Source organism: Photobacterium galatheae, assembly GCF_000695255.1.
In the GTDB taxonomy this organism is placed as follows: Bacteria; Pseudomonadota; Gammaproteobacteria; order Enterobacterales; family Vibrionaceae; genus Photobacterium; species Photobacterium galatheae.
Window position 1 is genome coordinate 115,344 of sequence record NZ_JMIB01000017.1, and the last position, 57,671, is coordinate 173,014.

49 protein-coding genes (2 of these 49 cut by a window edge) are annotated in these 57,671 nt (G+C 51.5%); 40 read left to right on the top strand and 9 right to left on the bottom strand.

Annotated features, from left to right (window positions below; translation table 11 throughout):
• Positions 1–682 carry the 5' portion of a copper homeostasis protein CutC gene (locus tag EA58_RS08865; RefSeq protein WP_036751500.1) on the bottom strand. Its footprint begins 71 nt before the window's first position, so the window shows 682 of its 753 coding nt (coding positions 1–682); its start codon is at positions 680–682; its stop codon lies beyond the left edge, outside the window.
• Positions 683–827: 145 nt separating this feature from the next.
• Complete coding sequence (locus EA58_RS08870; RefSeq protein WP_036751502.1) at positions 828–1,430, bottom strand: peroxiredoxin C; 603 nt, start codon at positions 1,428–1,430, stop codon at positions 828–830.
• A 129-nt stretch (positions 1,431–1,559) separates the two neighbouring features.
• Here EA58_RS08870 and EA58_RS08875 point away from each other — a divergent pair, with 129 nt between their 5' ends.
• From EA58_RS08875 to aceA, 3 genes are all read left to right on the top strand, one after another.
• Positions 1,560–2,456 (top strand): hydrogen peroxide-inducible genes activator, encoded by an 897-nt coding sequence (locus EA58_RS08875; protein WP_036751504.1) that lies wholly within the window; start codon positions 1,560–1,562, stop codon positions 2,454–2,456.
• A gap of 614 nt (positions 2,457–3,070) precedes the next feature.
• On the top strand, positions 3,071–4,675 hold the full coding sequence (gene aceB, locus EA58_RS08880) for a malate synthase A (protein WP_036751506.1): 1,605 nt from the start codon (positions 3,071–3,073) through the stop codon (positions 4,673–4,675).
• A 171-nt stretch (positions 4,676–4,846) separates the two neighbouring features.
• Positions 4,847–6,154 carry an isocitrate lyase gene (gene aceA / locus EA58_RS08885; RefSeq protein WP_036751508.1) on the top strand — a complete coding sequence of 436 codons (1,308 nt, stop codon included), beginning with the start codon at positions 4,847–4,849 and terminating at the stop codon, positions 6,152–6,154.
• 226 nt (positions 6,155–6,380) lie between these two features.
• Here aceA and EA58_RS08890 read toward each other — a convergent pair whose 3' ends face one another.
• The gene (locus EA58_RS08890; protein WP_051641971.1) at positions 6,381–7,001 is read right to left on the bottom strand and encodes an acyl carrier protein phosphodiesterase; all 621 of its coding nucleotides are present in this window, start codon (positions 6,999–7,001) and stop codon (positions 6,381–6,383) included.
• 440 nt (positions 7,002–7,441) lie between these two features.
• On the opposite strand from EA58_RS08890, the gene EA58_RS08895 reads away from it, so the two are divergent.
• From EA58_RS08895 to secF, 7 genes are all read left to right on the top strand, one after another.
• Complete coding sequence (locus tag EA58_RS08895) at positions 7,442–8,560, top strand: S1 family serine peptidase (protein WP_152547972.1); 1,119 nt, start codon at positions 7,442–7,444, stop codon at positions 8,558–8,560.
• Between the two features lie 214 nt (positions 8,561–8,774).
• Positions 8,775–9,893, top strand: a complete 1,119-nt coding sequence (locus EA58_RS08900; protein ID WP_051641973.1) for a S1 family serine peptidase — start codon at positions 8,775–8,777, stop codon at positions 9,891–9,893.
• Between the two features lie 113 nt (positions 9,894–10,006).
• Entirely contained in the window at positions 10,007–11,059 is a 1,053-nt protein-coding gene (gene queA, locus EA58_RS08905) for a tRNA preQ1(34) S-adenosylmethionine ribosyltransferase-isomerase QueA (RefSeq protein WP_036751510.1), read from the top strand.
• Positions 11,060–11,263: 204 nt separating this feature from the next.
• Complete coding sequence (gene tgt / locus EA58_RS08910; protein WP_036751512.1) at positions 11,264–12,391, top strand: tRNA guanosine(34) transglycosylase Tgt; 1,128 nt, start codon at positions 11,264–11,266, stop codon at positions 12,389–12,391.
• Positions 12,392–12,412: 21 nt separating this feature from the next.
• Positions 12,413–12,748, top strand: a complete 336-nt coding sequence (gene yajC, locus EA58_RS08915; RefSeq protein WP_036751515.1) for a preprotein translocase subunit YajC — start codon at positions 12,413–12,415, stop codon at positions 12,746–12,748.
• 25 nt (positions 12,749–12,773) lie between these two features.
• The gene (secD, locus tag EA58_RS08920) at positions 12,774–14,618 is read left to right on the top strand and encodes a protein translocase subunit SecD (RefSeq protein ID WP_081819598.1); all 1,845 of its coding nucleotides are present in this window, start codon (positions 12,774–12,776) and stop codon (positions 14,616–14,618) included.
• 12 nt (positions 14,619–14,630) lie between these two features.
• Complete coding sequence (secF, locus tag EA58_RS08925; RefSeq protein ID WP_036751519.1) at positions 14,631–15,578, top strand: protein translocase subunit SecF; 948 nt, start codon at positions 14,631–14,633, stop codon at positions 15,576–15,578.
• 109 nt (positions 15,579–15,687) lie between these two features.
• Here the strand turns inward: secF and suhB are convergent, their stop codons facing one another.
• On the bottom strand, positions 15,688–16,488 hold the full coding sequence (gene suhB, locus EA58_RS08930) for an inositol-1-monophosphatase (protein ID WP_036751521.1): 801 nt from the start codon (positions 16,486–16,488) through the stop codon (positions 15,688–15,690).
• A gap of 189 nt (positions 16,489–16,677) precedes the next feature.
• On the opposite strand from suhB, the gene trmJ reads away from it, so the two are divergent.
• From trmJ to EA58_RS09040, 22 genes are all read left to right on the top strand, one after another.
• Positions 16,678–17,409, top strand: a complete 732-nt coding sequence (gene trmJ / locus EA58_RS08935; RefSeq protein ID WP_036751523.1) for a tRNA (cytosine(32)/uridine(32)-2'-O)-methyltransferase TrmJ — start codon at positions 16,678–16,680, stop codon at positions 17,407–17,409.
• A 110-nt stretch (positions 17,410–17,519) separates the two neighbouring features.
• On the top strand, positions 17,520–18,026 hold the full coding sequence (gene iscR, locus EA58_RS08940) for a Fe-S cluster assembly transcriptional regulator IscR (protein ID WP_036751526.1): 507 nt from the start codon (positions 17,520–17,522) through the stop codon (positions 18,024–18,026).
• A gap of 31 nt (positions 18,027–18,057) precedes the next feature.
• On the top strand, positions 18,058–19,272 hold the full coding sequence (locus EA58_RS08945; protein ID WP_036751527.1) for an IscS subfamily cysteine desulfurase: 1,215 nt from the start codon (positions 18,058–18,060) through the stop codon (positions 19,270–19,272).
• A 32-nt stretch (positions 19,273–19,304) separates the two neighbouring features.
• Complete coding sequence (gene iscU / locus EA58_RS08950; protein ID WP_036751529.1) at positions 19,305–19,691, top strand: Fe-S cluster assembly scaffold IscU; 387 nt, start codon at positions 19,305–19,307, stop codon at positions 19,689–19,691.
• A gap of 20 nt (positions 19,692–19,711) precedes the next feature.
• Entirely contained in the window at positions 19,712–20,035 is a 324-nt protein-coding gene (iscA, locus tag EA58_RS08955) for an iron-sulfur cluster assembly protein IscA (protein WP_036751531.1), read from the top strand.
• Between the two features lie 81 nt (positions 20,036–20,116).
• Positions 20,117–20,632, top strand: a complete 516-nt coding sequence (gene hscB / locus EA58_RS08960) for a co-chaperone HscB (protein WP_036751533.1) — start codon at positions 20,117–20,119, stop codon at positions 20,630–20,632.
• 42 nt (positions 20,633–20,674) lie between these two features.
• Entirely contained in the window at positions 20,675–22,528 is a 1,854-nt protein-coding gene (gene hscA, locus EA58_RS08965) for a Fe-S protein assembly chaperone HscA (RefSeq protein ID WP_036751535.1), read from the top strand.
• 2 nt (positions 22,529–22,530) lie between these two features.
• Positions 22,531–22,869, top strand: a complete 339-nt coding sequence (gene fdx, locus EA58_RS08970; protein WP_036751536.1) for an ISC system 2Fe-2S type ferredoxin — start codon at positions 22,531–22,533, stop codon at positions 22,867–22,869.
• Positions 22,870–22,951: 82 nt separating this feature from the next.
• Positions 22,952–23,152: a Fe-S cluster assembly protein IscX gene (gene iscX / locus EA58_RS08975; RefSeq protein WP_036751538.1), complete on the top strand. Its 201-nt coding sequence runs from the start codon at positions 22,952–22,954 to the stop codon at positions 23,150–23,152.
• Between the two features lie 398 nt (positions 23,153–23,550).
• The gene (gene pepB / locus EA58_RS08980) at positions 23,551–24,840 is read left to right on the top strand and encodes an aminopeptidase PepB (protein WP_036751540.1); all 1,290 of its coding nucleotides are present in this window, start codon (positions 23,551–23,553) and stop codon (positions 24,838–24,840) included.
• Positions 24,841–24,912: 72 nt separating this feature from the next.
• Positions 24,913–26,190 (top strand): aminopeptidase PepB, encoded by a 1,278-nt coding sequence (gene pepB, locus EA58_RS08985; RefSeq protein ID WP_036751543.1) that lies wholly within the window; start codon positions 24,913–24,915, stop codon positions 26,188–26,190.
• A gap of 59 nt (positions 26,191–26,249) precedes the next feature.
• A complete protein-coding gene (gene ndk, locus EA58_RS08990) occupies positions 26,250–26,678 on the top strand; it encodes a nucleoside-diphosphate kinase (protein ID WP_036751546.1) in 429 nt (142 codons plus the stop codon).
• A 240-nt stretch (positions 26,679–26,918) separates the two neighbouring features.
• Positions 26,919–28,040 carry a bifunctional tRNA (adenosine(37)-C2)-methyltransferase TrmG/ribosomal RNA large subunit methyltransferase RlmN gene (gene rlmN / locus EA58_RS08995; protein WP_036751548.1) on the top strand — a complete coding sequence of 374 codons (1,122 nt, stop codon included), beginning with the start codon at positions 26,919–26,921 and terminating at the stop codon, positions 28,038–28,040.
• A gap of 91 nt (positions 28,041–28,131) precedes the next feature.
• A complete protein-coding gene (gene pilW, locus EA58_RS09000) occupies positions 28,132–28,899 on the top strand; it encodes a type IV pilus biogenesis/stability protein PilW (protein WP_051641978.1) in 768 nt (255 codons plus the stop codon).
• The gene (gene rodZ, locus EA58_RS09005) at positions 28,889–29,890 is read left to right on the top strand and encodes a cytoskeleton protein RodZ (RefSeq protein ID WP_036751550.1); all 1,002 of its coding nucleotides are present in this window, start codon (positions 28,889–28,891) and stop codon (positions 29,888–29,890) included. The genes pilW and rodZ overlap by 11 nt, the downstream gene beginning before the upstream one ends.
• A 14-nt stretch (positions 29,891–29,904) precedes the next feature.
• Positions 29,905–31,020 carry a flavodoxin-dependent (E)-4-hydroxy-3-methylbut-2-enyl-diphosphate synthase gene (gene ispG / locus EA58_RS09010; RefSeq protein WP_036751552.1) on the top strand — a complete coding sequence of 372 codons (1,116 nt, stop codon included), beginning with the start codon at positions 29,905–29,907 and terminating at the stop codon, positions 31,018–31,020.
• 120 nt (positions 31,021–31,140) lie between these two features.
• Positions 31,141–32,409: a histidine--tRNA ligase gene (hisS, locus tag EA58_RS09015; protein WP_036751554.1), complete on the top strand. Its 1,269-nt coding sequence runs from the start codon at positions 31,141–31,143 to the stop codon at positions 32,407–32,409.
• 13 nt (positions 32,410–32,422) lie between these two features.
• A complete protein-coding gene (locus tag EA58_RS09020) occupies positions 32,423–33,034 on the top strand; it encodes a YfgM family protein (protein ID WP_036751556.1) in 612 nt (203 codons plus the stop codon).
• Between the two features lie 12 nt (positions 33,035–33,046).
• On the top strand, positions 33,047–34,207 hold the full coding sequence (bamB, locus tag EA58_RS09025) for an outer membrane protein assembly factor BamB (RefSeq protein ID WP_036751558.1): 1,161 nt from the start codon (positions 33,047–33,049) through the stop codon (positions 34,205–34,207).
• 151 nt (positions 34,208–34,358) lie between these two features.
• Complete coding sequence (gene der / locus EA58_RS09030) at positions 34,359–35,864, top strand: ribosome biogenesis GTPase Der (protein WP_036751559.1); 1,506 nt, start codon at positions 34,359–34,361, stop codon at positions 35,862–35,864.
• 411 nt (positions 35,865–36,275) lie between these two features.
• On the top strand, positions 36,276–36,530 hold the full coding sequence (locus tag EA58_RS09035; protein WP_036751561.1) for a zinc ribbon domain-containing protein: 255 nt from the start codon (positions 36,276–36,278) through the stop codon (positions 36,528–36,530).
• A 160-nt stretch (positions 36,531–36,690) separates the two neighbouring features.
• Positions 36,691–38,298 carry an ABC transporter ATP-binding protein gene (locus EA58_RS09040; protein ID WP_036751632.1) on the top strand — a complete coding sequence of 536 codons (1,608 nt, stop codon included), beginning with the start codon at positions 36,691–36,693 and terminating at the stop codon, positions 38,296–38,298.
• On the opposite strand, the gene xseA is transcribed toward EA58_RS09040, so the two are convergent.
• Positions 38,295–39,644 (bottom strand): exodeoxyribonuclease VII large subunit, encoded by a 1,350-nt coding sequence (gene xseA / locus EA58_RS09045; protein WP_036751562.1) that lies wholly within the window; start codon positions 39,642–39,644, stop codon positions 38,295–38,297. The two genes, EA58_RS09040 and xseA, sit on opposite strands and share 4 nt — an antisense overlap.
• 292 nt (positions 39,645–39,936) lie before the next feature.
• On the opposite strand from xseA, the gene guaB reads away from it, so the two are divergent.
• Positions 39,937–41,400, top strand: a complete 1,464-nt coding sequence (gene guaB, locus EA58_RS09050) for an IMP dehydrogenase (protein WP_036751564.1) — start codon at positions 39,937–39,939, stop codon at positions 41,398–41,400.
• 126 nt (positions 41,401–41,526) lie between these two features.
• Complete coding sequence (guaA, locus tag EA58_RS09055; RefSeq protein ID WP_036751566.1) at positions 41,527–43,104, top strand: glutamine-hydrolyzing GMP synthase; 1,578 nt, start codon at positions 41,527–41,529, stop codon at positions 43,102–43,104.
• A 171-nt stretch (positions 43,105–43,275) separates the two neighbouring features.
• On the opposite strand, the gene EA58_RS09060 is transcribed toward guaA, so the two are convergent.
• Positions 43,276–43,905 (bottom strand): TetR/AcrR family transcriptional regulator, encoded by a 630-nt coding sequence (locus tag EA58_RS09060; protein WP_200872172.1) that lies wholly within the window; start codon positions 43,903–43,905, stop codon positions 43,276–43,278.
• 202 nt (positions 43,906–44,107) lie between these two features.
• On the opposite strand from EA58_RS09060, the gene EA58_RS09065 reads away from it, so the two are divergent.
• Both EA58_RS09065 and EA58_RS09070 read left to right on the top strand, forming a co-directional pair.
• A complete protein-coding gene (locus EA58_RS09065) occupies positions 44,108–45,631 on the top strand; it encodes an MFS transporter (protein ID WP_036751569.1) in 1,524 nt (507 codons plus the stop codon).
• Between the two features lie 263 nt (positions 45,632–45,894).
• The gene (locus tag EA58_RS09070) at positions 45,895–47,451 is read left to right on the top strand and encodes an AbgT family transporter (protein WP_051641974.1); all 1,557 of its coding nucleotides are present in this window, start codon (positions 45,895–45,897) and stop codon (positions 47,449–47,451) included.
• 75 nt (positions 47,452–47,526) lie between these two features.
• On the opposite strand, the gene fghA is transcribed toward EA58_RS09070, so the two are convergent.
• Positions 47,527–48,375 (bottom strand): S-formylglutathione hydrolase, encoded by an 849-nt coding sequence (fghA, locus tag EA58_RS09075; RefSeq protein WP_036751571.1) that lies wholly within the window; start codon positions 48,373–48,375, stop codon positions 47,527–47,529.
• 14 nt (positions 48,376–48,389) lie between these two features.
• Positions 48,390–49,508, bottom strand: a complete 1,119-nt coding sequence (locus EA58_RS09080) for an S-(hydroxymethyl)glutathione dehydrogenase/class III alcohol dehydrogenase (RefSeq protein ID WP_036751573.1) — start codon at positions 49,506–49,508, stop codon at positions 48,390–48,392.
• Between the two features lie 177 nt (positions 49,509–49,685).
• Between EA58_RS09080 and tadA the strand changes: the two genes are divergently transcribed.
• Entirely contained in the window at positions 49,686–50,213 is a 528-nt protein-coding gene (gene tadA, locus EA58_RS09085) for a tRNA adenosine(34) deaminase TadA (protein WP_036751637.1), read from the top strand.
• Between the two features lie 37 nt (positions 50,214–50,250).
• On the opposite strand, the gene mltF is transcribed toward tadA, so the two are convergent.
• Positions 50,251–51,741, bottom strand: a complete 1,491-nt coding sequence (mltF, locus tag EA58_RS09090; RefSeq protein WP_051641975.1) for a membrane-bound lytic murein transglycosylase MltF — start codon at positions 51,739–51,741, stop codon at positions 50,251–50,253.
• 398 nt (positions 51,742–52,139) lie between these two features.
• On the opposite strand from mltF, the gene purL reads away from it, so the two are divergent.
• From purL to EA58_RS09105, 3 genes are all read left to right on the top strand, one after another.
• Positions 52,140–56,045 carry a phosphoribosylformylglycinamidine synthase gene (gene purL / locus EA58_RS09095; protein WP_036751575.1) on the top strand — a complete coding sequence of 1,302 codons (3,906 nt, stop codon included), beginning with the start codon at positions 52,140–52,142 and terminating at the stop codon, positions 56,043–56,045.
• Positions 56,046–56,288: 243 nt separating this feature from the next.
• Positions 56,289–56,627 (top strand): nitrogen regulatory protein P-II, encoded by a 339-nt coding sequence (gene glnB, locus EA58_RS09100; protein WP_036751576.1) that lies wholly within the window; start codon positions 56,289–56,291, stop codon positions 56,625–56,627.
• A gap of 260 nt (positions 56,628–56,887) precedes the next feature.
• Positions 56,888–57,671: the 5' portion of a hypothetical protein gene (locus EA58_RS09105; protein ID WP_036751578.1), read on the top strand. Its footprint extends 8 nt past the window's final position; 784 of the gene's 792 nt are visible here — the first part of the coding sequence; the start codon lies at positions 56,888–56,890; the stop codon falls past the right edge of the window.

A 57,671-nucleotide genomic window follows, 5' to 3' on the forward strand; every position in this document is an offset into this window, starting at 1 on the left:
CGTCCTGACTGCCCATATGTGCTTCTGAAGCCACATGCATCATCTGGCTTGGCCTTGTGTGCTTGCCGGATAAATGCAGCTCTCTGACACCGGTACGAGACAGAATTTGTGCGGCGTTGTCGGCGGTGACACCGGCACCGGCCATAATGCTGAGACGGTTACCGCAGTAGCGAACCATGTCTGCCAAGGTATCCGCGCCTTCCAGGGCACTGGCCTTTAGTCCGGAAGTGAGTACGCGCTCACATCCGGCGCTCATCAGGATATCAAGCGCCTCATGGTAATCAGCACACTGATCAATGGCGCGATGGAAGGTGACGCCCAGTCCCTGCGCTGCTTGCATCAGTGCAGATAATTGAACTGTATCAATCTGACCATCCCGGGTCAGGACGCCAATCACCACGCCTTGCAACCCCGCCTGTTTGGCGGCGTGAATATCAGCCAGCATGATCTCCAGGTCTTCGTCGGAAAACAGAAAGTCGCCCTGACGGGGGCGGATCATGGCATACACCGGAATCTTTGCAGTACGCGCAGCCTGACGCATGAAGCCGAGGCTCGGTGTGAGTCCGCCCAGCGAGAGTGACGAACACAGTTCAATGCGGGTGGCACCGCCTTGTTGCGCGGCATGAAGTGATTCGATGTTATCAATACAGACTTCAAGATGAGTCAGCGGGAATGAGGTCATGAGACAGCCTTTCACAAGAAAACTTCGGCTGAGTGTAATCGGAGACCGTGCGGGTGTCGAAGGGCGGGATCAACAAGTGTTGAACCGGTAGAAAAATAAGCCCGGCACAAAGGCCGGGCTGAGCAATTTTAGCGCAAGGCTGAGATTACAGGTCTGCAGTGTGCTCAGACAGGTAAGCTGCAACGCCTTTAGGAGAAGCGTCCATACCCGCTTTACCTTCTTCCCATTGTGCTGGGCAAACTTCACCGTTCTTCTGGTGGAAGTTCAGAGCGTCAACCATACGCAGCATCTCGTCGATGTTACGGCCCAGTGGCAGGTCGTTCACAACTTGGTGACGAACAACACCTTCTTCGTCAATCAGGAAAGAACCACGGAAAGCAACGCCAGCTTCTGGGTGCTCAACGTCGTATGCTTTACAGATTTCGTGCTTCACGTCAGCGATCAGAGGGTACTTCACCTGGCCGATACCGCCGTCTTCAACAGCAGTGTTACGCCATGCGTTGTGAGAGAACTGAGAATCGATCGATACACCGATAACTTCAACACCTTTCGCTTGGAAGTCAGCGAAACGCTTGTCGAAAGCAATCAGTTCAGAAGGACATACGAAAGTGAAGTCCAGTGGGTAGAAGAATACAACCGCTTTTTTACCTTCAGTGAACTGCTTGAAGTTGAAGTTTTCAACGATTTCACCGTTACCCAGAACTGCAGCAGCTGTGAAATCTGGTGCTTGACGACCTACTAGTACCATGTTGGTGCTCCTAATATTGGAATGATTACCACCCCCAAAGGGCAGTTCCTGATAAAACAGGACACACTATAGCGAAAGTGCTACATTGAAAAAAGTGGAATAAATAGATTATTACAATCGAAAAATACGATGAGTAAATTTCCCTCTCTAAAACAGCTCCATTATCTGGTGACACTCTATGAAACCCGTCATTTTGGTGAAGCCGCCAAACTCTGTTTTGTCAGTCAGTCGACTTTAAGTTCCGGGATCCAGAACCTGGAAGATCTGATTGGCTGTCAGTTGATTGAACGGGATAACAAAGCCCTGGTCTTTACCGCGATCGGGGAAGAAGTGGTGGTCCGCAGCCGTGAACTGCTGGCACGCACGCAGGATATGATGGAGCTATCCAAAAGTGGTGACGATACCATGACAGGGCAGGTCAGGCTGGGATGTATTCCGACAATTGCCCCTTTCCTGCTGGGTGATCTGGTGCAGGCGGTCAACCGTCGTTATCCGCAACTCCACCTTTTATTACGGGAAGACACCACGGATAATTTGCTCAGCGCTTTGCGAAATGGTGATATGGATGTTCTGATTCTGGCGCTGCCGGTTGAGATCAGTGGCATGCATAGTCAGGTTGTCGGGCGAGACCCGTTTAAGATGGTGCTGAGCAAAACGCAAGCGGGTCAGGTCAGGGTTCCTTTGCGATATGCAGATTTACCCGATGAATCCGTTTTTTTACTGGAGAAAGAGCATTGCCTGACCGGCCATGCCGTCTCGGCTTGTCAGCTAGACAGCAAAGAAAAGATCAACCCCTTTACAGCCACCAGCCTGCATACCCTGGTGCAGATGGTGTCAAACGGCTTAGGCTCGACATTCATTCCCCAAATGGCGATTAAGCATGGTTTGGTGGATAACCCGGATCTGGTGATCCTGGACCCGCCCGGCCAAGCGGCATTTCGGGAAATTGGTCTGGTCTGGCGGCCAACCTCAAGTCGAACTTCCACATTTCAGAGTCTCGCTGACATAGTCGCAGACCTGCTTTAATCGCATTCAGGATGCTCGGCAGAGATAATTTTATTTTTTGGTGGAATATTCTGCCGATCTTAAGCTCCTGTGAATCTTTATTCTGTTCCGTGTTTTTCACAAGTCTTTCATTTTGTAGGTTTTTTTTGTTTCGTTCAAAAAAACAATTCTGTTTTTCGCGGCTTCAATCATCCCCAGGCTGTATGACTCTCTGAAATCTCGACTATAAATGTATTTAGATTGAGTGGTTTGCGACCACTCGATACTTTTCATATTGTTTAAAACGTATTTTTCACCGCTGTTACTATTGTGTAAATATGTAATTAAATTACGTAATCAACAACACTTCAGCGCATTAAATGAAAAGATCTGGAAAAACCAAAAATATCGCTCAGAGCTGTTTTAATTTAGTGTTTTGAGTAATGACTCTATTTTCAGTATATGGTTGATTTTTATCAATTATTTGTGTTTTGTTGGCCTTTGTGGTTTTTGTGAGGGTTTGCCATTTCTGATTTATTCAGGCAACGTATAGACCATGTTTCAGCCAAAGGTGGTCTAAGATAAAAATCAGCCACTCGATTTGTGGGTGGTTATTTAGTTACATTTGGCTGTTTGGAAGGAAGTGGGGAGTTTACATGGATATGGAAAATCAACACCAGTTTGGTCAACTGACGCTGACGGCATTTTCAGAAGCACAACACGATATTCTGAGTGAGGAAGCCGTGGCTTTTGTGGAAAAACTGGTGACCCGATTTGCTGCCCGTGTGCCAGAACTGTTGGCGACACGAGAAGCGCGTCAGCAGGCGATTGATGGTGGAAAACTGCCCGATTTTCTGCCGGAGACCCAAGCGATTCGTGACGGTGACTGGACTATTCAGAATATTCCGGCTGATTTGCAGGATCGCCGGGTGGAAATTACCGGTCCGGTTGAGCGCAAAATGGTGATCAATGCCCTGAATGCAAATGTCAAAGTGTTTATGGCTGACTTTGAAGATTCATTTGCGCCGGCCTGGCCTGCGGTCATTGATGGGCAGCGTAATCTGCGCGATGCGGTGAACCGTACGATTTCATATACACAGCCTGAAACCGGGAAGGTGTATGCGCTCAAGGACGATCCCGCGGTTCTGATTTGCCGGGTACGTGGCTTGCACTTGCCGGAAAAACATGTGTTGTGGCAGGGCAATCCGATCCCGGGAGCATTGCTTGATTTTGGTCTGTACTTCTTTCACAACCATCAGCAATTGCTGGCGAGCGGCAGTGGCCCGTACTTTTACATTCCTAAACTCCAGGCGTATCAGGAAGCAGCATGGTGGAGCGATGTCTTCAGCTTTGCGGAAGATGAACTGGGCTTGTCTCGTGGCACCGTGAAAGCGACGGTGTTGATTGAGACCCTGCCTGCAGTCTTCGAAATGCATGAAATTCTCTACAGCCTGAAAGAACATATTGTGGGGCTGAACTGTGGCCGTTGGGATTACATCTTCAGTTACATCAAGACGTTGAGAAATCATCCGGATCGGATTCTGCCAGACCGTCAGGTCGTGACGATGGACAAGCCGTTTCTCAATGCTTATTCGCGCTTGCTGGTGAAAACCTGTCATCGCCGTGGCGCGTTTGCCATGGGAGGTATGGCCGCTTTCATTCCATCGAAAGATCCGGAGCAAAATGCCTGGGTGCTGAACAAGATTCAGACTGACAAAGCGCTGGAAGCGCAAAACGGTCATGACGGCACCTGGGTGGCGCATCCGGGACTGGCCGATACCGCCCGTGCTGTCTTTGATGAATGCCTTGGGACACGTCAGAACCAGCTGGATGTGACCCGGGACAGCGATGCACCAATGACGGCTGCTGAGCTGTTGGCGCCTTGCGAAGGTGAGCGGACCGAAGACGGTATGCGCCACAACATTCGTGTGGCTGTGCAATACATCGAAGCCTGGATTTCCGGCAACGGCTGTGTCCCGATTTACGGCCTGATGGAAGATGCGGCGACGGCGGAAATCTCCCGAGCATCCATCTGGCAGTGGATCAAACATGGCAAGACACTGAGCAATGGTCAGGTTGTCACGAACGCATTGTTTGAGCAGATGCTGGCGGAAGAGATGCAGGTACTGGCGCAGGAAGTCGGGACTGAGCGTTTCGGGCAAGGGCGATATCAGGAAGCGGCTGCCATGATGGCCCGGTTAACGACCAGTGAAGAACTGGTGACCTTCCTGACGCTGCCCGGTTACGAATACCTCGAATAGCAGGGGTGTACGAAACAAGGTAACCCAAGGAATACACAACAAAAAGCACGGTGTGCAATGGCCTCTGTCCGGTTTGTCCGGACAGGGGAAGCCCAAGAAAACCCATTGAAAACTCAACCGCAGAACCTCCAGATTTTGCGAACTATCGTCACATAATACGAGGGATTTATTATGACTCTGACTCGCCAGCAACAGATTGAAGCCATTGAAAAGGACTGGGCTGAGAATCCACGTTGGAAAAACGTGAAGCGTACTTATACAGCGGAGGATGTGGTGAACCTGCGCGGCTCGGTCGTCCCGGCGAACACACTGGCGCAGCGTGGTGCAGACAAGCTGTGGGATTTGGTGAACGGCTCGGCGAAGAAAGGCTATGTTAACTGCCTTGGAGCGTTGACAGGGGGCCAGGCGGTCCAACAGGCGAAAGCTGGTATCGAAGCGATTTATCTGTCTGGCTGGCAGGTCGCGGCGGATAACAATACGGCGTCGTCGATGTATCCGGATCAATCTCTGTATCCGGTGGACTCTGTGCCTGCCGTTGTGAAGCGGATTAATAACTCTTTCCGACGCGCAGATCAGATCCAGTGGGCAAACGGCAAGAGTCCTGAAGAGGGTGGCATTGACTACTTCCTGCCAATTGTTGCCGACGCGGAAGCGGGTTTTGGGGGCGTGCTGAATGCTTATGAGCTGATGCGCAGCATGATTGATGCGGGCGCAGCCGGTGTTCACTTTGAAGACCAGCTGGCCTCGGTGAAAAAATGTGGTCACATGGGCGGTAAAGTGCTTGTTCCGACTCAGGAAGCGGTACAAAAACTGGTTGCGGCCCGACTGGCAGCGGACGTTGCGGGAACCACAACGCTGGTGATTGCCCGGACCGATGCGAACGCAGCTGATCTGCTGACCTCTGATTGTGACCCATACGATGCCGATTTCATCACGGGTGATCGGACAGCAGAAGGTTTTTACCGTGTACGTGCCGGGATTGATCAGGCGATTGCCCGCGGTCTGGCCTACGCTCCATATGCTGACCTGATTTGGTGTGAAACCGCAACACCTTGTCTGGAAGAAGCGCGTCAGTTTGCTGAAGCAATTCATGCGAAATATCCGGATCAGCTACTGGCTTACAACTGCTCGCCTTCTTTCAACTGGGAAAAGAATCTGGATGCTGAGACCATTGCCAAGTTCCAGCAGGAACTGTCGGACATGGGCTATAAGTACCAGTTCATTACACTGGCGGGTATCCACAACATGTGGTTCAACATGTTTGAACTGGCCCACGCTTACGCGCAGGGCGAGGGGATGCGTCATTATGTCGAGAAAGTTCAGCGTCCTGAATTTGCTGCGGCCGAGAAGGGTTATACCTTTGTGGCTCACCAGCAGGAAGTGGGAACCGGCTATTTTGACAAGATGACCAACGTGATTCAGGGCGGAAACTCTTCGGTGACCGCACTGACCGGCTCGACCGAGGAAGATCAGTTCTGAGTCCAGTTCTGAGCAGACTGATCGGATTGACCGAGCAATCTATCCTAGTTAGTCCATTTCGCAGCGGTTGCCTGCAAAGGTATTGCGATTCGCGTTATCTTCACATCGGGGCTGGTCACGCAGCCCCGGCAAGGTAGCCTTTTAACTTTGAATTTGTTATCGCCTTGGGAGCCTCTGGCTCCCCTTTTTCTTTCAAGGCAAGCGATGTCAGCATTGTTCTCTCTTCTTACACCTGAGTGTGTCCCTGCTGGATGAGTGAATCCCGGCTTTCCAGCCAATAGGCTTTCGATGCTTGCATCAGTCGCGGATAGAGAATGAAGAAACTCTGTTCCAGTGCCTGATAATGTGCGGCCAGAAAGGGCGGACATTCTGTCAAGGCATGCAGTTTTGGCCGTCTGATGGCCATTCGTGCCAGCGCATGGTGGATGGCCGATTCCTGCTGATATTGCAACAACCATTCCTGTGTCCACATGCGACGGGTCATCTGTTGATAGGTCTCCGGCTCGGGTTCCTGAAATTGCTCGATCTCATGCCGGGCCTGTTGAACAAACTGTGCCAAGGGTAAGTCGTGAAAGGCCGTCCAGTGGCGGGCCAGATAATGATCCCAAATCATATCCAGTGCAATGCCGCTGACCCGCCGAATCGTGGGCGGAAATTGTTGCCGCCAGGCTCTGATTTCGGGCTGACTGTCGATGTAGCTGTCAACAAAGCGATGCAGTTTGATCCCCGCAGCAACATCTGGTGTATAGAAACGGTAAGGATCCCCCCGAACAAAGTCGGCCAGAAGATTTCCTGTGAGATTGCTTTGGCAGTGGTCTGCCAGGTGGAGGTGTGCAAGAAAATTCATCGTGTTCGTGTTCGTGTTCGTGGTCGTGTTCGTGGTCGTGTTCGTGGTCGAGGGAACGCTCAATAAAACTGTAACAGCTCTACACGAAATTGGGCAGTCCGGATCATCAGTCAGGAATTCGTGAGCCTTGGAATAGGAGGTTGCACAAAAATGCGGCATTGCGTCCAACTTTCTGACAGGGTGACTCGTTCCGAAGAATGAAGTGAGCTTTGTCGGTCTGTGTCACATTGTGGTTGGTATTTTTTTATACACTGTGATGAGGGCTTGTTGATCTTTCGTGGTTCATTTTTGCCTGAGCGCAACGCGTTTTTGTCCTAGTGCAGACGCAGCGCGAAGAAACAAACCGTTGCGTGGTGCTGAGTCAGCGTGAGCAAAAATCGCGAGAGGCCCGCAACCTCTGGGCGTCGCGGACCAAATCTCTTTCGGCATGGCAGTTTAGAATGATGAAACGAACGATATCAAAATGGGTAGTCGCCGGAGTTGTAGGGATGTGCTCTGCGGTCAGCAGTCCGGTTTTTTCAGCGCAAAATTCTGCGCAGGAATCGCAGGCGCCTGTTGCAAGAGTGATTGGTGGAACCACAACCTATGCGGGAGAGCTTCCCTGGCAGGCACTGATTTATATTGATTACGGGAATGACGGCAACGAAGTCTATCAGTGTGGGGGCGTGATCATTGACAGGAACACCGTGCTGACTGCTGCACACTGTATGCAACATAACAATGTGGCGGCAAAGACGTACGAAATTATGGTTTGGGGCGGCATTACGTCTACGACCAGTGCAACGTTGGGGAACGCGCACACTGTGGTCAGTGTGACGGTCCATCCAGACTATGATGCGACGACGTTTACCAACGATATTGCGCTGCTGCGTCTGATGACAAGTTTTTCGAGTTCAGTCCAGCCGATTCAGATTGCAACCCTCGGTGAGCAGAGTCAGGCTGATTTAGCCTTTGAGAATACGTATGTGCATGGTGGCGAAAATCCGGAAAATTTACTGGTTTCCGGCTGGGGGCGGACCTCAACAGATCCGAAAGCCACCGTTTCCCATGAGTTAATGCATACCTTGCTTTCCGGGGTACCTGACGACTACTGCAACAGTGTCTGGAGTAATATTAATTCAACGAATCTGGATCGGTTTGTGTGTGCTATCTCTCCTTTTCCTCAGGTTGATCGGGATAGTTGTCAGGGGGATTCTGGCGGGCCGCTCGTCTGGCAGAATCCTCAGGTCAGTGCTGATTCGGATTTTGGACTGCGACTGGTGGGGCTGGTGAGTTTCGGTGCCCAGTGTGCATCAGATGTCCCTTCAGTGTATACGGAGGTGGCTCACTACAGAACCTGGATTAGCTCGGTTGTCGGCAATCGTTTTAATTTCGATCCTGAGCCGGTTTTTACGAGTGACCCTTTTCTCAATGCAGAACGTCTTGGTAAAAATACATCCTCTTCTGATGGGGTGGGGGATGCCAGCGGTGGCTCGGGTGGAGGGAGCCTGACACTGGGGGGGATTCTGGGATTGTTCGGGGTGTTCCTCTGGCGAATCCGTGAAAAATCAATCAGATAAGTCTGCTTTTGATGATGGCTGGCGCTGAAGGAGTACACTGTACTCATTGCCTTCAAGTTGTCTGATGATGGCTCACTGAGCTTTACCGCCTTGTGGCTTTGGCGGTGATGTACAGGGCTTCGCAAATTTAACCCGGATTATCAGTTATGCAACAATTGCTGAAAATCGCAGGGTTTTATAATTAAGCCACTGTCTTTGAAGAGGGGATGCAGTGATGAAGGCCCCTGTCGCTATCTGTCTGTTTTATCTCTGTAGTTTCTTGTCGTTCACTTCTTTGCCTGCACATGCGCAGGCTGAATCGAGTACACAGGATGAACAGGCGCCTCAAGCAACAGCAAGAATAATTGGCGGTATTTTCACGCAAGCAGGGGAGTTGCCCTGGCAGGCTTTTGTGAGAATCGATTTTTCCGAAAATGGCACGGAGGCATACCAGTGCGGCGGTGTCGTCATTGATCAGGAAACCGTGCTGACGGCGGCACATTGCATGGTGAATGCTGGCCGGATGGCGACTCCCCAGCATGTTCGGGTGTGGGCTGGGATTACTTCCCTGGAAAATGCAAGCAACCAGAACATGACACCGGTGAGTACCATTGTCGTCCATCCCAATTACAACAGCAGTAATTTTCACCATGACATCGCTATCATTCGTCTGGCGATGAGTTTACCTCCCAGGGCAATTCCGCTTCGAATTGCGTCGATAGGCACGCAGCAGCGGGCCGATACGGAGTTTGCCAACACCTGGGTTGTGAACGGGGCGCGGCCTGCTAATTTACTGGTCAGTGGCTGGGGCAGTGTTGTCCCCGGAAATGACCGCGGTGTCATCCTTCTCAAGCAAACCTTGTTGTCTGGCGTGCCAGACCGAAGTTGTGATGCGTTGTGGGGGAGTACAGTTTATCCGCAGGTGTACAGCTTGTTTGTTTGCGCTGGCCCACCGACACCGGAACTCTACCGGGATAGTTGCTTTGGGGACTCCGGTGGCCCGCTGGTCTGGCGGGATCCACAGGCGAGCAGTGATCCGGATTTTGGTCTTCGTTTAGTGGGACTGGTCAGCTTTGGCGAAGGATGTGCGGGCAATCTGCCCGGGGTTTATACGCAGGTTTCCACTTACCTGAGCTGGATCGATTCTGTGCTCGGAAGTGGTTTCAACCCTACGCCGGCTTCCGTGTTTACGACGAATCCGTTTCTACAGGATTACAGTCGAGCGGGGCTGGAGGATTTTGGAACCCGAACGAACAATGGGAGTGACGGTGGTGGCAGCGTTTCACTGTTTGTTTTGTTTGCGTTGCTATGGCTGGTGTTCCGACGTTTTTCTGACGGAATACGCATGGATTGATTGGCGAGTTCTCGGCTAAGCCGGATAGAAATCATTTCATCCCATTTCAGCAGGCTTGATATTGCAGTGTGGCAGCCTATACTAGCTGCCTGCTGTAATTTAGGGCCTAAAAAATGCAAGTTTCAGATTTTCACTTTGACCTTCCCGATGAATTGATTGCACGTTACCCGCAACCTGAGCGCTCTGCGAGCCGTCTGCTGCAACTGAACGGTAATAGCGGCGATGTGCAGCATCAATCGTTTAAAAATGTGTTGGATCTGGTACAGCCTGGTGACTTGCTGGTCTTTAACAATACCCGTGTGATTCCTGCCCGTATGTTTGGTCGTAAAGCCAGCGGCGGAAAGCTGGAAGTGCTGGTCGAGCGACTGCTGGATGACAAAAGTATTCTGGCCCATGTTCGTGCATCGAAAGCACCAAAACCGGGAACACAGTTGCTGCTGGGTGAAAACGATGAGTTTGAGGCTGAAATGGTCGCCCGACACGATGCCTTGTTTGAAATTCGTTTCAACAGTGCACTGACGGTTCTGGAGATTCTGGAAACAGTCGGGCATATGCCGCTACCGCCTTATATTGATCGTCCGGATGAAGAGGCGGATAAAGAGCGCTATCAGACGGTTTACAATGCAAAACCGGGGGCAGTTGCTGCGCCAACAGCCGGGTTGCACTTCGATGATCAGCTGCTGGCGGATATCAAAGCGAAAGGGGTTGAGTTTGCTTTCGTCACCCTGCATGTTGGTGCGGGAACCTTCCAGCCAGTTCGTGTTGATGATATTCACGATCACCACATGCATGCCGAGTACGTTGAAGTACCGCAGGACGTGGTGGATGCAATCAAAGCCACCCGTGAGCGCGGCGGACGTGTGATTGCGGTCGGGACGACCTCGGTTCGGTCGCTGGAAAGTGCGGCACAGGATGCCCTGAAGCAAGGCACTGAGCTGGTGCCGTTTTTCGGTGATACCGATATCTTCATTTTCCCCGGCTATGAATTCCAGCTGGTGGATGTGCTGATTACGAACTTCCACTTACCGGAATCGACGCTGATTATGCTGGTGAGCGCGTTTGCCGGTTATGAGCACACTATGAATGCGTATCAACAGGCTGTGGCGCAAAAGTACCGTTTCTTCAGCTACGGCGACTCGATGTTTATTCATCGCCGTCAGGCTTAAGCGGGCAAATTCCAGCTGTCGGGCACAGTGTCGTGTCTGTTTTGCGGATAATCCGAACTTTTTGATGAATTCACTGTCTGGCTTCGTGCCGGACAGTTTGCGATCTCGCTGAGATCAACGGTGCATCAGGCGAGAGTCCTTTTGCATGTATCTTGGGTCAACTGACCTGAATGTCAGACTGTTTCTCTGGCAATTGGAGGCTTTGTGAAATTTGAATTAGATAAATCTCTGGGACGTGCACGTCGTGGCCGTCTGGTTTTTGAGCGCGGCACTGTCGAAACCCCAGCTTTTATGCCAGTGGGAACTTACGGCACTGTGAAGGGCATGACGCCGGAAGAAGTGAAAGAGACTGGCGCACAAATTCTGCTGGGGAATACCTTCCACCTGTGGTTGCGTCCGGGCCAGGAAGTGATGAAACTGCATGGCGATCTGCATGACTTTATGCAGTGGCAGGGGCCAATCCTGACCGACTCAGGCGGTTTCCAGGTGTTCAGTCTGGGTGATATCCGTAAGATCACGGAAGAAGGCGTACATTTCCGTAACCCGGTGAATGGCGACAAGATTTTCATGGATGCCGAGAAATCGATGGAAATTCAGTACGACCTGGGTTCAGATGTTGTGATGATTTTCGACGAGTGTACGCCTTACCCGGCAACGCACGAAGAAGCGAAGCAATCGATGGAAATGTCACTGCGCTGGGCGAAACGCAGTCGGAATCATTTCGACAAACTGGAAAATAAAAACGCGCTGTTCGGCATTGTTCAGGGTGGCGTGTATGAAGATCTGCGCGATGTGTCTGTGAAAGGTCTGACTGAAATCGGCTTTGACGGCTACGCTGTCGGTGGCCTGGCAGTGGGTGAGCCGAAAGAAGACATGCACCGTGTGCTGGAACACACCTGTCCGCAATTACCGGAAGATAAGCCACGTTACCTGATGGGTGTGGGTAAACCGGAAGACTTGGTCGAAGGTGTTCGCCGCGGGATCGACATGTTTGACTGTGTGATGCCAACCCGTAACGCACGAAACGGCCACCTGTTTGTCACGGGCGGTGTGATCAAGATCCGTAATGCGAAACATAAAACGGATACAAGTCCACTGGATCCGCATTGTGACTGTTACACTTGTCGCAACTACTCGAAGGCGTATCTGTATCACCTGGATAAATGTAATGAAATTTTGGGTGCACGCCTTAATACAATCCATAACTTACGTTACTATCAGCGTTTGATGGAAAGCATTCGTCAGGCGATTGAAGAAGATCGTTTCGACGCATTTGTAGAAGAGTTCTACGCGCGCCGGAACCGCGAAGTTCCACCATTGAAAGACGTTTAACAATAACGAGGACGTGAATAAATGAGTCTTTTTATTTCTCAGGCACACGCAGCTGCCGAAGGCGCACCACAAGGTGGTGGCATGCAGCTGTTTATTATGCTGGCCCTGTTTGCGGTCATTTTCTACTTTATGATTTACCGTCCGCAGGCGAAACGTGTGAAAGAGCACAAGAACCTGATGGCTTCAATGGGTAAAGGGGATGAAGTGCTGACCAACGGTGGTCTGGTTGGCAAGATCACGAAAGTGTCAGAAGAAAATGATTACATTGTGATCGCACTGAATGACACCACTGAAGTGACAATCAAGAAAGATTTCGTTTCTGCGGTTCTGCCAAAGGGCACAATGAAATCTCTGTAATTTATGGCTTTGAAGGATCTTCTCAGTGTTAAACCGGTATCCCTTGTGGAAGAACCTGATGGTGGTGTTCGCACTGCTGATCGGTTTGCTTTATGCGCTTCCCAATGTGTTCGGTGAAGATCCAGCGATCCAAATCTCCGGGGCGCGTGGCGCCTCGGTAGAGATGTCCTCGCTGGATAAGGTGACCGAGCAACTTAATCAAGATAATCTCTCCTATAAATCTGTCGCATTCGAAAACGGGGCTATTCTGGTCCGCTTCAAAGACACTGAGACTCAAATCAGTGCCCGCGATTTACTGAATCAATCTCTTGGCGACAACTATGTTGTTGCATTGAACCTGGCACCATCCACACCGAAATGGCTGGAAAGCCTGGGTGCATCACCAATGAAACTGGGTCTGGACCTGCGCGGCGGCGTGCACTTCCTGATGGAAGTGGATATGGATGCTGCGATGGAAAAACTGATGACTCAGCAGGAAGACACTTTCCGTTCTGAGCTTCGTGAAGCCCGTATCCGTTACCGTGCAATCAGTGTCAAAGACAATGGCGTAGAAATTCGTCTGCGTAACGATGAGCAGGTTCAGCAAGCGAAGCGTGAGCTGTCGAAGCTTCATCCGGACATGCAGTTCATTGAAGGCAGTGGTTTTGCATTGAAAGCCAGCTTCAGTGACGCCCGGATGCAGGAAATCCGCAATTATGCTGTGGCTCAGAATATTACTATTTTGCGTAACCGTGTGAATGAGCTGGGTGTGGCAGAGCCGCTGGTTCAGCGCCAGGGTGCAAACCGCATTGTGGTTGAATTGCCGGGTGTTCAGGATACGGCACGCGCGAAAGAAATTTTGGGTGCAACGGCAACACTGGAATTCCGCGAAGTGGATAGCAGTACTGATCTGGCCGCAGCCGCCTCTGGTCGGGTACCGCCGGGCAGCGAGATGAAGCTTTCCCGTGATGGAAACCCTGTCGTGCTGAAAAAACGTGTGATTCTTGAAGGTTCACACATCACAGATGCCAGCTCCAGCAATGATGAATATGGCCGTCCGCAGGTGAATATTTCACTGGATAGTGAAGGCGGTAACAAGATGACGGCTTTCTCACGGAACAATGTGGGTAAGCTGATGGCAACGCTGTTTATTGAATATAAAGACAGCGGCAAGCGTTCTCCGGAAGGGAAAGTGATTCTGGAGAAGCATGAAGAAGTCATCAATCAGGCAACTATTCAGACAGCACTGGGCCGTAACTTCCGGATTACCGGCATTGATACGCAGGCTGAAGCGCACAATCTGGCACTGTTACTGCGTGCGGGTGCCCTGATTGCACCGATCTCAATTGTGGAAGAGCGGACCATTGGCCCGTCTATGGGTCAGCAGAACATCGACATGGGTATCCAGGCTTGTATCTGGGGCATGATTGCGGTGATGTTGTTTACCCTGATTTACTATCGTAAGTTCGGTCTGATTGCTAACCTGGCACTGGCAATGAACCTGGTGCTCATCATTGGTGTTATGTCGATGATCCCGGGTGCGACCATGACCTTGCCAGGGATTGCCGGTATCGTTCTGACGGTCGGTATGGCGGTGGATGCCAACGTGCTGATTTTTGAACGGATCCGTGAAGAAATTCGCGAAGGTCGCAGTCCGCAACAGGCAATTCAGCAGGGTTATGCGAATGCGTTCAGCACCATTGCGGATGCCAACATTACGACGCTGATCACCGCGATTATTCTGTTCGCTGTGGGGACTGGGGCCATTAAAGGCTTCGCGGTCACCCTGTCGATCGGTATTCTGACCTCTATGTTTACTGCGATTGTAGGCACCCGGATGCTGGTGAACCTGCTGTATGGCGGTAAGCGTATCGATAAGCTGTCGATCTAAGGAGACGCTGACATGTTTCAAATCTTGAAAGCGGATAAAGTGATCGACTTTATGCGTTGGTCGAAACTGGCCTTCGTTCTGTCTGCGGTGATGATCACTGCGTCTATTGGCGTGGTTGTGACCAAAGGGATGAACTGGGGGCTGGACTTCACTGGCGGAACGCTGATTGAAGTTGGCTTTGAGCAGCCAGCTGAACTGGGCAAGATCCGTGATTCGCTGGAAGCAGCGGGCTTTGGTGATGCCGTCGTGCAGAACTTCGGCACGGCTCGTGATGTGATGGTTCGTCTTCAGCCGCGTGAAGGCGTTGCCGGTGAAACATTGGGAAATCAAATCCTGGATGCACTGCGTGACGGAACGCACCAGAACGTCGAAATGCGCCGGATTGAGTTTGTTGGCCCGAATGTGGGCGACGAGCTGGCTGAAGCTGGCGGTCTGGCAATTCTGGTCTCTCTGATCTGTATTCTGCTGTATGTATCGATTCGTTTTGAGTGGCGTCTGGCTGCCGGTGCGGTTCTGGCGCTGGCCCATGACGTGATCATTACCGTGGGTATTTTCTCACTGATGCAGATTGAAGTGGATCTGACCATTGTTGCAGCCTTGCTGACGGTTGTGGGTTACTCACTCAACGACACCATCGTTGTCTTCGACCGGATTCGTGAGAACTTCCGGAAAATGCGTAAGGGTGGTCCGGCTGAAGTGATGAACAGTTCGATTACTCAGACCTTAAGCCGTACCCTGATCACATCGGGGACGACATTGTTTGTGGTGATTGCCCTGTTCATGAAAGGCGGAACCATGATCCATGGCTTTGCCGCTGCATTGCTGATTGGTATTACCGTCGGTACTTATTCTTCTATTTACGTGGCTTCTGCACTGGCGCTGAAACTGGGGATCACCCGTGAGCACCTGATGCCGCCTCAAGTGGAAAAAGAAGGTGCAGAGTTCGACGCAATGCCTTAACTGATTCGGTGGCCTGAAAAATTCAGGTTATCGTGTGAGTTTGAGCTGAATAAAAAAGCCCCGGCAAATGATGCCGGGGCTTTTGTTTGTGAGTCAGTCAGTGTCAGACTTACTTGTTCAGTGCTTCACTGCCGTGTTCACGGATTTTAGTCAGGATTGGTTTCACGACGCGAACGTTTCCTGCAACAATGTTTCCTGAAGTCAGGTAATTGGTATTCCCAGTGAAGTCGGTGCAAATCGCGCCAGCTTCGCGGGCAATCAGTTCGCCTGCTGCCATTTCCCAAGGCTTCTGACCCAGCTTAAATACGCCGTCGACACGGCCCGCTGCCAGGTAACACAGATCCAGTGATGTGGAACCAGACTGACGCATGTCGTCACATTCAACAAACATGGCATGCTGGATTTTTGCAAAACTTTCCGCGTGTTGCTTTGCAGCGAACGGCAGGCTGGTTGCCAGAATTGTGCCGGTCAGATTACGAGGCTGAGAAGCACGGATACGCTGACTGTTCAGCTGTGCGCCGGAACCACGGGTTGCAGTGAACAGTTCGTTACGGGAAGGGTCGTATACAGCAGCAATTTCAGTGCGGCCGCGCATACGCAGGGCAACAGAAATCGCAAAGTGCGGTAAGCCGCGAACGAAGTTTTGAGTGCCATCCACTGGGTCGATGATCCATTGACATTCTTTGTCTCGGCCTTCTTTGGTGCCGGACTCTGCACCGACGATGCAGTGATCAGGATAAGACTTCAGAATGGTATCGATAATGATAGCTTCTGCTTCTTTGTCGATATTCGTGACAACGTCGTTGCCTTTTTTACTGACTTCAATGCCTTGTGGTTTTTCTAAAGACTTAGCGACATGGTCACCGGCTTTACGAACAGCACGGATCGCGATATTTAGCATCGGATGCATAGGATCTTCCCAACGGATGTTAAAGAACTAAAAAGCGGCGGCGAGTATATCAGAGCCTGTGCAAAAAGGAAGTGGTTATTTTTTGCCCGGAACTCGTCAGCTCAGTCTCTTTTACAATGTTTTCCCCACTTTATAGCAGGCTGTGCTAGAATCCCCCGGTTTTGGAATCAGAGTTGGAAACACGCTTTCATGTTAGAGCAAATTCGCGTGGTACTGGTGGGCACATCCCATTCAGGCAATATTGGTTCGGCGGCTCGCGCCATGAAAGTGATGGGCCTGAGTGAACTGGTCTTAGTGGAACCTGCCTGCGAAATTGATGGTCAGGCCATTGCGTTGGCTGCAGGTGCTGCAGATATCGTTGAGAATGCCCGGATTGTGAATAGCCTGGATGAAGCGATTGCTGATTGTGGATTGGTGGTTGGTTCCAGCGCACGTTCCCGAACTTTAGAATGGCCTCAATTGAACCCACGAGAGTGTGGCATTCAGGTGATTCAGGAAGCAGCCTCTCGCCCAGTCTCCTTACTTTTTGGGCGTGAGCGGACTGGACTCACCAATGAAGAGCTGCAAAAATGCCATTGTCATGTGTACATTCCTGCCAATCCTGAGTACAGCTCGCTGAACCTGGCGATGGCGGTACAGACAATCAGTTATGAAGTACGCATGGCTTATCTGGAGAAAGAAACGCAGGTATTTCCGCCGGTTTCACAGCCAGAGTACCCAAGGACAGAGGAACTTGAGCGGTTCTTTGACCATCTGCATGAGGTCATGGAACAGACACAGTTCATCAGTAACCGTTCCGGCATGGTCATGGCGAAACTTCGTCGCCTTTTTGTGCGAGCCAGGCCGGAAGAGCAGGAGCTGAATATCCTGCGCGGTGTCCTGTCTTCGGTACAAAAATCCCTTGCTGGATTGAAAAAATAGCTTGTGAATAAACAGGATAAAACCTGACTAATTTACTCAGGTATATACTTGACCAATTTAGTCAGGTATGCGACACTGCTGCCATAGATTCAAATTGGTAGCGGTGTGTTATGAGATTGACATCAAAAGGACGGTATGCAGTGACGGCCATGTTAGACGTCGCTCTGCATTCTCAGGAAGGTCCAGTCCCTCTGGCTGATATTTCAGAACGTCAGGGGATATCACTGTCTTATTTGGAGCAGTTATTTGCTCGCTTGCGTAAAGCCGGTCTGGTTGCGAGTGTACGCGGTCCCGGCGGTGGTTATCGTTTGGGTGATGATGCGAACCAGATTGCAGTCGGAACTGTGATTGCTGCCGTTGATGAGTCTGTCGATGCTATGAAATGCCATGGTAAAGGAGACTGTCAGGGAGGCGTCCGTTGCCTGACTCATACGCTCTGGCATGATCTCAGCACCCGTATCAGTGATTTCCTGAATAATATCACCCTGGGTGAACTGATGCAGGATAATGACGTACTTGAGATTTCAGACCGTCAGGAACAACGCATTCAGAAGTCGTCATTTGGACATAAGAATACACACGACAGCGCCACTATAGGTGTCGATGTTCGCTCCTAGCGCCCAGCGGCCCGTGTTTTTGGAGATGAAGATGAAACTGCCAATATATTTTGATTATTCCGCTACTTGCCCTGTAGACCCACGTGTTGCTGAAAAAATGATGCAATGCCTGACCATGGACGGAAACTTCGGTAACCCGGCTTCCCGTTCACACCGTTTTGGCTGGCAGGCTGAAGAAGCTGTAGATACAGCCCGCGAGCAAGTGGCTGATCTGCTGAATGCTGATCCACGTGAGATTGTGTTTACTTCAGGTGCGACGGAATCTGATAACTTGGCGATTAAAGGTGTGGCGAACTTCTACTCGAAGAAAGGGAAGCACATCATTACCTGCAAAACCGAACACAAAGCTGTATTGGACCCTTGTCGCCAACTGGAGCGTGAAGGCTTCGAAGTCACTTACCTGGAACCTGAATCGAACGGTCTGATTGACCTGGCGAAGCTGCGTGATGCCATTCGTGAAGACACGATTCTTGTATCGATCATGCATGTGAACAACGAAATTGGTGTGATTCAGGATATCACTGCGATTGGTGAAATTTGCCGTGAAAATGGCGTGATTTTCCATGTGGATGCTGCGCAATCTGCGGGTAAGCTGCCAATCGATGTTCAGGAAATGAAAGTTGACCTGATCTCACTGTCTGGACACAAAATTTACGCCCCGAAAGGCATTGGCGCACTGTATGTACGCCGTAAGCCACGTATCCGTCTGGAAGCTCAGATGCACGGTGGTGGTCACGAGCGTGGTATGCGTTCCGGTACGCTGGCAACGCACCAAATCGTGGGTATGGGCGAAGCGTTCCGTATCGCGAAAGAAGAAATGGAACAGGATCGTCAGCATGCGTTAGCTCTGCGTAACCGCCTGCTGGATGGTGTGAAAGATATCGAAGCCATGACAGTGAATGGTGATCTTGAACAGCGTTTGCCAAACAACCTGAACATCAGCTTTGCCTTTGTTGAAGGTGAGTCTCTGCTGATGGCGCTGAAAGATCTGGCCGTGTCTTCTGGTTCTGCCTGTACTTCAGCAAGTCTGGAACCTTCTTATGTGCTGCGTGCACTGGGTCTGGATGATGAACTGGCACATAGCTCAATCCGTTTCTCTTTCGGTCGATTCACAACGGAAGAAGAAGTAGACTACGCAATTTCGCAAATCCGTACCGCAGTCGAAAAACTGCGTGAGATGTCACCGCTTTGGGATATGTACAAAGAGGGAATCGATCTGAACACAGTTGAGTGGGCGCACCACTAAGTTGCCGTCTGCACGAATTCGAGGAAACTACCATGGCATATAGTGACAAAGTAATTGATCATTATGAGAACCCGCGTAACGTGGGCTCATTTGACAAGAATGACAAAAACGTCGGTAGCGGTATGGTCGGTGCACCAGCCTGTGGCGACGTGATGAAGCTGCAAATCAAGGTATCTGATGAGGGTATTATTGAAGATGCACGTTTTAAAACTTATGGTTGTGGTTCTGCAATCGCATCCAGCTCTCTGATTACCGAGTGGGTAAAAGGGAAGACGCTGGACGAAGCTGCTGCGATTAAAAACTCTGCGATTGCAGAAGAGCTGGAACTGCCTCCTGTGAAGGTACACTGCTCGATTCTGGCTGAGGATGCTATCAAGGCAGCAGTCAGCGATTACAAAAAGAAACATCCAAGCAATTAATGAAATAAGGGTTGTTGTTTATGGCCATTACCATCACTGAAGCGGCAGCGGATCGTGTCTCTGCTTTTCTGGAAAATCGAGGCAAAGGCATTGGCCTGCGTCTGGGTGTTCGTACCTCAGGATGCTCTGGTATGGCCTATGTCCTCGAGTTTGTTGATGAACTCGACGAGGGTGATCAGGTGTTTGAGCAATACGGTGTGAAAGTTATCATCGATGCCAAGAGTCTGGTGTACCTGGAAGGCACTGAGCTGGATTTCGCCAAAGAAGGTTTGAATGAAGGCTTCAAGTTTAACAACCCGAATGTCTCCAGTGAGTGTGGATGTGGTGAAAGCTTCCACGTCTAAGATTTGCTGAGAGCAAGGCATTGCCGGGGCGCGGACAATCTGCACCGCGCCTTTTGCTTGTAAACCAATATCAGACGCCATATGAATCATTTCGAACTCTTCGGGCTACCTTTCCAGTTTGAATTGGACGGTAGCCTTCTTGCCACTCGCTTCCGTGAATTGCAGCGCCATTTCCACCCGGATAATTTTGCGACCGCTTCTGAGCGCGATCGACTGATGTCGGTTCAGAAAGCTGCGCAGATCAATGATGCTTTCCAGACTCTGAAAAACCCGGTCAGCCGTGCTGAATATATGCTGGCTGAAAATGGTGTGGATATTCGCGCTGAACAGCAAACACTGCAAGATCCAGAATTTCTGATGCAACAGATGGAGTTGCGTGAGGCGCTGGAAGAGATCCCTGATGCCGATGACCCGCATGCCGCGCTGTTCGATTTTGATCAGCAAGCCGTGAATTTGCACAAAGCCCAGCTTGCTGAACTGCAAGCGCTGCTGGAAGCCGGTGAATGGGAATCTGCAGCAGATGCAGTCAGAAAATTGAAATTCATTGATAAGCTGCGTCACGAAGTCGAGCGTCTGGAAGAAACCCTGTTCGACTGATTTTTTGAAACATGACCCGCTAAAAAGCCCACAGGATGGATAATGGCACTGTTACAGATTGCTGAACCCGGTCAAAGTGCTGCACCGCATGAACATAAACTGGCGGTGGGGATTGATCTGGGGACAACCAACTCACTCGTTGCTGCTGTACGTAGCGGCGTGGCTGAGACGCTGCCTGATGAGCAAGGCAAATCAATTCTGCCGTCTGTCGTTCATTATGACGAACAGATGATTCGCGTCGGCGAAGCTGCCAGACAATTGGCACAGCAAGATCCGGCGAACACGATTATTTCTGTGAAACGGATGATGGGACGTTCACTGGAAGATATCCAGCAGCGTTATCCGAATTTGCCTTATCAGTTTGAGGCTTCAGAGTCAGGCCTGCCTCAACTGGTCACTCGTCGCGGCAAGGTCAACCCGGTTCAGGTTTCCGCAGAGATCCTGAAACACCTGAGTGAACGTGCGAAAGCAACGCTGGGTGGCGATCTGGAAGGGGTTGTTATTACCGTTCCTGCTTATTTTGACGATGCACAACGTGCAGGAACCAAAGATGCGGCGGCACTGGCTGATCTGAAAGTCCTGCGCTTGCTGAATGAACCGACGGCTGCAGCGATTGCTTATGGTCTGGATTCTGGCCAGGAAGGCGTGATTGCGGTTTACGATCTGGGCGGCGGTACCTTTGATATCTCAATTCTCCGCTTGTCGAAAGGTGTGTTTGAAGTACTGGCGACCGGCGGTGATACAGCACTGGGTGGCGATGACTTCGACCACCTGCTGGCCGACTGGATTCTGGCACAAAGCGGCCATAGTGTGGCGCTGACAGCTTCTGAGCGTCGTGCACTGCATGATGTCTCGACCGCAGCAAAAATTGCACTGACGGATCAGGACAGTGCCGAGATCGACGTCCTGGGCTGGCAGGGAAAAATTACCCGTGCAGAGTTTGACGCCCTGATTCAGTCGCTGGTGAAAAAGACGTTGATGTCTTGTCGTCGTGCTGTGAAAGATGCCGGTATTGAGTTGGATGAAGTGATTGAAACCGTCATGGTTGGCGGTTCGACCCGTGTGCCGCTGGTGCGTGATATGGTCGGGGACTTTTTTGGCAAAACGCCGCTGACTTCAATTGATCCGGATAAAGTCGTCGCGATTGGTGCAGCAATTCAGGCCGATATTCTGGCAGGTAATAAACCTGATGCTGAGATGCTGCTGCTGGATGTTATTCCGCTGTCTCTTGGCATTGAAACCATGGGTGGCATGATTGAAAAAATCATTCCACGCAATACCACAATTCCCGTCGCGCGTGCCCAGGAGTTCACCACGTTTAAAGATGGCCAGACTGCGATGTCTGTTCATGTGGTCCAAGGGGAGCGCGAGATGGTTGCAGACTGCCGTTCTCTGGCCCGCTTTACTTTGCGTGGTATCCCAGCGATGGCTGCCGGTGCAGCGCATGTGCGTGTCACCTATCAGGTCGATGCCGATGGTTTATTGTCGGTCACGGCCATGGAAAAAAGTTCTGGCGTTCAGTCGTCGATTCAGGTGAAACCTTCTTACGGCCTGACGGATAACGAGATTGCCAGTATGATTCGTGATTCCATGACTCACGCTCGGGAAGATAAAGATGCGCGGGCATTGGCTGAGCAACGAGTGGAAGCCGACCGTGTTCTTGAGGGATTGATCTCTGCGCTGGCTGCTGACGGGGAGCAATTGCTGTCGAAAGCTGAGCGTGATGCACTGGAAGCTGTCATGATGGAGCTGGTTCAATTACGCCAGGGCGATGACCCGCATGCGATTGAAGCCGGTATTAAGAAAACAGATAAAGCGAGCCAGGATTTTGCTGCGCGCCGGATGGATAAATCCATTCGGGAGGCCCTGGCCGGTCATTCGATTGATGAGGTTTAGGCATGCCTAAAATTGTTGTACTACCCCATGTAGAACTTTGCCCTGAGGGCGCAGTGCTGGAAGCTGAAACTGGCGAAACTGTGCTGGATGTTGCGCTGCGAAACGGCATTGGCATCGAGCATGCCTGTGAGAAGTCCTGTGCTTGTACCACTTGTCATGTCATCATCCGGGAAGGCTTTGATTCTCTGGAAGAGAGTGAAGAGCAGGAAGATGACATGCTGGACAAAGCCTGGGGTCTGGAGCCTGAGTCTCGTCTGGGCTGTCAGGCGAAAGTTGCAGATGAAGATTTGGTGGTCGAAATTCCTCGTTACACCATCAATCTGGCCAGCGAAAACCATTGATCCTTTCGCCCGCTGTCGTCCGGCAGCGGGCTTGCTACACTCTATGTACTTCCTTTTATCCATCAGTTAATGCAGGTGAATCATGGGACTGAAGTGGATCGATTCAAGAGAAATTGCCCTCGCGCTGATTGACGCCCATCCGGATGTTGATCCGCAACAGATTCATTTTGTGGATTTACGCGACTGGATTCTGGCATTAGATGAATTCGACGACGATCCTGCACACTGTGGTGAAAAAGTGCTGGAAGCGGTACAAATGTGTTGGATGGAGGAAATGGACTGATTGTTATTGCAACAATAGTCGATCATTCTCTTAATCTTGCTGCAAATGTCTTGTTTATTTGTCACTTTAACGGCAAGGTAAAGCAATCGCTTATTTTTGTTCGTGCAGACCGGGAAAGTGTCTGTAAGGACCATAGCTATATGGCGGACCCTGGGTTGAACAGCTACCCTTTCAGGTCCGCTTTGTTGTATTTTCGCATTGCTTCTCTTGCATCTTGTCAGACTATCCCTATGTTCGGGAGCATTCGTGTGACCAAAGCGGAACAGGTCTGGCAGATGAGGTCTGCGGAGAAATCTGCTTCATCGTAACGCAGAGCATTCAGAGTCAGACGCTCTGAAGTCATAAGCATGCGCCCCTGAGTGGTGAACGCTCAGCGGGAAACATTCAAGGAGTTATTCATGTCTGCCACTATGTCAGTCTTCCTGACTCAAGACGCTGCTGCAGAACAGTGGGGTGAGAATGCCCTGGTGTCTTACACTGCTGACGGCGTACAAATTCACGTTACCAATGATGATGTGCTCAATATAATTCAGCGTGCGGGACGTACGCTAGATGGACAGGGCATCAAACAAGTCAGCCTGAGTGGCGATGAGTGGGATGTAGAAACGATCTGGGCCTTCATTCAGGGCCACCGAAATGCCAAGCCGGGTAATCATGTGAGCTGGCCTGCGCTGGAAGAGGCGGAAGAAGCTGAATTACAGGCGCGCCTGACTGCCACGAACTGGGTTCGTGACATTATCAACCAGAGTGCTGAGGTCGTGAATCCGTCTCATCTGGCGAATCGTGCCGGTGAGTTCGTGAAATCACTGGCCCCGGATCACGTGACCTACAAAGTCATCAAAGGTAATGACCTGCTGGATGAAGGCTGGGTGGGGATTCATACGGTTGGCCGTGGCTCTGAACGCTCGCCAGCAATGCTGATTCTGGACTACAACCCAACGGGTAATGATGAAGCCCCTGTATTTGCCTGTCTGGTCGGGAAAGGGATTACCTTTGACTCCGGCGGTTACAGCATTAAGCCTTCGGGTGGCATGTCTGCGATGAAAGCTGACATGGGCGGTTCAGCGATGGCGACGGGTGGCCTGGCACTGGCAATTGCTCGTGGTGTGCAGAAACGAATCAAGCTGATCCTGTGCTGTGCAGAAAATATGATCTCAGGCCGTGCATTTAAGCTGGGTGATATCATCACCTACAAAAATGGCAAAACGGTTGAAATTCTCAATACCGATGCAGAAGGCCGTCTGGTGCTTGCTGATGGTCTGATTTATGCCAGCACGCAGAAGCCTGAATTGATTATTGATTGCGCGACCCTGACAGGTGCGGCGAAAAATGCACTGGGGAATGATTATCACGCGCTGTTCAGCTTCGATCACGGCATGGCGCAGAAAGCGCTGATCGCCGCCAGCGAAGAGCATGAAGGCATGTGGCCACTGCCACTGGGTGAACATCATCGCCGTATGATGCCGTCTGGTTTCGCTGATCTGGCCAATATTTCATCCGGTGACTTTACTCCGGGTGCCAGCACAGCCGCCGCCTTCCTGTCGTACTTTGTGGAAGATTACAAAAAAGGCTGGCTGCACATTGACTGCAGTGGCACTTACCGTAAGTCAGCCAGCGACAAATGGGGCGTTGGTGCGACCGGTATGGGTGTTCGGACACTGGCGAACATCCTGACTCAGGATATTTAATTTCGCGTTTTGGATATTTATGACGCACAACCGGTTCGCCTGTTGTGCGTTTTCAACTTAGGGACTACGAATATGCTTACGGTATTGCTATCTGCCGAACCTTCTCAGGGCGTTTGGGGTGAGAAGGCACTGGTTTCTTATCAGCAGGAAAGTGCTGTGCTTCATTATCAGGGCGATTTCGTCCTGCGTCGGATTCAACAGGCAGCACGCCAGCTGTCGGCTCAGGGTGTTTCACAAGTGAGCCTGAGCGGTGAAGGCTGGAGCTATGAGCGTCAGTGGGCATTCTATTGCGGTTTTGTTGCCCCGCGTAAATCGGTTGAAGTGCAGTGGGCATCTCAGGATGAAGATGAACTGGAATTGCTGAACGCACGTCGCCGCAGTGCGGAATGGGTGCGCCAGGTCGTGAACGCGACGCCAGAAGATATGTACCCGGAAAAACTGGCACAGGACGCAGTCGCGTTTCTGGAAGGCGTTGCCGGAGACAAGATCACACATGATGTGCTGGTTGGCGATGCACTGCTCTCTGAAGGCTGGGTTGGCACGCATAGTGTTGGCCGTGCCAGCAGCCGTCCACCGGTGATGCTGACCCTGGATTACAACCCGACTGGAGATGCAGACGCACCGATTCATGCTTGCCTGGTGGGCAAAGGAATCACTTTTGATTCAGGTGGTTACAGCATTAAGCCAAGTGCCGGTATGGTCGCCATGAAATGTGATATGGGTGGTGCCGCGACCGTGACAGCAGCGCTGGCCTATGCCATTGAGCAGGGACTGAACAAGCGAGTCAAACTGGTTCTGTGTTGTGCAGAAAACATGATTGCCGGTAATGCTTACAAGCTGGGTGATATTCTGACCTATAAGAACGGCCTGACTGTTGAAATCTTCAATACTGATGCGGAAGGTCGTCTGGTGCTGGCAGATGGTCTGCTCAAGGCCAGTGAAATGAAAGCGCCGCTGATCATTGATGCGGCAACGCTGACCGGTGCGGCCATGATGGCTGTTGGTACAGATTACAACGCGATTTTCTCAATGCAGCCTGAGCTGTTGCGTAAAGCACAGCAGTTGTCTGAACTGGTGAATGAACCAGCCTGGCCGTTACCACTGGAGAAATGGCACCAGAATAACTGTCCGTCTGACTATGCTGATACGGGCAACAGCCGTGCTGTGAAAGGTGGCGGTATGGGCGGCGCTTCGAATGCAGCGGCTTTTCTGTCCCGATTTGTCAGTGATGACAGCTGTTGGGTGCACTTTGACTTAGCGTCTTGCTTCCGTGACGGTGCCGATGCTCGCTGGGCAGCAGGCGCTACGGGTCTTGGGGTAGCGAATATTGCGGCGTTGCTGTTACAGTAAGGGCCAGAGGGCAGGGAAGCCTGCCCGCCTGAAGTGAACCGAAGATAAGGAATATAAGAATGACAATTGAACGTACCTTCTCAATTGTGAAACCTGACGCCGTCGGCCGTAACCAGATCGGCGCGATTTACCATCGAATGGAAAGTGCGGGTCTGACAATTGTTGCTGCCAAAATGCTGCGTCTGACTGAGCAACAGGCTCAGGGCTTTTATGCAGAGCACGAAGGCAAACCTTTTTATGAGCCACTGATTGAGTTCATGACTTCTGGTCCTGTGATGGTTCAGGTACTGGAAGGGGAGAGCGCGATCACCCGTTATCGTGAACTGATGGGGAAAACCAATCCGGAAGAAGCTGCGTGTGGCACATTGCGTGCAGATTATGCGGAAAGTACACGTCTGAATGCCGTTCATGGTTCAGACAGTCCGGAGTCGGCAGCGCGTGAAATTGCTTATTTCTTCTCTGACGATGAAATCTGCTCGCGTAGCTAATGCGAACCTGGGTACCAACTGATGAACGGGAAGCCTGGCTTCCCGTTTTTTTATGGCGTCGCAACTGTGCCTGTGTCGGCTAAGCTGATCAGAGGTGCTGAAGCGGAACCAAGCGCGCAAAAGTGGAAACGCAGCGATAAAGTCTGTACAATTTCGCGCCTTGAATCTCCCCGCTGTTTGGACACCACGTCCGGGTAGGCAGGGCGCAGGATCTGTCATTTTTTAGTGAGGCGACAACCGATGACGAATGTCAAAATCAATCTACTGGATTTCGATCGCGAAGGACTGCGGCAGTATTTTGCCGATGAGCTGGGCGAAAAAGCCTTCCGTGCGGATCAGGTCATGAAGTGGATGTATCATTTCGGTTGTGACGACTTCGATCAGATGACCAACATCAATAAGAAGCTACGCGAAAAATTGAAAGCGGTGGCTGAGATCCGCGCACCTTATGTTTCTGAAGCACAGCACTCGTCTGACGGTACGATTAAGTGGGCGATGCGTGTGGGAGATCAGGATGTAGAAACGGTGTATATCCCGGAAGATGACCGTGCAACCTTGTGTGTGTCTTCTCAGGTGGGATGTGCGCTGGACTGTAAATTCTGTTCTACTGCGCAGCAGGGTTTCAACCGTAACCTGAAAGTTTCTGAAATCATTGGTCAGGTCTGGCGTGCTGCCAAAGAGATCGGTGTTGAGAAAGAAACGGGCCGCCGTCCAATTACCAATGTGGTGATGATGGGGATGGGCGAACCGTTACTGAACATGAAAAACCTGATCCCGTCACTGAATATCATGCTGGACGATCTGGGTTTCGGTCTGTCTAAACGTCGTGTGACGGTTTCTACCTCTGGTGTCGTTTCCGGTCTGGAACAGATGATCGGCAAGGTTGATGTCGCACTGGCTATCTCTCTGCATGCAGGCAATGATCAGCTGCGTTCTGAAATTATGCCGATTAACGACAGATACAATATCGATACTTTCCTGGATGTCGTTCGCCGTTACATCGCGTCTTCGAATGCGAACCGAGGGAAAGTGACCGTTGAATACATTTTGCTGGATCATGTCAATGACAGTATGGATCAGGCCCGTGAGCTGGCACATACGCTGAAAGACACCCCGGCGAAAATCAACCTGATTCCATTTAACCCGTATCCGGGGTCGCCTTACCGGAAGCCAAGTAATTCGCGAATTGACCGTTTCATGAAAACGCTGATGGAATATGATTTCACTGTGACGGTGCGGAAGACCCGGGGTGACGATATTGACGCAGCCTGCGGCCAGTTGGTCGGTGATGTGATTGACCGCACAAAACGTACCCTGGCAAAGCAAGCGAAAGGTGAACCAATTCCGGTCAAAGCAGTCTGATAATAAAGTCAGCATAGACCCGAGTCATCTCAAACTGACCGGATTCAGTGACCACTTGGTCAAGCTCAAAGGAAGTGAGCAGGGAGTTGTCATGGGACGCTGGATGTACCCAAGCGCAAGCGGCATATTAGCCGCTTGTTTTTTAACTGGCTGTGTGACAATGGATTCAGCTGTCACGCACCGAACCGTGGATCCTGTTGTGGCCGCGGATGCAAGAATCACCCTCGGATTAGGTTATCTGGAGCGTGGTCAGTGGCAAAGAGCGCATGTCAATTTACAGAAAGCGCTGGATGTTGCGCCTGATCATCCCAGAGCACTGCTTACAATGGCACATTATTATCAGCAGGTGGGTGAAAATCGTTCGGCTGAAGCGCTCTATGTCCGGGCTTTGCAAGAATCGCCAAAAAATGGCGATGTGCTTAATAACTATGGTGTATTCTTGTGTAGTGAAGCCCGTTATGATGAAGCCATCACGGTTTTTGACCGCGCCGTCTCACAACCGGATTATTTTCAGATCGCAAGCAGCTTTGAAAATGCTGCTTTATGCCGTCTGAAACAAGGGAATGCGACGCAGGCTGCGGACTATTTCAATAAAACACTGGATCATGACCCTTTTCGGCCGCTTTCGATGTTACAACTGGCAAAGTTAGAGCTCAAAGATGGGGAATATCAGAAGGCGGATGACAGACTGACCGCATTCAGCCAGCGGTATGGAGAAACTGCTGATAGTCTTATTCTTAAAATTCAGTCGTCAAGCCAGAGCGGTCGCCTTGATCAGGTGAAAAAATATGCCGAATTGTTACGACAACAATTTCCTGATTCTCAGCAATATCAGAATTATCTAGCCAATGAATACTGAACAGAACGAAGAACGAGTAACGGAAGACGTCATTCGTCCCGGAGACATGCTACGTCAGGCACGCGAGCAGCTTGGCTACTCTCAGAAGGATGTGGCCAGCCGTCTGCGCCTGCGGGTGTCTGTGATTGATGACATTGAACAAAACCGATTTGATGAAGCGCAAATGGCCACGTTCACCCGTGGTTATGTTCGCTCTTATGCAAAATTTGTCGGCCTGGACGTTAATGAAATCCTGAACAAACTGGAAAGTTTTGGTCAGGGACAGCCACAGGCCCAGACCATGCATAGTTTCTCCCGTAAAACCAAGCGTGAAAAACATGACAGCCGTATAATGGGGCTGACCTGGATTTTTGGTGCCATTATTGTTGGGATGACCGCTGCCTGGTGGTGGCAGACAGAGCAGAAGACAGAGCCACCAGTGATTTCAGAGCAACAGACCTCGGGTACACAGCCGCTGGATGAATCACTGGCCGGTACTTCGGATGAAATGGCTGGCTCTCTGAGCAGTGACGATGTCAGTGCCATTGCAGAAGGAACCAGTCAGTCTGAAGCCGTGAATTCGGTTGGCGAGGAATACAGCAGCAATGCAGTGGCTGATGATGAGCTGCCTCTGAACACCTTTGACGAAGCGGTGCAGGGGGCGGGTCAAGACACACCCGTCAGTCGCATGAGCGAGGGAACCGAAGGCGGGTTATTGGAGGACGCCAATGCATTGCTGTCGGTTGATTCTGTATCCGCGGAAGTGGCGCAGGTTCCAGATTTGAAACTGACTTTTAACGGTGACTGCTGGATTGATATTCGTGATGCCAACGGCAAGCAGCTTGAAACCGGGATTAAAACTTCCGGCGATGTGATATCGCTGGATGGTAAGGCACCGTTTAAGATAGTGCTCGGCGCGCCGAGTGTTGTTACAATGAGCTTCAAAGGTGAACCAGTTGATCTGAGCGGCTTTCCGGCCGGCAAAGTGGCCCGGTTGAAGTTGCCGTTGTAAACAGAGAATGAAAGATGCATAACGAGTCCCCGATTAAACGCCGCCCTTCAACCCGAATTTATGTGGGTAAGGTACCCATTGGTGATGGTGCACCAATTGCCGTGCAGTCCATGACCAACACCCGAACCACAGATGTCGAGGCGACGGTTGCGCAAATTCGTGCACTGGAAAAGGTCGGCGCTGATATTGTTCGTGTTTCTGTACCGACGATGGATGCGGCAGAAGCCTTTAAGGTGATTAAGCAACAGGTGAACGTCCCCCTGGTGGCAGACATTCACTTTGATTACCGCATTGCCCTGCAAGTGGCGGAATACGGCGTCGATTGTTTGCGGATTAATCCGGGAAATATCGGCCGGGAAGACCGAATCCGTGCCGTTGTTGACTGTGCCCGGGACAAAAATATCCCGATTCGTATTGGCGTGAACGGTGGCTCACTGGAAAAAGATCTGCAGCAAAAGTACGGTGAACCGACACCGGAAGCGCTGGTTGAATCGGCGATGCGTCATGTCGATATTCTGGATCGCCTGAATTTCGATCAGTTTAAAGTCAGTGTGAAAGCCTCTGATGTTTTCCTGGCGGTGGAGTCTTATCGTCGGCTGGCAAAAGAAATCAAACAGCCTTTGCATCTTGGGATCACCGAAGCTGGTGGTGCGCGTGCTGGCGCAGTGAAATCTGCGGTTGGCCTGGGCATGCTGCTGGCAGAAGGGATCGGTGATACGCTGCGTATTTCTCTGGCAGCGGACCCGATTGAAGAAATTAAAGTCGGTTTTGATATTCTGAAATCACTGCGGATTCGTTCCCGCGGCATTAATTTTATTGCCTGCCCGACCTGTTCACGTCAGGAGTTTGATGTGATTGGCACGGTGAACGAACTGGAGCAGCGTCTGGAAGATATCACTGTGCCGATGGATGTTTCGGTGATTGGCTGTGTGGTCAATGGTCCGGGTGAGGCGGAAGTCTCTCATCTTGGTATTGCCGGCGGAAACCGCAAAAGTGCTTTTTATGAAGACGGTGTTCGTCAGAAAGAGCGTTTTGACAACGACAACGTGATCGATCAACTGGAAACCAAAATCCGGGCAAAAGCATCTATGATCGATCTGCGTAACCGCATTGACGTTACCGAAAAGTAACCTTTTCTGTTTTTCTTGCCCCGGAATCCTTCGGGGCAGGTTCACAATGTCCTGCATAACTTATATATTCGGTCTTATATATATTCGAGCTTAATTCCCATCGGTTAATTGAGAATCAACGTGGCGAAACAAATTCAAGCAATTCGAGGCATGAACGACTGCCTCCCGACTCAGACTCCACTTTGGCAGAAAGTGGAAAATACCGCGAAACAGGTTGTTAGCGCTTACGGCTATCGCGAAATTCGTATGCCGATTGTAGAAATGACAAACCTGTTCAAACGAGCGATTGGTGAAGTCACCGACGTGGTTGAGAAGGAGATGTATACCTTCGAAGACCGCAATGGCGACAGTTTGACACTGCGCCCGGAAGGCACAGCCGGTTGTGTTCGTGCCGGGATTGAAAATGGCCTGCTGTACAATCAGGAACAACGCCTGTGGTATATGGGCCCCATGTTTCGCCATGAACGTCCGCAAAAAGGCCGCTACCGCCAGTTTTATCAATTTGGTGTGGAAGTCTTTGGTATTCAGGGACCGGATGTTGATGCTGAGCTGATTATGATGACTGCACGCCTGTGGCGTGAACTCGGCATTGATCAACATGTGCGGCTGGAACTGAACTCTATTGGCTCATCAGAAGCCCGTGCAGCATACCGTGAAGCGCTGGTTGCTTTCCTGGAACAGCATACCGATGTGCTGGATGAAGATTGTAAGCGCCGTATGTACACCAACCCGCTGCGTGTGCTGGACTCGAAAAACCAGGCTGTTCAGGCGATTTTGGCCGACGCGCCGAAACTGTCTGATTATCTGGATGAAGAATCTAAAGCGCATTTTTCTGGTTTGTGTGAACTATTAGACGCTGCGGGTATCGAATACCAGGTAAATGAACGCCTTGTGCGTGGTTTGGATTATTATAACCGTACCGTTTTTGAGTGGATCACCAATAGCCTGGGTGCCCAGGGAACCGTCTGTGGTGGTGGTCGCTATGACGGGATGGTTGAACAGCTGGGTGGCCGTGCGACTCAGGGCGTCGGTTTCGCCATGGGACTGGAACGTCTGGTGCTGATGCTGGAAGAACTGGAACTGACAGACGTTCGCCGCAGTGTGGATGTGTATGTAGTGACGGCTGGTGAAGGCACGCTGATGGCGGGCATGAAGCTGGCAGAGACACTGCGTGAAGCCGTACCGGGACTGCGTGTGATGAATCACTTTGGCGGCGGTAACTTCAAGAAGCAGTTCAAGCGTGCAGATAATGTTGGCGCGGTTGTCGCGCTGGTACTGGGCGAAAACGAAATTGCTGATGGCACTGTGGTAGTGAAAGACCTTCGTGGCGGCGAGCAACAGACTTTGCCTCAGGCAGAGGTTGCGACCAAGCTGGCAGAATTGATTTAAGAGAGGACAGGACGTGGACGTCAATACCACTGAAGAACAACAGGTTGAAATCATTAAGGCATGGCTCAAGGAAAACGGTAAAGCCGTCGTTCTTGGCGCTGTATTAGGTCTGGGTGGCCTGTATGGCTGGCGTTATTATCAGGCTGAGGTGCAGACTGCGAAAGAGCAGGCTTCCGAAGCTTATACTCAGACAGTGCAGGCGCTGTCCAGTGGTGATGACGGCGCGATGAGCCAGGCACAAACTTTTATCCATGATTTTGAAAGCTCTCACTATGCTGTTCTGACGGCATTGCAACTGGCGAAAGTTCAGATCGAGAAAAACGATCTGGATGCCGCCGCAGCGCAGTTGAAATGGGCGATCGGTCATACTGAAGATGACGCTTTGTTATCTGTGGCACATACACGTCTGGCGCGTATCCTGGCTGCTCAGAAGTCTTACGATGAGGCGCTGGCTGAACTGGATAAAGTCAAAGCTGAAAGCTGGAAAGGCAAAGTTGCTGAACTGCGCGGCGATATTCTGCTGCAAAAAGGTGATCAGTCTGCGGCTCGTGAAGCATACCTCAGAGCGAAAGAGCTGGGTGCTTCTCCGGCATTGCAAATCAAACTTGACGATTTGGCCCAGTAAAGGCGGCACACTATGCGCAAGCGATTGAAGCAAGCCGTCGCGTTGGCAGTCACGCTGAGTGTGTTGAGTGGCTGTGCCAGCGAAGAAGAAGCGGTGCAAATGGCTCCGTTACCTGTGGTTGAAAATCAGCAGTTCAAACCCGTTCAGGACTGGACGCGCAATATTGACGACGGTGTACAGCATTTTTATTCCCGTTTGGCCCCCGTGACCGGTTACGGCAAACTCTTTGTTGCCAGCCGAAGTGGAATGGTTCAGGCGTTGGACCCGAGCACCGGGAAACAGATTTGGGAACATCAGGTCAGCGCTGAAGAGAATGCCAAACTCTCTGGTGGGCTGTCGGTGGCCTACAATCAAGTTTTCATCGGCAGCGAAAATGCAGAAGTGATTGCTTTAGACGCGGAAACCGGTGAAGAAGTCTGGCGGGTCGATGTTGACGGTGAAGTGCTGGCGAAGCCTTTGGCGGATGAAGGCATGGTGATGGTCAATACCAGCCGTGGCATTCTTCAGGCCATGGATGCCCAAACGGGTGTGACCAAGTGGCAAATCAGCAGTGATGTGCCCACACTGACATTGCGCGGAGACAGTGCACCAGTCTCGATTTCCGGTGGTGTTTTCTGGGGACAGGCGAATGGCCGTCTTGCGGGTGCCTTCATTCGGAATGGTCAGCTCATTTGGCAACAACCGATTGGTCAGCCACAGGGCGCGACGGAAATCGATCGTCTGGTTGATGTCGATGCGGCACCGGTGGTAGAGGGCGATCGTCTGTATACCGCAGGGTATAACGGAAATCTGGTGGCGATCGACCTTCGCAGTGGTCAACAGGTGTGGAAGCGTAATTATTCTTCTGCGACTGATTTTGTCATTAATTCCGGCCTGCTCTTTCTGGTAACTGCGGATGACCATCTGGTGGCTGTTGATATCCGTAGCGGGACCGAACTATGGCAGAATACGGAGCTGTCGCACCGTATTCTCAGCGCCCCGTCTGTCATCAGTGGAAAGCTGGTGGTCGGCGACAGCCTTGGGTATCTGCACTGGCTGGATCCCCGCAGTGGTGAGTTTGTTGCTCAGCAACAAACGGATGGCAGCGGCATTACCGTCCCCCCCCTGGCACTGGCCGATGGCTATCTGGTTGTAACCAGAGAAGGCAAACTGAGCAAAATGCATTTGCCTTAGTCACAGCTGCATTCTGTGATAAGATTAACGCTTCGGCTCCTGCTTGTTTTTGCATCAGGGGCCGTTGTTATTCTACCCGTGACGTCATGATTGTCGTTTGAGACAAACATGGCTTCATTAAGATGATGAAAAATATAGAGGTACACTCATTATGATTCCTGTAGTTGCCCTTGTCGGGCGCCCGAATGTGGGTAAATCGACGTTGTTTAACCGTCTTACTCGCACCCGGGATGCGCTGGTCGCTGACTTTCCTGGCCTAACCAGGGATCGTAAGTACGGTCGAGCTGAGCTCGAAGAGAACGAATTTATTGTCATCGACACCGGTGGTATCGACGGTTCAGAAGAAGGCGTTGAAACCAAAATGGCCGAGCAATCGCTGCTGGCCATTGAAGAAGCAGATGTTGTACTGTTTCTGGTCGATGGCCGTGCCGGTCTGACAGCAGCTGATGAAGCCATTGCCAAGCACCTGCGCAGCCGCCAGAAGCCAACGTTTCTGGTGGTGAACAAGATTGACGGGATTGATGCTGACAGTGCCTGTGCTGACTTCTGGAAGCTGGGTGTTGATGAAATGCACCAGATTGCTGCGGCACAAAACCGTGGTGTGACCGCGCTGATGGAGCGTGCGCTGGCACCATTTGTTGAAGCCTGGAAAGCAAGCCATTCAGAAGATGATGAGTTCATTGACATTGAGTCACTGGACTCCGTTGAAGCGATCGAAAAAGCGAATCTGACGGAAGAAGATGCCGAAGCGGCTTACAAGCGCCTGCAGGAACAGCCAATCAAACTGGCGATTATCGGCCGTCCGAATGTGGGTAAATCGACCCTGACGAACCGGATCCTGGGTGAAGAGCGGGTTGTCGTTTACGACATGCCGGGAACCACACGTGACTCGATTTATATTCCAATGGAGCGCGATGGTCAGGATTATGTTCTGATTGATACGGCTGGTGTGCGTCGCCGGAAGAACATGAACGAAGCCGTCGAAAAATTCTCGGTGATTCAGACGCTGAAGGCCGTTGAGGATGCCAACGTTGTTTTGTTGGTGATCGATGCCCGCGAAAATATTTCTGATCAGGATCTGAGCCTGTTGGGATTTGCCCTGAATGCGGGTCGCTCTCTGGTGATTGCCGTGAATAAGTGGGATGGTCTGGATAACGAAGTGAAAGAACGTGTGAAGTCTGAGCTGGACCGTCGTCTGGGCTTTGTTGACTTTGCCCGGATCCACTTTATTTCAGCCCTGCACGGGACTGGCGTCGGCCACCTGTACGAATCGGTTCAGGAAGCTTATCAGTCTGCGACCAAACGTATCAGCACGTCGCTGCTGACCCGAATTATGCAAATGGCGCAGGATGATCACCAGCCGCCAATGATTCGTGGTCGTCGTGTGAAGCTGAAATATGCGCACGCCGGGGGCTATAACCCGCCAATCGTTGTCATTCATGGTAATCAGGTCAATGACCTCCCGGGTTCATATAAGCGCTATCTGATGAACTATTACCGTAAAACACTGGAAATGATGGGAACCCCTATCCGGATTCAGTTCCAGAACAGTGATAACCCTTACGGGAACGTGAAACGTCAGAAGCTGACGGTCTCTCAGGAACGTCAGCGCAAACGTCTGACGACAGCCCTGAAGAACAGGGAAAACAACCAGTAAGACAGAAAAACCCGGCCAGAGATGGCCGGGTTTTTTGATCTTTCTTCTTTGCTGATGATCCTATCATCGGAAATATCGGATCGCAGGCGGAGATTATCCTGTTGGTAGAGGGTGTTTTTGCTCCCCGGGAGTGACGCTAAATACCTGTAATCAAGGGAGCATCATTCAGATTGCCCAATACACTCCACTTTTCGTTCATTCTGGATCATTGCCTCTTTGTTGGTAATTTTGGTTTTTTATGCTGTTAAAAATCCAAATGCAGAACATGTAACTTATGCTTTCGGGAAGTGTATTGATAAATGTTCTTTTAGGGGTTGATCGCTGATCAGTCCGGACTTTGTCGTTGATCATGTCTTTGATGTTGATCCCTGCTAATGTGAAGTGAAGTTCATTTCCACATAGGGTCTTACCATGTCACAGTCGTTGTGCCCGGTTTGTCAGTTGAATCTGGATTGGCAGCAAGGGCGCTATTTTTGCTCACATTGCGAGCGTGAAGTTGTCAAACTTGCCCACTGTCCAGACTGTGAACAGGCACTGGAGCGACTGAACGCCTGTGGTGCTGCCAGTTATTTCTGTCCGCAGTGTAATGCACTGAAATCGAAATCCTGTGTTCAGATCACCTTGTGCTTATTGGAAAATAGCCAGCCAGAAAAGTTGTCTGAGTGATTTCGTCCAGCCGAAAACCGATCTGAACTGGGTTTTCGTAAAATTTTTGTATCTTGACCATACTCAGCGGTAGTCAACAATCTTCTTTCGATATATTCTTATTTGACAATAATTCTCATTACTGTTTATGGAAGAAAGAAGTAAGGATTCAGGTATGAAGATGCAGAAGTCATTGCTGTCAGTCGAAGCGCTGTCAGTCGCATTTACAATGGAAAGCGGCATTGTCGATGCGGTAAAGCTGGTCAGTTTCAGTCTGGAAAAAGGCCAGACACTGGCGTTGGTCGGAGAGTCCGGTTCGGGGAAATCAGTCACTTCCAGTGCGGTCATGGGGCTGCTGCCCAAAAATGCCAGTATTGATCCAACCAGCAAGATCTGGTTTCAGGGCACTGAGTTACTGGCGTTACCCGAAAAAGTATTGCGAACTTTTCGTGGCGGTAAAATTGGCATGATCTTTCAGGAACCCATGACTTCGCTGAATCCTTACATGCCTGTCGGAGAGCAGGTGGCAGAAGCGATTCGTTGTCACCGGGATGTCTCAGCGAGAGAGGCCATGGAAGAAACGCTGGCTCTGTTCGAACGGGTACATCTGCCTGAACCGCGTAAGCGGCTTCGTCATTATCCACATGAGTTTTCTGGTGGCCAGTTGCAGCGCATCATGATTGCGATGGCGCTGGCGAATAAACCGGATCTGCTGATTGCTGATGAGCCGACGACAGCACTGGATGTGACTGTGCAGGCTGAGGTGCTGTCCCTATTGAAGGAAATTCAGGCTGAAATGGGCATGGCGATTTTGTTTATCACCCATGATCTGGGGGTCGTTCGCCATTTTGCCGACGATGTGGTGGTGATGTGTCAGGGAGAAGTTGTGGAAACCGGAACCGTCGAAAAAGTGTTCCACCATCCTGAACACCCTTATACAAAAATGCTGCTGGACGCAGAACCGAAGCCGGGTGATCGGGCTGGAAAAGCCAGTGAGCCTGTGGTCCTCCAGGCAGATGATGTCAAAGTAAGGTATGTACTGAAATCGAACTGGCTGGGACAACCGACGGATTATCTGGAAGCCGTGAAAGGGATTAGTCTGACATTACGACAGGGAGAAACCCTTGGAATTGTCGGCGAATCGGGATCAGGTAAATCGACGCTGGGTCGTGCGCTGATGCAGCTGTTACCTTCGACTGGCAATATTGCTTTTGAAGGCAAGAACATGCGTCAGATGACTGCGGCGGAACGTTTTGAGCTGAAACGCCACATGCAGATGGTCTTTCAGGATCCTTATGGCTCGTTGTCGCCCCGAATGACGATTGGTGACATTATCACAGAGCCACTGACCGTCTTCACGAAAATGACCAAAGCGGAGCGAATGAAGAAAGCCCGGCAAGTATTGCAGGAAGTGCGGCTCGATCCACATTGCATTAACCGCTATCCCCATGAATTTTCCGGTGGACAGCGCCAGCGGATTGCGATTGCCCGTGCACTGATTTTTGAGCCGAAATTCATTTTGCTGGATGAGCCAACCTCCGCTCTGGATCGCTCGGTACAGTTGACGGTGCTGGATCTGCTCAAAGATATCCAGCAACGTCATAACATCGGTTATTTGTTTATCAGCCATGATTTGGCCGTAGTTCGTGCCATTTCTGACCATGTTATGGTCATGCAGCGTGGCGAAGTAGTAGAGCAGGGGACGCCTGAGCAGATTTTTGATCATCCGCAGCAGGCGTACACACAGTGCTTGATCAGCGCCTGTATGCTTGTTGAAGACGCTGCTTAACCGGTTACGGTTGAACGGATTTCACCATCGGCCAGCGTTGTTTGCAGGGTATCTCCGGTTTTGACCTGAGCGGCACTGCGGATGACCTGGCCATTTTCATGGCGGGTGATGGAGTATCCGCGGGCTAAAGTTGCCAGGGGGCTGACTGCATCAAGTTTTTCTGTTGCCATGGCCAGTTGGTGATGTGCTTTGACCAGTCGGCGATCCATGGCGTCCTGTAACCGGCGCTGATGCGCTGCAAGCTGGGAACTCATTTTTTCCAGTCGCTGGGCCGGAGAATGAAGTGCCAGTTTGTACTCATTGCGATGGACATGCTGCTGGCGATCTGAAATCTGTTTGCGCATCGCTCTTTCAAGGCGGCTGCGCAGTTCATCCAGACGCTGGCTCTGCTGATTGAGCTGGACCTGAGGATGCTGGCGGTCAAGCCTGTGCTGCCAGCGTACCAGCAGGCTTTGGCGTTGTGACAGGTAGTGGCGCATCGCATGACGCAAATGCTGTTGGCGCTGCGTGATTTTCTGCATTTGAACGCTGAGATCGCGGCTGACCAGCTCGGCGGCTGCGGATGGCGTCGGCGCACGCATATCCGCCACAAAATCGGCAATGGTGACATCTACTTCATGACCTACGGCGCTAATGATCGGGATCTGGCTGGCTGCAATCGTTCGGGCAACAATCTCTTCGTTAAAGGCCCAGAGGTCTTCCAGCGAACCGCCGCCCCGACCGACGATCAACACGTCACATTCCTGGCGTGCATTCGCGCGGCCAATGGCCTGAGCAATCGAAATTGAAGCACCTTCGCCCTGTACCATGGTCGGGTAGATGACAACGGGTAAGCCGGGATCGCGACGCTTGAGGACATTCAGAATGTCATGCAGCGCAGCGCCGGTTTTAGAGGTGATAATGCCAACGCGTTTCGGTTGTTCCGGCAGTGCTTTTTTCAGGGTCTGAGCAAATAATCCTTCCCCGGCCAGCTTCATTTTCAGTTGCTCGAACTGCTGCTGCAGGCGACCATCACCTTCAGGCTGCATGCTTTCAATAATCAGCTGGTAATCGCCACGCGGCTCGTAGAGCGATAGTCTGGCTTTGACCAGCACTTGGTTTCCGTTTGCCGGACGGAATGTCACGCGCTGGTTATTACCCCGGAACATGGCGCATTTCACCTGTGCCCGTGCATCTTTGAGTGTGAAGTACCAGTGCCCTGAAACCGGCGCAGAGAAATTGGATAATTCTCCAATCAGCCAGACCACACCCATTTCATTTTCCAACAAGAGTCGGACCTGGGCATTCAGACTGGAAACCGTGTAGATACGCTGATTCTGGGATGAAGCTGTATTGTAAAGACTCACGACAAGGCAACCTGTGGTTCGGGAGATGGATATTGCTGGAGATGGTGCCCGAATTTGATAGCAGTATCAAATGAATGTCGTCGGCAGGGAGCCTGAAAAGTCGGCAGGCGCAATGAGGGCTTGAATTTCAGCCCGCAGCTTGGTCACTTAAACCGGAATATATTACGTATCAAGTCAAAAGTGTCAATTAATTTTTTTTATTTTTTTCTAGCCAAACGTTTGCTTGGTACGTATAATTCGTCCGCAATATTTTATCCCTTCTTTAAAACCTTACATGGTGTGAGATATTGCGATGTTACGTATCAAACAAGAAGCTTTGACCTTTGATGATGTCCTGCTGGTTCCGGCACACTCGACTGTACTTCCTAACACTGCGGATCTGCGCACCCGTCTGACGAAAACCATTTCGCTGAATATTCCAATGGTGTCTGCCTCTATGGATACAGTCACGGAAGGCCGACTGGCGATTGCGTTGGCTCAGGAAGGGGGCATTGGCTTTATTCACAAGAATATGTCAATCGAGCAACAGGCGCGTGAAGTGCGCATGGTGAAGAAATTTGAAGCGGGTGTGGTTCAGGAGCCGGTCACGGTGAAACCTTACCAGACCATCGCTGATGTGAAGCGTCTGACCGAAGAGAACGGCTTTGCCGGTTACCCTGTTGTTGATGATAACCATGCTCTGGTCGGTATTATTACGGGCCGTGACGTTCGCTTCGTGACCGATCTGTCTCAGACTGTAGAAAGCGTGATGACGCCGAAAGAGCGTCTGGCTTCTGTGAAGGAAGGGGCTTCCCGCGAAGAAGTGGAAGCTGTGATGCAGGCACATCGTGTGGAAAAAGTGCTGGTTGTGAACGGCCATTTCCAACTGAAAGGGATGATCACTGCCAAAGATTTCCAGAAAGCAGAGCGTAAGCCAAACGCCTGTAAAGATGAGCAGGGTCGTTTGCGTGTTGGCGCGGCGGTTGGTGCTGGTGCTGGCAACGAAGAGCGTGTGAAAGCGCTGGTTGAAGCCGGTGTTGATGTGCTGTTGATTGACTCTTCTCATGGCCATTCTGAAGGTGTACTGCAGCGTATTCGTGAGACCCGTGCAGCATTCCCGGATCTGCCGATTGTTGGCGGTAACGTCGCCACAGCAGATGGTGCCCGCGCTCTGATTGAAGCGGGCGTAAGTGCCGTGAAAGTCGGGATTGGTCCTGGTTCTATCTGTACAACCCGTATCGTGACCGGTGTTGGTGTACCACAAATCACTGCTATTGCTGATGCTGCTGCAGTTGCAAACGAATATGACATTCCCGTGATTGCGGATGGCGGTATCCGTTTCTCGGGCGATATGTGTAAAGCGATTGCGGCCGGTGCATCTTGTGTGATGGTCGGTTCCATGTTTGCCGGTACTGAAGAAGCACCGGGCGAAGTGGAACTGTATCAGGGCCGTGCTTATAAATCCTACCGGGGTATGGGCTCTCTGGGTGCGATGTCAAAAGGTTCTTCAGACCGTTACTTCCAGACAGATAACGCAGCAGACAAGCTGGTTCCTGAAGGAATTGAAGGTCGTGTGGCTTATAAAGGTCACCTGAAAGAAATCGTGCACCAGCAAATGGGTGGCCTGCGTTCAAGCATGGGCCTGACCGGTTCGGCGACCATTGAAGCGCTGCGCACCAAAGCTGAATTCGTGCGTATCTCTGGTGCCGGTATGCAGGAATCACACGTTCACGACGTGACCATTACCAAAGAAGCTCCGAACTACCGTCTGGGCTGATATAAACAACCTTCAGACCGGTGACAGCAGTCGCCGGTCTTCGTAAACACCGATGAATTTTCCCGGAGCGGTGCGCCGCTGGCGAATCGCTCCTTTTGATTGCAATAGATATTTGAGACTGCCTGAATGACCACAAATATTCATGATCAACGTATCCTCATTCTGGACTTCGGTTCCCAATACACCCAACTGATTGCCCGCCGTATTCGTGAAATCGGTGTGTACTGTGAGCTGTGGAGTTGGGATGTGGATGAGGCGGATATCCGCGATTTCAATCCAAACGGTATTATCCTGTCTGGCGGTCCGGAAAGTGTGGCGGCAGAAAACTCTCCGCGCGCACCACAATATGTATTTGAAGCGGGTGTGCCGGTGCTGGGTGTGTGTTATGGCATGCAGACCATGGCAGAGCAGCTGGGCGGTAAAGTCGCTGGTTCTGATCTGCGTGAATTCGGTTATGCGCAGGTTGAAGTGGTTGAACCAACCGCACTGCTGAAAAATATTGAAGATGCGGTTGCAGAAGACGGCAATGCTCTGCTGGACGTCTGGATGAGCCACGGTGACAAAGTCGTGGAAATCCCATCTGACTTCGTCAAAATGGCTGCTACTGAAACCTGTCCGTATGCAGGGATGGCGAACGAAACAAAACGTTTCTATGGTGTGCAGTTCCACCCGGAAGTGACGCATACGCGTCAGGGTCAGCGTCTGCTGGAAAACTTTGTTCTGAATATCTGTGGTTGTGAAAAACTGTGGACGCCATCTTCCATCATTGATGACGCCGTTGCTCGTATTAAAGAGCAGGTTGGCGATGATGAAGTGATTCTGGGCCTGTCGGGCGGTGTCGACTCTTCTGTTGTGGCGATGTTGATCCACCGTGCAATTGGCGACAAGCTGACTTGTGTGTTTGTCGACAATGGTCTGCTGCGTCTGAACGAAGGCGAGCAGGTGATGGAAATGTTCGGTGACCATTTCGGTCTGAACATCGTACATGTGAATGCTGAAGAGCGCTTCCTGTCTGCACTGGCTGGCGAAGCGGATCCAGAAGCTAAGCGTAAGATCATCGGCCATGTGTTTGTTGATGTTTTCGATGAAGAATCGAAGAAACTGAAAAACGCGAAATGGCTGGCGCAGGGCACGATTTATCCGGATGTGATTGAATCAGCAGCCTCGAAGACCGGTAAAGCACACGTGATCAAGTCACACCACAATGTGGGTGGTCTGCCTGAAGACATGGCAATGGGTCTGGTTGAGCCGCTGAAAGAGCTGTTCAAAGACGAAGTTCGTAAGATTGGTCTGGAACTGGGTCTGCCTTACAACATGCTGTACCGCCACCCGTTCCCGGGTCCGGGTCTGGGCGTGCGCGTTCTGGGTGAAGTGAAGAAAGAGTACTGTGACCTGCTGCGTCGTGCCGATGCAATCTTCATTGAAGAACTGCATAAAGCGGATCTGTACAACAAAGTTTCACAGGCATTTACGGTCTTCCTGCCAGTACGTTCTGTAGGTGTGATGGGCGATGGCCGTAAGTACGACTGGGTTGTTTCTCTGCGTGCAGTTGAAACCATCGATTTCATGACAGCACACTGGGCGCATCTGCCATATGACTTCCTGGGTCGCGTATCTAACCGAATCATTAACGAAGTGAATGGTATTTCCCGCGTGGTTTACGACGTTTCCGGTAAGCCACCAGCAACTATTGAGTGGGAATAATTTTCCACTGAAAAGTGTCTGACCTTCACAGGTATAAAGCATATCGAAGTCCGCGTCATAGCGGACTTTTTTTGTATTTGGCGAGTGGGATTTGAAGAATCGATCTCTCGATGCAAGGCGATTCTCCCTTTTGAGAAAAGTAGACTTGTTTTTTCTTAGATAGATTCGGAGTCAGCAAGGTTGTACCAGGCGAAGACACACTGAAGTGACGTCGCGAGCGTATGTTTCATCGCTTTCTGTTTTGAGCGCAATGACCTCATCTGTAGCGCCATGTACGCCGTGATAGATCATTAAGGCTGTGATGCGTGGTTGCTCTAATGTCCAAAGACCGGCTTGTATTCCTCCCTGTAAAATTTCCTCCAGTTGCGTCAGAAGGGCGTTTCTTTCCGGATTGGTCCGATCATGGTGATGATGATTGGTATAAACAATGTCGTGCGTTCGGTAGGTTTCAACGTAAATCAACACGCAGTTGTATATCCAGGTGTGTAAACGTTTTTGCCAGTCATCCGGTGCACAGGTTTCAATCGCTGCTTCCAGTCGATTTAAAAACTGCAGGGTATACCGTTTGCCCATGGCCTCAAGCAACTCATTCTTGGAGGCGAAGTAATGGTAAAAGGTGCCTTTTGCGACTTGAGCAAGTTTGACGATTTCACTGATTGTTGTCGCTTCAACTCCTTTCTCTAAAAATAGTTTTTCGGCGGCTGTCATCAGCTCGTTCAGGCGAACTTCAGCGGGTTTGGTGCGAGGTGTTTTTTGCGGTTTCATTTGATTGACTCGCGGCTTGTGTAAATCAGTCGACACAATCTATCCCGACAATGGATGAGGCGTTCTTACCCAAGATGGCAAGTGACCGTCGTTGAGCGATGGTATGTGATTGACATGAGTGTCGCAACTCGAACAGCAAAATGCCGGAAGTTCTCTGCGCTTGAAATTACCCATTGACCGTCGGTCGGTCGATTATTAAGATGAGAATAAATCTCAATATCTTTTCTCGGTGGTTCCGATGCAGAAATACCGTATTCATGCTTTAGTCGCAGCAGCTTATCTTGGGACTTTTCTCTCGACCCTGGATATCAGTATCGTCAATGTTGCACTTCCAACACTTCAGTCAGCATTGCAGACCGACTTAGCGGGCTTACAGTGGGTCGTGAACATCTATGCGATTGCTCTGTCTGCCGTAATGCTGTCGGCAGGGCCACTCGGTGATCGGTATGGCCACAAACGGGTGTGGTTAGGCAGTGTGCTGTTGTTCGTGGTTGGCTCGTTGATCTGTGCAGTGGCTGGCCGGTTAGAAACGCTTTTATGGGGGCGAGGGATTCAAGGGATTGCCGGTGCATTGCTGATCCCCGGGGCGATGCCGATTCTGACGCTCGCATTTTCTGAACCCCATCAACGGGCGCGTGCGATTGGTGGCTGGTCGGCCTTTAGCGCGCTGGCACTGATTTCCGGCCCCTTGGTTGGTGGACTGCTGGTCGAACAATATGGTTGGGAGAGTGTTTTTCTTGTCAACGTGCCTTTTGGAATTCTAGCGCTGCTGCTCGGAGCATGGGGGATTTCTGAACGTAAGCATCCTGAACAGGCAGCATTTGATCCGCTGGGGCAGGTGCTCAGTATGTTGTGGCTCGGCATGCTGAGTTATAGCCTGATCAAAATAGGTGATCAGGGGGCAATGTTTGACGAAGTTCTGGTGCCGCTGAGTCTTGCAGCGGTGGGGTTATGCGCTTTTATCTGGGTTGAGTGTCGCGTCCGACGCCCGCTATTGCCCCTTGTTCTGTTTCGTTATCGTGCTTTGGCACTTGCTAATGTTGCGTCGTTTGTACTGGGATTTGCCAGCTATAGCAGTTTGTTTTTCCTATCCATTTTTCTGCAGCAGGTGCAAGGAAACACACCCGCGCAGACGGGGTGGAAATTGATGCCGCAATTTGCAGTGATGGCGGTGACCTCCTTGTTATTTGGGCGTCTTGCAGCCCGTTTTTCTCTTCAGTTTCTGATGGTTTCAGGGTATGCACTCATCGGGGTCGCTCTGTGCAGCATGGCGACTTTCACGCCGGTCACTACGGATGGTGTGATTGTGGCTGTTTTTGTGGTTTTGGGATTGGGCGCTGGTTTGTCGGTACCGGCGACCGGCATGATGGTGATGGGCGGAACACCACCTGAATATTCAGGCATTGCTTCAGCCACCATGAATGCCTTGCGCCAGACCGGGATGACACTGGGCATCGCCTTTTTAGGGAGCATCATGAGTCTTTGTGCGGTTCATCAATTAACGCTTGCAGGGAAAGAGGCTGGATTCGCCAACGCTGCCACAATGGCTCAGCGTGCAGTGACAGATAACATCTTCCCGGGGCAATCAAACGGGCTGTTTGAACGATATAGTTCACTCTATCAATCTGCGATGGCAGACAGCTTTGGGCTTGTGATGCTTGGTGCAGGCACCCTGTGTCTGATCGTTTCAGGTTTACTGCTTGTATTTGGAGCCAAAGGTGCGATATCGACACCAGAGGCAATACCTGAAAATCAGCAATAAAGTCGAATATTCAAGTTTTTTCATATTTATTGAAAAGGTGTTTTTTTGTCACTTGTTTGTGTATCGGGGGACGGCCTGAGATGATGCAATTGGTGACCTTGGTTAACCATCTTTTAATGGATTGTTAATTGGATAATTATTCTGTAAGTAATAATTAATCTGGTTTCTATCACTAATAAATGCACTCATATTAGTTTTACTGAATTATGACAATCGAGTACTCTCCAGCTTTCTACTCATTCAATTCATAAGGAAGTACAACTATGAGTGAGACCCTGAACCCGGCGAAGCATTCGCGGGGCATGATTAAGTTCATTGAACGCGCGGGACAAAAAATTCCGGATCCGGTTGTGATCTTCATGTTTCTTTTCGCCTTCATTCTGGTGCTGACGAGCCTGATTGGTGGCATGCAGTTTGAAGTCATGGGCGCGGACGGTGGTAGTGTGACCCATACCATTAAGAGCATGACAGACACAGAACATGTCCGTTGGCTGTTCGACAATGCCCTGTTGCAGAACTGGCTGGCATTCGGCCGTGGTGTGCTGGGGGTGATTCTGATCGTGATGCTGGCCGTGGGTATTGCGGAGCATTCTGGTCTGTTGTCAGCGCTGATCAAGAAAGTCGGCTTGCGTATCAGTGACCGCTGGTTGCCTTACATGGTTGTTTTTCTGGGAATCATGTCTTCGATTGCCAGTGATGCAGGTTATCTGGTGCTGATTCCGCTGGCAGGTTTGTTGTATGCCGGTTTGGGTAAAAACCCATTGATCGGGATGGCTGCGGCTTTTGCCGGTGTTTCTGCCGGTTTTAGTGCGAACCTGATCCCGGCGACACCTTCTGATGTGATTCTGGGGGGGAATGCCCGTATTTTTGCGGAAGCACAGGGTGTGCCGTTTACAACAGCCAGCGGTAAGCCACTGAACCCGGCCACCATGCATTATTACTTCATTTTTGTCTCGACCATTATTCTGACTGTCGTTGGCGGCTGGATCACCAACCGTTTTATTGCCCCGCGTTTGTCTGCTATGGACTACCAGCTGCCGGATGATCTGAAACTGGATGATTTTCAGTTGACGGCTCGTGAGCAACAGGGCCTGCTCGCGGCGGGTTTTGGTCTGCTGGCCGCCCTGTTGGGGGTTTACCTGCTGGCAACGGGTCCACTGGCACCTTATACCAATGCAGTTGGCCGCGAAGTCACGCCATATCTGGATAACGTGATTTTGCTGATCTCCTTCGTGTTTGTCGTGGTCGGTCTTTGCTATGGCATTACCACACGGAAGTTTAAATCGCTGCAAGATGTCGTGACAGCGATGGTGAAACAGATGAACACCATGGGGTATATCCTGGTGCTGACTTTCTTCTGTTACAACTTCCTGGCGATGCTGAGTTATTCTGGCCTGGGCACTTATGTCACTTATCTGGGGGCGACTTTCCTGAGTTCTCTTGGGTTGCAGTCGTTCCCGATCGCGTTGATTATTGGTTTCATTCTGACCACTGCCTTTATTAACCTGTTCGTCGGTGGGATGACGTCGAAGTGGATGCTGCTGGGGCCGATCTTCGTGCCAATGCTGTATCAGGTGAACCCGAATATGACGCCGGATATGGTGACGGCAGCATTCCGTGTCGCAGATTCTTCCACCAATATCATTACGCCTATGATGACTTATGCCGGTGTTATTCTGGCCTTCATGCGGAAGTACAAGCCGGAACTGAAGTTTGGCGATGTGATCAGCATGATGGTGCCTTACTCTGCCGCCTTCCTGGTATTGTGGTCGGCGTTGCTGGTGATCTTCTTTGCCTTTGGCTTGCCTCTGGGTTTCTAAAGACGACTCCATTATCACGCCATTGAATCTGACGCCCGGCATGATGCCGGGCGTTTTTCGATTCAGCTGCTGGATTCAGGCGCTGAAATACTGGGCATGAAATCGCAGGTGGTCTTCAATGAAACTGGCGATGAAGTAATAGCTGTGATCATAATCGGGCTGCATGCGCAGGCTGATTGGGTACTTTGCCTGTTCGGCGGCTTTCAGCAGTGCGCCGGGTTTGAGCTGTTCACTGAGATACTCGTCGGCTGTGCCCTGATCAACCAGCACCGGCAGATGGGGCGTACTCAGGGCCAGCAGCTCGCAGGCATCATACTGTTGCCAGACGACGCCATCATCCGGGCCAAGATAATTTGAAAAAGCTTTTCGGCCCCAAGGGCTGTCTGTCGGATGGCTGATAGGGCTGAAGGCAGACACAGAGCTGTATCGTAATGGATTGCGCAGCGCAATGACCAGCGCACCGTGCCCCCCCATGGAGTGTCCGGCAATTGCTCGTTGCTGCGTGACCGGAAACTGTGCTTCGATCAGCGTTGGTAACTCATCGACAACATAGTCATACATCTGATAGTGGCGGTGCCAGGGCGGCTCGGTTGCATTCACATAAAATCCGGCTCCGAGACCAAGATCATACGCCAGATTGGGATCATCCGGCACATCATCACCACGCGGGCTGGTATCCGGGGCGACAATGGCAATGCCCAGTTCGGCAGCAATCCGATGTGCACCGGCTTTCTGCATGAAGTTTTCATCGGTGCAGGTCAGGCCGGACAACCAGTACAGCACAGGCACCTGTTCTCCCTCTTCGGTCTGTGGCGGCAGATAAATGGCAAAGCGCATCGTACAGTGCAGATCGTCTGACGTATGCCGCCACTGCTGGTGCCAGCCGCCAAAGCTTTTGTTGTTGCTGATCAGTTCGCTCTTCATGCCATCCTCACAACTCAGAAGTGAATGACGGAACGGATACTCTTTCCCTGATGCATCAATTCAAACGCCTGGTTGATATCTTCCAGCGGCATGGTGTGTGTGATGAAATCATGCAGCTGGAATTCCCGGTTCAGATATCGCTCGACGAGATCGGGTAACTGTGTCCGGCCTTTTACGCCACCAAAGGCTGTTCCGCGCCAGACCCGGCCGGTGACCAACTGGAAGGGGCGAGTTGATATTTCCTGTCCGGCGCCGGCGACCCCGATAATGACTGATTCGCCCCAGCCTTTATGGCAACACTCCAGCGCGGAACGCATCACCTTGACATTGCCGATGCACTCAAACGAGAAATCGACCCCGCCATCGGTCATGTCAATGATCACGTCCTGAATGGGCTTGTCGTTTTCGTTGGGGTTGATGCAGTCTGTCGCGCCGAATTTTTTGGCCAGCGCAAACTTATGGTCGTTCACATCGATCCCAATGATGCGTGAAGCGCCAGCCATGGTTGCGCCGAGAATGACAGATAATCCAATACCACCAAGGCCGAAGACAGCGACGGTATCGCCCGGATGCACTTTAGCAGTATTGAGCACGGCACCCATGCCTGTGGTGACGCCGCAGCCCAACAGACAGATTTCTTCCAGCGGTGCCGCCGGATTGACTTTGGCCAGTGAAATTTCCGGCAGCACGGTGTATTCAGAGAAAGTGGAGCAGCCCATGTAATGGAAAATGGGCTCGCCGTTGAGCGAAAATCGAGTGGTGCCGTCTGGCATTAACCCTTTGCCCTGAGTTTCACGAATTTTCTGGCAGAGGTTGGTTTTGCCGGAAAGGCAAAACTGACATTCACCGCATTCCGGTGTATAGAGGGGGATGACATGGTCTCCAACCTGAACAGTGGTGACGCCTGGTCCAACTTTTTCAACAATCCCTCCGCCTTCGTGACCGAGAATCGCTGGGAAAATGCCTTCCGGATCTTCTCCGGACAGTGTAAAGGCGTCGGTATGGCATACACCTGATGCCACAATGCGGACCAGTACTTCCCCCGCTTTGGGTAGTTCGACATCAACGTCTTCGATGGTCAGTGGCTGGTTGGGTCCCCAGGCGACAGCCGCCCGGGATTTGATGGTGTCCATGGCAGGATCTCTTGTGATTGTCATGATTCATATAAAGTAGGTGAGAATTGCCCGTTGTGCCTAATGCGTGTCAGGGGGCGGCGAGGGATTCTGGTGAGGGATTCAGGCGTGGTGCTGGTGGGTGTGAGGCGCTTCGCTTATAATCCTTCGCCCCGAGAGCGACAGCAGAGAACCAAAGTGAGCGACACAATCAGTCAGGACGAATTTTTCATGCAGCGTGCCATTGAGCTGGCGGGCAGAGCAGAAGCCGAAGGGGAAGTACCGGTTGGTGCCGTTGCGGTCCTTCATGGTGAAGTCATTGGTGAAGGCTGGAACCGTTCGATCGGTCAGCATGATGCCACGGCACACGCTGAGATCATGGCGTTACGTCAGGCTGGCCAAGTGCTTGCAAATTATCGTCTGCTGGACGTGGTGCTCTATGTCACCTTGGAACCTTGTCCGATGTGTGCCGCAGCGATGGTGCACAGCCGGATTGGCCGGGTGGTGTATGGCGCACCGGATCCGAAAACCGGCGCGGCAGGGAGTGTGATGAACCTGCTCAGTTATACCGGAGTGAACCATCATGTGGCGTTTCAGGGGGGGATGCTGGAAGCGGCATGTCGGCAGCAATTACAGGCATTTTTTAAGCGGCGTCGTGATGAAAAAAAAGCGCTGAAACAAGCTGCCCGGCAGGCAGCACAATTGGGAAATGATTCGGAGCAATAAACACCGAGTGACCTGACAGCCACCCGGTGAGGATTGATCAGCGGCTCACATGCTTGTTGGCCTTGGTGTTTTCCAGGACGGCTTCCATTGCATTCTCGGCTGCCTGCTCAGCCAGGGGCTTTCCGTTTTCCCCTGTTTCAACTGGCGTAATGGTCTGCCAGTCATCCACCAGTCTGATCCCTTCACTATTCAAAGGCTGACTATGTGCTTGTTCATAACCGATGATGCTTTGATAGTAACGACGGATGTTTTCCACATAGAGCAGTGCTTCATCACCACGGGCGTAACCGTAGCGGGTCTGGCGATAGTACTTCTGTTGACGCAGTAACGGCAGTCGCTGTTTGACATCACTCCAGGCATCCGGATTGCCCCCTTGCTGTTTGGTCAGACGCCGGGCATCCAGCATGTGGCCATGGCCGACATTGTATGACGCCAGCGCGAACCAGACTTTTTCGTGTGGTTCAATGCTGTCCGGGACTCGGGCGACCATTCTTCTCAGATATTCTGTGCCTCCCCGAATACTTTGCTCCGGATCCAGACGGTTCTGGACGCCGACTGATTTAGCTGTGGGCAAGGTTAGCATCATCATGCCACGCACGCCGGTTGGCGAAACGGCTCTCGGGTTCCAGTGAGATTCCTGATAAGACAGTGCAGCCAGCAGACGCCAGTCAAACTCATCGGCGTATTTTTTGAAGAGACCTTCCCAGCGGGGGAGTTTGCTTTCGAGCGCACGCAAGAAAGCCCGGGTATCCACATAGTCAAACTTATCGACATGGCCGAAATATTTCTCTTCCAGTTTTGCCAGTTCGCCGGTTTGTTTGAGTTCACCGAAAAATTCAATCAGCAAGGCATAGAGGCTGTCGTCGTTGCTCGGGTTCAGGAACCAGCCAATTGGCTGGTCGTCGGTCAGTTCTAAAGCAACAGCGATATCCGGGTGAATTCGCTGGCTGAGTGCCACATCCACTGAATCGGCAACGGTATAATCCAGTTCGCCCACGGCGACCTGTCTGAGCAGCTCTTCGCTGTCGACTTCATCAACGGCATGCCAGGTCAGGGCCGGATGATCTTTTTTGAGTTCCAGCAGATTTTTTTCATGGCTGGAGTCTCGCACGACGGTCAGCTGGCCTTTATTCTGGGCTAAATCGTCCACATCTCGCGGACGCCATTTGCCTTTCTTATAAACCAGAATCTGACTGGCATAGTAATAAGCCGGTGCCGCACGAAAAGAGCGGATACGTTCCGGTGTCATGGTCAGTCCTGCGGCAAGCAGGTCAACATCGTTGCGTGTCAGGGCTGGGAACAGACCTGAAAGCGAGAAGACAGGTTGCATTTCCAGTTTGACGCCCAGCTTATCGGCGAAACGCTGGGCAAGGTCGTAGTCCAGCCCGGTCGGGCCGTCCGGACCGATGTAGTAAGAAATCTGATTGTTGAGTGTCCCAACACGCAGAACACCACTGTCGCGGATCCGTTCCAACTCTGTGCGGGTGTCATTCTCCCACTGACATCCTGATAATACTAAGCTTGTCAATAAGATAGCGATCAGGTGCCGCAGTCTGGCGGAAAAAGTTAACCGTCTCAATAATTCATGCTCATCTGTCTGTTTAGGGGTCCTTTATACCAAAGGTCGCATTCCGGGCAAAGCTGCCCCCGGTTTGATCTTATCTGGCGGCTGAATAATAGGTGAAAATTTGCCCATTTTTGGGTGGGTGGTCAAAGATCGCTGCGGATTCGCGGTGGATTGAAAAAAAATCACGCAAACGGTTGCGTCAGGTGTTACGTCACACTCGCTTTTCCCGTATACTACCGCCGTTCCTCTGAACCCAAGGAGGAAATCAGCGCTGAACAAGGTGGCATTGACGTGGCTCCCGGGGTGGGGATCAGGCCAATATCACCTTCATTCAATTGCTAATCGAGAGTCGTACGCACATGGAAATTTTGCGTGGTTCACCCGCACTGTCTGAGTTTCGTGTCAATAAACTGCTGGCGCGTTGCCAGGCTTCTGGTCTGCCTGTTACAGGTATCTATGCCGAGTACATGCACTTTGCTGAGCTGGCTGCGCCGCTCGACAGCCAGGCCCAGGAAACCCTGACCAGCCTACTCACCTATGGCCCTACGATTGCCGAGCATGAACCGAGCGGCGCACTGCTGCTGGTTACACCACGTCCTGGCACCATTTCACCATGGTCTTCCAAAGCAACAGATATTGCCCATAACTGTGGTTTGCGACAAATCAAACGTCTTGAGCGCGGTACGGCTTATTATGTCGCGACCTCAGCAGCGCTGAGCGAGGCCCAGCAAACAACGCTGAAAGGTCTGCTGCATGACCGCATGATGGAAGTCGTGTTTGATGATTTCAAACAGGCGGAAGCCTTGTTCCGACACGCTGAACCTGCACCGATGCAGAGTGTGGACATTCTGTCTGGTGGTCGTCAGGCACTGGAAGTGGCTAACCTGTCTCTCGGACTGGCACTGGCTGAAGATGAGATTGATTATCTGGTTGAAAACTTCACCAAACTGGGCCGGAATCCGAACGACATCGAGCTGATGATGTTTGCCCAGGCAAACTCTGAGCACTGCCGCCATAAGATCTTTAACGCAGACTGGACGATTGACGGTGTTGATCAGGAAAAGTCGCTGTTCAAGATGATCAAGAATACCTACGAGCAGCACAGTGACTATGTGTTGTCTGCCTACAAAGACAACGCCGCAGTCATGGTGGGCTCTGAAGTCGGTCGTTTCTTCCCGGATGCAGACAACCGTCAGTATAACTACCATCAGGAAGCGGCACATATCCTGATGAAAGTGGAAACGCACAACCACCCAACGGCAATTTCGCCATGGCCGGGTGCTTCCACCGGTTCCGGTGGTGAAATCCGTGACGAAGGCGCAACGGGCATTGGCGGTAAGCCAAAAGCCGGTCTGGTTGGCTTTACGGTATCGAATCTGCGTGTTCCGGGCTTTGAGCAACCATGGGAAACCGACTTTGGCAAGCCAGGCCGAATCGTGACCGCACTGGATATTATGCTGGAAGGCCCACTGGGCGGCGCGGCATTTAATAACGAATTCGGTCGTCCGAACCTGTTGGGTTACTTCCGGACTTACGAAGAGAAAGTCACGTCTCACAACGGTGAAGAGATCCGCGGCTACCACAAGCCCATCATGATTGCCGGTGGTCTGGGGAATATTCGTGATGAGCACGTCCAGAAGAAAGAAATTCCGGTGGGTGCCAAGCTGATCGTGCTGGGTGGTCCGGCAATGAATATCGGTCTGGGTGGCGGTGCGGCCTCTTCCATGGCTTCCGGTCAGTCGGCCGAAGATCTGGATTTTGCTTCGGTCCAGCGTGAAAACCCGGAAATGGAACGTCGCTGTCAGGAAGTGATCGACCGTTGCTGGCAGTTGGGCGATGATAACCCGATTGCCTTTATCCACGATGTTGGTGCAGGCGGTATTTCGAATGCCCTGCCTGAGCTGGTGAACGATGGTGAACGTGGCGGTAAGTTCCACCTGCGTGATGTGCCAAATGATGAACCGGGCATGAGTCCGCTGGAAATCTGGTGTAACGAATCGCAGGAACGTTATGTGCTGGCGGTTGCACCAGAGCAGATGGCCGTATTTGATGCTATCTGTCAGCGTGAGCGTGCACCGTATGCGGTTGTGGGTGAAGCGACAGAAGCGCGCCATTTGTCGCTGGATGACAGCCACTTCGACAACACGCCGATTGATATGCCGATGGATATTCTGCTGGGTAAACCGCCGAAGATGCATCGTGACGTGAAGTCACAAAAAGCACAGGGCACAGCGATTGACCGCAGTGGCATTGTGCTGGAAGAAGCCACACATCGCGTGCTGCGCCTGCCGGCGGTTGCGGAGAAAACCTTCCTGATCACCATTGGTGACCGTACGGTGACCGGCCTGGTTGCCCGTGACCAGATGGTCGGTCCTTGGCAGGTGCCGGTTGCGAACTGCGCGGTGACGGCAGCAAGCTACGACTCTTACCATGGCGAAGCGATGTCGATGGGTGAGCGGACGCCTGTGGCCCTGCTGGATTTTGCAGCTTCGGCTCGTCTGGCCGTCGGTGAAGCCATTACTAATATTGCCAGTGCCGACATCGGCGATCTGAAGCGAATTAAACTGTCTGCGAACTGGATGTCACCAGCCGGTCACCCGGGTGAAGACGCCGGTCTGTATGAAGCGGTGAAAGCTGTCGGTGAGGAGCTGTGTCCTGCGCTGGGGCTGACGATTCCGGTCGGTAAAGACTCCATGTCGATGAAGACCAAGTGGGAAGAGAACGGCGAAGAGAAAGAAGTAACATCACCGCTGTCACTGGTGATTACCGCTTTTGGTCGCGTAGAAGATGTCCGTAAGACGGTCACACCACAACTGCGAACGGATCAGGGTGAATCCAGTCTGATTCTGATTGACCTTGGGTGTGGTAAGAATCGCCTGGGTGCCACCGCACTGGCCCAAGTGTACAAGCAATTGGGGGATCAGCCTGCGGATGTCGACAGCCCTGAGTTGCTGAAAGGTTTCTTCCATGCCGTACAGAGTCTGCTGCGCGACGGGAAGCTGCTGGCTTACCATGACCGCGGTGACGGTGGTCTGTACGTGACGCTGGCTGAGATGGCTTTTGCCGGTCATGTCGGGGTTGAAGTTGATCTCAATACCACAGATGCAGATGCCTGTGAGGATGTGCTGGCAGCCCTGTTCAACGAAGAACTGGGTGCGGTACTGCAAGTGCGTACTGAAGATCTGGCGCATGTCGAGGGTGAGCTGGCGAAGTTCGGTCTGGAAGCTTGCAGTCATGTGATGGGTACGGTCATCGACGAAGATGTGGTGCGTATCTGGAACGGCAACGATCGGGTGCTGGAACAGAACCGGACAGAACTGCGTACGATCTGGGCGGAAACCACGTACCAGATGCAGGCGATGCGTGATAATCCGGCAGGCGCTCTGCAAGAGTTTGAAGCCAAGAAAGACAGCAACGATCCGGGTCTGAACATCCAACTGAGCTTCGATATTAACGAAGATGTGGCTGCGCCGTTTATTGCGACCGGTGCGCGTCCGAAGATGGCGATTCTGCGTGAGCAGGGGGTGAACTCCCATGTTGAAATGGCAGCAGCTTTTGACCGTGCCGGTTTCGATGCCCGTGACGTTCATATGAGCGATATTTTGTCTGGCCGTGTCGAGCTGGATGGTTTTCACGGTCTGGTCGCCTGTGGTGGTTTCTCATACGGTGACGTGCTGGGCGCAGGTGAAGGCTGGGCGAAGTCCATCCTGTTTAACACTATGGCGCGTGATCAGTTCCAGCGTTTCTTCCATCGTGACAATACATTCGCACTGGGTGTGTGTAATGGCTGTCAGATGATGTCGAACCTGCGTGACCTGATCCCGGGTGCAGACCTGTGGCCGCGTTTCGTCCGGAACGAATCTGAGCGTTTTGAAGCGCGTTTCAGTCTGGTGGAAGTTCAGCAGAGTGACTCGCTGTTCTTCAATGGCATGGCTGGCTCCCGGATGCCGATTGCGGTGTCTCACGGTGAGGGCCGGGTGGAAGTGCGCAATGCGGATCACCTGTCTGCGATTGAGCAATCTGGCACGGTAGCCCTGCGTTATCTGGATAACTACGGCAAGGTGACTCAGAACTATCCGGCCAACCCGAATGGTTCACCAAACGGGATCACCGGTCTGACGACTCAGGATGGCCGTGTAACGATTATGATGCCGCACCCGGAACGTGTTTTCCGTACGGTTGCGAACTCCTGGCATCCGGATGACTGGAATGAGAACAGTCCGTGGATGCGCATGTTCCGCAATGCGCGGGTCAACCTGGGCTAAAACACTGCTGGCCGAGTGCCGGACAGTTGATTCTCAAACCGCTGCCAGGTGCAGCGGTTTTTTATGGGGCGGAGAAATACCAGAAGTGCGCAAATCATGGTTTGGCAGTCAGTGAGTCGTTGAGTTTTCAATGAAAAATCGGTGATAATGGGGGCTTTCCGGTGCCGGTGATTGTGAGCCGAGACTCCGCCCCGGGGCAGCATACCTCAGGGTCAACAGGCCCTCAGCAAAGGATATTGTGAGATGAAAAAAATCGAAGCCATTATTAAGCCATTCAAACTGGATGATGTGCGTGAGGCCCTGGCAGAGGTAGGGATCACGGGGATGACGGTCTCTGAAGTCAAAGGATTCGGCCGTCAGAAAGGCCACACAGAGTTGTACCGCGGTGCAGAATACATGGTCGACTTTCTGCCGAAGGTGAAACTGGAAATCGTCGTGAGCGATGATGTAGCGGAGCAGTGTGTCGATACCATCATTGAGACAGCGCAAACCGGTAAGATCGGAGATGGAAAAATCTTCATGTTTGATATTGAGCGTGTGGTTCGTATCCGGACCGGTGAAGAAGATGAAGACGCGATCTGATTGCGTGTGACTGTGTTCAGATGACGCGCATTTGTTTTCAGTATTGCCTCACAAGATGTGTCTCAATTGCCCTCAGCCTCGCTTTCTTCCGGGGCTGTGTTTCACCAAGTCTCTTTGATTATGAATCAAACTCTAATTGTTGATTTGATGATTTAATATCCAACTTTCCTTGCCGCATTGTTGCCTTAGGCTGTCTTTCGCGCATGAGTCTCTGGCGGAGTAGCCGAGAGCTAATATTCATGTTTGCAAGGAGAGTCATCATGAAGCGTGTATCTCTGTCGACTTATGGCGGCCTTGCCATCTCCGTACTGACAGCTGTGGCAGTGGTGATGGTGGTTGCACCCGTGCTGTCGAATCTGTTTCGTTCGAATCCGGCGAGCTTCCCGTCTGCCGGACTTCCGTTATCCCCCGAGTTTGGGTCATATTGGCAATGGCTGGCTGTTGTCGCTGTGCTTGTTCAGCTGATGAGTCTGAAGCTGCTGACAACGTCTCCCCTTTTAGGGAAAGGTCTGGCCCTGTTTGCAACGATGGTGCTATTTCCGCTGGGACTGATTTTTCTGATGTGTTACTGGGTCGACTGCCATCGCTGGCGGTTACGGCAGTTACAGGAAGTGAAATTTGAACTCAAACCCGAGCACCCTCAGTTTGGTTTTTGCGATGAAGACCCGCTTGCCTTCGGACTGGCCGGGGTCGGGATTCTGATGCTTATTGTCGGGATGCCGCTGGGCGCATTGGCCATTTTGGCGGGTCTGGTGATTTTTGCCCGAAATCTGGCCGGGAAGAAGAAAACGGCGCTGATGGTGACGTCTGAAGCCTTGTATCTTACTCCGAATCCCTGGCTTGGTTGTTACCGGATTCCTTTTTCTCAGATCGCTGCGGTTTCAATGGTGAAAAATCAGCTGAAATTACAGCTTGATTGTGGAGAAGGGAAGCCGCTGATGCTTTCGGTCAATCTCAATGCGTTCGATCGTGACTTACGCCGCCAGGCGAGGGATGTGTTGCTGGAAAAGCTGGCTCATGCCGGTTTGCTGCATGAGCCTGTTG

Bases quoted from the DNA above. Each gene is read 5' to 3' on its own strand.
- fghA (WP_036751571.1), bottom strand. From the start codon at position 48,375: ATGAAGAGCGAACTGATCAGCAACAACAAAAGCTTTGGCGGCTGGCAC.
- EA58_RS09065 (WP_036751569.1), top strand. From the start codon at position 44,108: ATGCAGAAATACCGTATTCATGCTTTAGTCGCAGCAGCTTATCTTGGG.
- aceB (WP_036751506.1), top strand. From the start codon at position 3,071: ATGGATATGGAAAATCAACACCAGTTTGGTCAACTGACGCTGACGGCA.
- glnB (WP_036751576.1), top strand. From the start codon at position 56,289: ATGAAAAAAATCGAAGCCATTATTAAGCCATTCAAACTGGATGATGTG.
- yajC (WP_036751515.1), top strand. From the start codon at position 12,413: ATGAGTCTTTTTATTTCTCAGGCACACGCAGCTGCCGAAGGCGCACCA.
- EA58_RS08875 (WP_036751504.1), top strand. From the start codon at position 1,560: ATGAGTAAATTTCCCTCTCTAAAACAGCTCCATTATCTGGTGACACTC.
- EA58_RS09080 (WP_036751573.1), bottom strand. From the start codon at position 49,508: ATGGACACCATCAAATCCCGGGCGGCTGTCGCCTGGGGACCCAACCAG.
- guaA (WP_036751566.1), top strand. From the start codon at position 41,527: ATGACCACAAATATTCATGATCAACGTATCCTCATTCTGGACTTCGGT.
- EA58_RS08900 (WP_051641973.1), top strand. From the start codon at position 8,775: ATGAAGGCCCCTGTCGCTATCTGTCTGTTTTATCTCTGTAGTTTCTTG.
- pepB (WP_036751540.1), top strand. From the start codon at position 23,551: ATGTCTGCCACTATGTCAGTCTTCCTGACTCAAGACGCTGCTGCAGAA.
- ndk (WP_036751546.1), top strand. From the start codon at position 26,250: ATGACAATTGAACGTACCTTCTCAATTGTGAAACCTGACGCCGTCGGC.
- EA58_RS09040 (WP_036751632.1), top strand. From the start codon at position 36,691: ATGCAGAAGTCATTGCTGTCAGTCGAAGCGCTGTCAGTCGCATTTACA.
- purL (WP_036751575.1), top strand. From the start codon at position 52,140: ATGGAAATTTTGCGTGGTTCACCCGCACTGTCTGAGTTTCGTGTCAAT.
- fdx (WP_036751536.1), top strand. From the start codon at position 22,531: ATGCCTAAAATTGTTGTACTACCCCATGTAGAACTTTGCCCTGAGGGC.
- iscU (WP_036751529.1), top strand. From the start codon at position 19,305: ATGGCATATAGTGACAAAGTAATTGATCATTATGAGAACCCGCGTAAC.
- suhB (WP_036751521.1), bottom strand. From the start codon at position 16,488: ATGCATCCGATGCTAAATATCGCGATCCGTGCTGTTCGTAAAGCCGGT.
- aceA (WP_036751508.1), top strand. From the start codon at position 4,847: ATGACTCTGACTCGCCAGCAACAGATTGAAGCCATTGAAAAGGACTGG.
- pilW (WP_051641978.1), top strand. From the start codon at position 28,132: ATGGGACGCTGGATGTACCCAAGCGCAAGCGGCATATTAGCCGCTTGT.
- bamB (WP_036751558.1), top strand. From the start codon at position 33,047: ATGCGCAAGCGATTGAAGCAAGCCGTCGCGTTGGCAGTCACGCTGAGT.
- pepB (WP_036751543.1), top strand. From the start codon at position 24,913: ATGCTTACGGTATTGCTATCTGCCGAACCTTCTCAGGGCGTTTGGGGT.
- secF (WP_036751519.1), top strand. From the start codon at position 14,631: ATGTTTCAAATCTTGAAAGCGGATAAAGTGATCGACTTTATGCGTTGG.
- rodZ (WP_036751550.1), top strand. From the start codon at position 28,889: ATGAATACTGAACAGAACGAAGAACGAGTAACGGAAGACGTCATTCGT.
- EA58_RS08890 (WP_051641971.1), bottom strand. From the start codon at position 7,001: ATGAATTTTCTTGCACACCTCCACCTGGCAGACCACTGCCAAAGCAAT.
- iscR (WP_036751526.1), top strand. From the start codon at position 17,520: ATGAGATTGACATCAAAAGGACGGTATGCAGTGACGGCCATGTTAGAC.
- hscB (WP_036751533.1), top strand. From the start codon at position 20,117: ATGAATCATTTCGAACTCTTCGGGCTACCTTTCCAGTTTGAATTGGAC.
- EA58_RS08945 (WP_036751527.1), top strand. From the start codon at position 18,058: ATGAAACTGCCAATATATTTTGATTATTCCGCTACTTGCCCTGTAGAC.
- ispG (WP_036751552.1), top strand. From the start codon at position 29,905: ATGCATAACGAGTCCCCGATTAAACGCCGCCCTTCAACCCGAATTTAT.
- EA58_RS08895 (WP_152547972.1), top strand. From the start codon at position 7,442: ATGATGAAACGAACGATATCAAAATGGGTAGTCGCCGGAGTTGTAGGG.
- EA58_RS09070 (WP_051641974.1), top strand. From the start codon at position 45,895: ATGAGTGAGACCCTGAACCCGGCGAAGCATTCGCGGGGCATGATTAAG.
- EA58_RS08870 (WP_036751502.1), bottom strand. From the start codon at position 1,430: ATGGTACTAGTAGGTCGTCAAGCACCAGATTTCACAGCTGCTGCAGTT.
- trmJ (WP_036751523.1), top strand. From the start codon at position 16,678: ATGTTAGAGCAAATTCGCGTGGTACTGGTGGGCACATCCCATTCAGGC.
- rlmN (WP_036751548.1), top strand. From the start codon at position 26,919: ATGACGAATGTCAAAATCAATCTACTGGATTTCGATCGCGAAGGACTG.
- hscA (WP_036751535.1), top strand. From the start codon at position 20,675: ATGGCACTGTTACAGATTGCTGAACCCGGTCAAAGTGCTGCACCGCAT.
- guaB (WP_036751564.1), top strand. From the start codon at position 39,937: ATGTTACGTATCAAACAAGAAGCTTTGACCTTTGATGATGTCCTGCTG.
- EA58_RS09035 (WP_036751561.1), top strand. From the start codon at position 36,276: ATGTCACAGTCGTTGTGCCCGGTTTGTCAGTTGAATCTGGATTGGCAG.
- iscX (WP_036751538.1), top strand. From the start codon at position 22,952: ATGGGACTGAAGTGGATCGATTCAAGAGAAATTGCCCTCGCGCTGATT.
- der (WP_036751559.1), top strand. From the start codon at position 34,359: ATGATTCCTGTAGTTGCCCTTGTCGGGCGCCCGAATGTGGGTAAATCG.
- iscA (WP_036751531.1), top strand. From the start codon at position 19,712: ATGGCCATTACCATCACTGAAGCGGCAGCGGATCGTGTCTCTGCTTTT.
- queA (WP_036751510.1), top strand. From the start codon at position 10,007: ATGCAAGTTTCAGATTTTCACTTTGACCTTCCCGATGAATTGATTGCA.